General features: G+C 47.9%; 61 protein-coding genes, 1 pseudogene and 2 riboswitches (2 of these 64 running past the window's edge). Of the genes and pseudogenes, 43 read left to right on the top strand and 19 right to left on the bottom strand.

Annotation, left to right across the window (positions count from 1 at the left end; all coding sequences use genetic code 11):
• Nucleotides 1-625: the beginning of a spore germination protein gene (locus tag HPY28_RS22410; protein WP_173622897.1), read on the bottom strand. It extends 884 nt beyond the left edge of the window; 625 of the gene's 1509 nt are visible here — the first part of the coding sequence; it begins with the start codon at nt 623-625; the stop codon falls past the left edge of the window.
• A complete protein-coding gene (locus HPY28_RS22405; RefSeq protein ID WP_174231443.1) occupies nt 612-1700 on the bottom strand; it encodes an endospore germination permease in 1089 nt (362 codons plus the stop codon). The genes HPY28_RS22410 and HPY28_RS22405 overlap by 14 nt, the downstream gene beginning before the upstream one ends.
• Before the next feature lie 160 nt (nt 1701-1860).
• Between HPY28_RS22405 and HPY28_RS22400 the strand changes: the two genes are divergently transcribed.
• From HPY28_RS22400 to HPY28_RS22390, 3 genes are read left to right on the top strand one after another with little or no spacing between them, the layout of a single operon-like run.
• Complete coding sequence (locus HPY28_RS22400; protein WP_173622898.1) at nt 1861-3405, top strand: spore germination protein; 1545 nt, start codon at nt 1861-1863, stop codon at nt 3403-3405.
• The gene (locus HPY28_RS22395) at nt 3405-4505 is read left to right on the top strand and encodes a GerAB/ArcD/ProY family transporter (protein ID WP_174231442.1); all 1101 of its coding nucleotides are present in this window, start codon (nt 3405-3407) and stop codon (nt 4503-4505) included. The genes HPY28_RS22400 and HPY28_RS22395 overlap by 1 nt, the downstream gene beginning before the upstream one ends.
• A complete protein-coding gene (locus HPY28_RS22390) occupies nt 4502-5617 on the top strand; it encodes a Ger(x)C family spore germination protein (RefSeq protein ID WP_174231441.1) in 1116 nt (371 codons plus the stop codon). The genes HPY28_RS22395 and HPY28_RS22390 overlap by 4 nt, the downstream gene beginning before the upstream one ends.
• Nucleotides 5618-5669: 52 nt before the next feature.
• Here HPY28_RS22390 and HPY28_RS22385 read toward each other — a convergent pair whose 3' ends face one another.
• The 4 genes from HPY28_RS22385 to HPY28_RS22370 are packed head-to-tail and all read right to left on the bottom strand — an operon-like array spanning nt 5670 to nt 8735.
• On the bottom strand, nt 5670-6182 hold the full coding sequence (locus HPY28_RS22385) for a 1,2-dihydroxy-3-keto-5-methylthiopentene dioxygenase (protein WP_173622901.1): 513 nt from the start codon (nt 6180-6182) through the stop codon (nt 5670-5672).
• Between the two features lie 13 nt (nt 6183-6195).
• A complete protein-coding gene (locus HPY28_RS22380; protein WP_069848847.1) occupies nt 6196-6852 on the bottom strand; it encodes a methylthioribulose 1-phosphate dehydratase in 657 nt (218 codons plus the stop codon).
• 3 nt (nt 6853-6855) lie between these two features.
• Nucleotides 6856-7524, bottom strand: coding sequence for a 2-hydroxy-3-keto-5-methylthiopentenyl-1-phosphate phosphatase (locus HPY28_RS22375; RefSeq protein WP_106834401.1), 669 nt, complete (start codon nt 7522-7524; stop codon nt 6856-6858).
• Complete coding sequence (locus HPY28_RS22370; RefSeq protein ID WP_174231440.1) at nt 7521-8735, bottom strand: 2,3-diketo-5-methylthiopentyl-1-phosphate enolase; 1215 nt, start codon at nt 8733-8735, stop codon at nt 7521-7523. Before HPY28_RS22370 ends, HPY28_RS22375 begins: the two co-directional genes overlap by 4 nt.
• An 86-nt stretch (nt 8736-8821) precedes the next feature.
• A riboswitch (SAM riboswitch) is annotated at nt 8822-8998 on the bottom strand.
• A 130-nt stretch (nt 8999-9128) separates the two neighbouring features.
• On the opposite strand from HPY28_RS22370, the gene HPY28_RS22365 reads away from it, so the two are divergent.
• The 9 genes from HPY28_RS22365 to HPY28_RS22325 all read left to right on the top strand — a co-directional run bounded on the left by HPY28_RS22365 (nt 9129) and on the right by HPY28_RS22325 (nt 18288).
• Complete coding sequence (locus HPY28_RS22365) at nt 9129-9380, top strand: sigma factor (RefSeq protein ID WP_371813527.1); 252 nt, start codon at nt 9129-9131, stop codon at nt 9378-9380.
• On the top strand, nt 9314-9481 hold the full coding sequence (locus tag HPY28_RS22360) for an anti sigma factor C-terminal domain-containing protein (protein ID WP_254613174.1): 168 nt from the start codon (nt 9314-9316) through the stop codon (nt 9479-9481). Before HPY28_RS22365 ends, HPY28_RS22360 begins: the two co-directional genes overlap by 67 nt.
• 96 nt (nt 9482-9577) lie before the next feature.
• Nucleotides 9578-9723, top strand: a riboswitch (SAM riboswitch).
• A 135-nt stretch (nt 9724-9858) separates the two neighbouring features.
• The gene (gene mtnK / locus HPY28_RS22355; RefSeq protein WP_069848840.1) at nt 9859-11088 is read left to right on the top strand and encodes an S-methyl-5-thioribose kinase; all 1230 of its coding nucleotides are present in this window, start codon (nt 9859-9861) and stop codon (nt 11086-11088) included.
• On the top strand, nt 11085-12125 hold the full coding sequence (mtnA, locus tag HPY28_RS22350) for an S-methyl-5-thioribose-1-phosphate isomerase (RefSeq protein WP_174231439.1): 1041 nt from the start codon (nt 11085-11087) through the stop codon (nt 12123-12125). The genes mtnK and mtnA overlap by 4 nt, the downstream gene beginning before the upstream one ends.
• Before the next feature lie 100 nt (nt 12126-12225).
• Nucleotides 12226-12798 carry a GNAT family N-acetyltransferase gene (locus HPY28_RS22345; protein WP_069848838.1) on the top strand — a complete coding sequence of 191 codons (573 nt, stop codon included), beginning with the start codon at nt 12226-12228 and terminating at the stop codon, nt 12796-12798.
• Between the two features lie 138 nt (nt 12799-12936).
• Nucleotides 12937-14679 carry an ABC transporter ATP-binding protein gene (locus HPY28_RS22340; protein WP_174231438.1) on the top strand — a complete coding sequence of 581 codons (1743 nt, stop codon included), beginning with the start codon at nt 12937-12939 and terminating at the stop codon, nt 14677-14679.
• Between the two features lie 19 nt (nt 14680-14698).
• Nucleotides 14699-16783, top strand: a complete 2085-nt coding sequence (locus HPY28_RS22335) for an ABC transporter ATP-binding protein (RefSeq protein WP_174231437.1) — start codon at nt 14699-14701, stop codon at nt 16781-16783.
• A gap of 28 nt (nt 16784-16811) precedes the next feature.
• Nucleotides 16812-17996 carry an MFS transporter gene (locus HPY28_RS22330; protein ID WP_017251453.1) on the top strand — a complete coding sequence of 395 codons (1185 nt, stop codon included), beginning with the start codon at nt 16812-16814 and terminating at the stop codon, nt 17994-17996.
• A gap of 133 nt (nt 17997-18129) precedes the next feature.
• Nucleotides 18130-18288, top strand: a complete 159-nt coding sequence (locus HPY28_RS22325; protein WP_254613173.1) for a hypothetical protein — start codon at nt 18130-18132, stop codon at nt 18286-18288.
• A gap of 65 nt (nt 18289-18353) precedes the next feature.
• On the opposite strand, the gene HPY28_RS22320 is transcribed toward HPY28_RS22325, so the two are convergent.
• The 3 genes from HPY28_RS22320 to sppA form a co-directional block, all read right to left on the bottom strand.
• Nucleotides 18354-19364: a CAP domain-containing protein gene (locus HPY28_RS22320; protein ID WP_174231435.1), complete on the bottom strand. Its 1011-nt coding sequence runs from the start codon at nt 19362-19364 to the stop codon at nt 18354-18356.
• Between the two features lie 116 nt (nt 19365-19480).
• Nucleotides 19481-19972: an RDD family protein gene (locus HPY28_RS22315; RefSeq protein ID WP_174231434.1), complete on the bottom strand. Its 492-nt coding sequence runs from the start codon at nt 19970-19972 to the stop codon at nt 19481-19483.
• A 30-nt stretch (nt 19973-20002) separates the two neighbouring features.
• Entirely contained in the window at nt 20003-20968 is a 966-nt protein-coding gene (gene sppA, locus HPY28_RS22310; protein ID WP_017251450.1) for a signal peptide peptidase SppA, read from the bottom strand.
• Between the two features lie 177 nt (nt 20969-21145).
• Here sppA and HPY28_RS22305 point away from each other — a divergent pair, with 177 nt between their 5' ends.
• Nucleotides 21146-21874 carry an amino acid ABC transporter ATP-binding protein gene (locus HPY28_RS22305; protein WP_017251449.1) on the top strand — a complete coding sequence of 243 codons (729 nt, stop codon included), beginning with the start codon at nt 21146-21148 and terminating at the stop codon, nt 21872-21874.
• A gap of 59 nt (nt 21875-21933) precedes the next feature.
• On the opposite strand, the gene HPY28_RS22300 is transcribed toward HPY28_RS22305, so the two are convergent.
• Nucleotides 21934-22635 (bottom strand): polysaccharide deacetylase family protein, encoded by a 702-nt coding sequence (locus tag HPY28_RS22300; RefSeq protein ID WP_017251448.1) that lies wholly within the window; start codon nt 22633-22635, stop codon nt 21934-21936.
• 141 nt (nt 22636-22776) lie between these two features.
• On the opposite strand from HPY28_RS22300, the gene HPY28_RS22295 reads away from it, so the two are divergent.
• The 6 genes from HPY28_RS22295 (at nt 22777) to gcvH (ending at nt 26421) form a co-directional block, all read left to right on the top strand.
• Entirely contained in the window at nt 22777-23589 is an 813-nt protein-coding gene (locus HPY28_RS22295) for a DUF2797 domain-containing protein (protein WP_017251447.1), read from the top strand.
• Nucleotides 23590-23636: 47 nt separating this feature from the next.
• A complete protein-coding gene (locus HPY28_RS22290; RefSeq protein ID WP_174231433.1) occupies nt 23637-23810 on the top strand; it encodes a hypothetical protein in 174 nt (57 codons plus the stop codon).
• A 132-nt stretch (nt 23811-23942) separates the two neighbouring features.
• Nucleotides 23943-24308 carry an arsenate reductase family protein gene (locus tag HPY28_RS22285; RefSeq protein WP_026043314.1) on the top strand — a complete coding sequence of 122 codons (366 nt, stop codon included), beginning with the start codon at nt 23943-23945 and terminating at the stop codon, nt 24306-24308.
• Nucleotides 24305-25495 (top strand): aminotransferase class I/II-fold pyridoxal phosphate-dependent enzyme, encoded by a 1191-nt coding sequence (locus HPY28_RS22280; protein ID WP_174231432.1) that lies wholly within the window; start codon nt 24305-24307, stop codon nt 25493-25495. Before HPY28_RS22285 ends, HPY28_RS22280 begins: the two co-directional genes overlap by 4 nt.
• Nucleotides 25496-25528: 33 nt before the next feature.
• On the top strand, nt 25529-25981 hold the full coding sequence (locus HPY28_RS22275) for a redoxin domain-containing protein (RefSeq protein WP_174231431.1): 453 nt from the start codon (nt 25529-25531) through the stop codon (nt 25979-25981).
• 59 nt (nt 25982-26040) lie between these two features.
• Entirely contained in the window at nt 26041-26421 is a 381-nt protein-coding gene (gene gcvH / locus HPY28_RS22270) for a glycine cleavage system protein GcvH (RefSeq protein WP_017251442.1), read from the top strand.
• A gap of 54 nt (nt 26422-26475) precedes the next feature.
• Here the strand turns inward: gcvH and HPY28_RS22265 are convergent, their stop codons facing one another.
• On the bottom strand, nt 26476-28530 hold the full coding sequence (locus HPY28_RS22265) for a methyl-accepting chemotaxis protein (RefSeq protein ID WP_174231430.1): 2055 nt from the start codon (nt 28528-28530) through the stop codon (nt 26476-26478).
• Between the two features lie 307 nt (nt 28531-28837).
• Between HPY28_RS22265 and HPY28_RS22260 the strand changes: the two genes are divergently transcribed.
• Both HPY28_RS22260 and HPY28_RS22255 read left to right on the top strand, forming a co-directional pair.
• Entirely contained in the window at nt 28838-29278 is a 441-nt protein-coding gene (locus HPY28_RS22260) for a hypothetical protein (RefSeq protein ID WP_017251440.1), read from the top strand.
• A 22-nt stretch (nt 29279-29300) separates the two neighbouring features.
• Nucleotides 29301-29693, top strand: coding sequence for a VOC family protein (locus tag HPY28_RS22255; protein ID WP_007726371.1), 393 nt, complete (start codon nt 29301-29303; stop codon nt 29691-29693).
• 167 nt (nt 29694-29860) lie between these two features.
• Here the strand turns inward: HPY28_RS22255 and HPY28_RS22250 are convergent, their stop codons facing one another.
• The gene (locus HPY28_RS22250) at nt 29861-30052 is read right to left on the bottom strand and encodes a hypothetical protein (RefSeq protein ID WP_174231429.1); all 192 of its coding nucleotides are present in this window, start codon (nt 30050-30052) and stop codon (nt 29861-29863) included.
• A 142-nt stretch (nt 30053-30194) separates the two neighbouring features.
• On the opposite strand from HPY28_RS22250, the gene HPY28_RS22245 reads away from it, so the two are divergent.
• The 8 genes from HPY28_RS22245 to sufB all read left to right on the top strand — a co-directional run bounded on the left by HPY28_RS22245 (nt 30195) and on the right by sufB (nt 39476).
• Nucleotides 30195-30536 carry an SCP2 sterol-binding domain-containing protein gene (locus HPY28_RS22245; RefSeq protein WP_017251439.1) on the top strand — a complete coding sequence of 114 codons (342 nt, stop codon included), beginning with the start codon at nt 30195-30197 and terminating at the stop codon, nt 30534-30536.
• A gap of 59 nt (nt 30537-30595) precedes the next feature.
• The gene (locus HPY28_RS22240; RefSeq protein ID WP_017251438.1) at nt 30596-31738 is read left to right on the top strand and encodes a M20 peptidase aminoacylase family protein; all 1143 of its coding nucleotides are present in this window, start codon (nt 30596-30598) and stop codon (nt 31736-31738) included.
• Between the two features lie 292 nt (nt 31739-32030).
• Nucleotides 32031-33614, top strand: coding sequence for a phosphoenolpyruvate carboxykinase (ATP) (pckA, locus tag HPY28_RS22235; RefSeq protein WP_174225599.1), 1584 nt, complete (start codon nt 32031-32033; stop codon nt 33612-33614).
• A gap of 666 nt (nt 33615-34280) precedes the next feature.
• On the top strand, nt 34281-35069 hold the full coding sequence (gene sufC / locus HPY28_RS22230) for a Fe-S cluster assembly ATPase SufC (RefSeq protein WP_017251436.1): 789 nt from the start codon (nt 34281-34283) through the stop codon (nt 35067-35069).
• Nucleotides 35070-35090: 21 nt separating this feature from the next.
• Entirely contained in the window at nt 35091-36389 is a 1299-nt protein-coding gene (gene sufD / locus HPY28_RS22225) for a Fe-S cluster assembly protein SufD (protein WP_017251435.1), read from the top strand.
• Entirely contained in the window at nt 36389-37615 is a 1227-nt protein-coding gene (locus HPY28_RS22220; RefSeq protein WP_174231428.1) for a cysteine desulfurase, read from the top strand. The genes sufD and HPY28_RS22220 overlap by 1 nt, the downstream gene beginning before the upstream one ends.
• Entirely contained in the window at nt 37602-38039 is a 438-nt protein-coding gene (gene sufU, locus HPY28_RS22215) for a Fe-S cluster assembly sulfur transfer protein SufU (RefSeq protein ID WP_017251433.1), read from the top strand. Before HPY28_RS22220 ends, sufU begins: the two co-directional genes overlap by 14 nt.
• 39 nt (nt 38040-38078) lie before the next feature.
• Nucleotides 38079-39476, top strand: coding sequence for a Fe-S cluster assembly protein SufB (gene sufB / locus HPY28_RS22210; RefSeq protein WP_017251432.1), 1398 nt, complete (start codon nt 38079-38081; stop codon nt 39474-39476).
• A gap of 82 nt (nt 39477-39558) precedes the next feature.
• On the opposite strand, the gene HPY28_RS22205 is transcribed toward sufB, so the two are convergent.
• From HPY28_RS22205 to HPY28_RS22195, 4 genes and pseudogenes are all read right to left on the bottom strand, one after another.
• The gene (locus HPY28_RS22205; protein WP_174225598.1) at nt 39559-40722 is read right to left on the bottom strand and encodes a tyrosine-type recombinase/integrase; all 1164 of its coding nucleotides are present in this window, start codon (nt 40720-40722) and stop codon (nt 39559-39561) included.
• 76 nt (nt 40723-40798) lie between these two features.
• On the bottom strand, nt 40799-41206 hold the full coding sequence (locus HPY28_RS22200) for an ImmA/IrrE family metallo-endopeptidase (RefSeq protein ID WP_174231427.1): 408 nt from the start codon (nt 41204-41206) through the stop codon (nt 40799-40801).
• 24 nt (nt 41207-41230) lie between these two features.
• A pseudogene (locus HPY28_RS30550) lies at nt 41231-41347 on the bottom strand (helix-turn-helix domain-containing protein); the annotation flags it as partial.
• A 126-nt stretch (nt 41348-41473) separates the two neighbouring features.
• Nucleotides 41474-41668, bottom strand: coding sequence for a tautomerase family protein (locus HPY28_RS22195; RefSeq protein WP_012685646.1), 195 nt, complete (start codon nt 41666-41668; stop codon nt 41474-41476).
• A gap of 131 nt (nt 41669-41799) precedes the next feature.
• Between HPY28_RS22195 and HPY28_RS22190 the strand changes: the two genes are divergently transcribed.
• The 8 genes from HPY28_RS22190 (at nt 41800) to HPY28_RS22155 (ending at nt 47238) form a co-directional block, all read left to right on the top strand.
• Entirely contained in the window at nt 41800-42093 is a 294-nt protein-coding gene (locus tag HPY28_RS22190) for a hypothetical protein (protein ID WP_174225596.1), read from the top strand.
• Between the two features lie 231 nt (nt 42094-42324).
• Complete coding sequence (locus HPY28_RS22185; protein WP_173622916.1) at nt 42325-42900, top strand: hypothetical protein; 576 nt, start codon at nt 42325-42327, stop codon at nt 42898-42900.
• 62 nt (nt 42901-42962) lie between these two features.
• A complete protein-coding gene (locus HPY28_RS22180; protein WP_017251425.1) occupies nt 42963-43313 on the top strand; it encodes a YolD-like family protein in 351 nt (116 codons plus the stop codon).
• 170 nt (nt 43314-43483) lie between these two features.
• Nucleotides 43484-44074, top strand: coding sequence for a hypothetical protein (locus HPY28_RS22175; RefSeq protein WP_174231426.1), 591 nt, complete (start codon nt 43484-43486; stop codon nt 44072-44074).
• A gap of 782 nt (nt 44075-44856) precedes the next feature.
• On the top strand, nt 44857-45033 hold the full coding sequence (locus tag HPY28_RS22170) for a hypothetical protein (RefSeq protein WP_017251423.1): 177 nt from the start codon (nt 44857-44859) through the stop codon (nt 45031-45033).
• Nucleotides 45034-45766: 733 nt separating this feature from the next.
• Entirely contained in the window at nt 45767-45949 is a 183-nt protein-coding gene (locus tag HPY28_RS22165; RefSeq protein WP_174231425.1) for a hypothetical protein, read from the top strand.
• Nucleotides 45950-46220: 271 nt separating this feature from the next.
• On the top strand, nt 46221-46757 hold the full coding sequence (locus HPY28_RS22160) for a suppressor of fused domain protein (protein WP_174231424.1): 537 nt from the start codon (nt 46221-46223) through the stop codon (nt 46755-46757).
• Nucleotides 46758-46773: 16 nt separating this feature from the next.
• Nucleotides 46774-47238, top strand: coding sequence for an NUDIX domain-containing protein (locus HPY28_RS22155; protein WP_026043313.1), 465 nt, complete (start codon nt 46774-46776; stop codon nt 47236-47238).
• A gap of 51 nt (nt 47239-47289) precedes the next feature.
• Here the strand turns inward: HPY28_RS22155 and HPY28_RS22150 are convergent, their stop codons facing one another.
• Complete coding sequence (locus HPY28_RS22150) at nt 47290-48231, bottom strand: DMT family transporter (RefSeq protein WP_174231423.1); 942 nt, start codon at nt 48229-48231, stop codon at nt 47290-47292.
• Nucleotides 48232-48377: 146 nt separating this feature from the next.
• On the opposite strand from HPY28_RS22150, the gene HPY28_RS22145 reads away from it, so the two are divergent.
• The 3 genes from HPY28_RS22145 to HPY28_RS22135 all read left to right on the top strand — a co-directional run bounded on the left by HPY28_RS22145 (nt 48378) and on the right by HPY28_RS22135 (nt 51982).
• Complete coding sequence (locus HPY28_RS22145) at nt 48378-49814, top strand: aminotransferase-like domain-containing protein (RefSeq protein WP_174231422.1); 1437 nt, start codon at nt 48378-48380, stop codon at nt 49812-49814.
• A gap of 87 nt (nt 49815-49901) precedes the next feature.
• Complete coding sequence (locus HPY28_RS22140) at nt 49902-50441, top strand: NfeD family membrane protein (RefSeq protein WP_017251414.1); 540 nt, start codon at nt 49902-49904, stop codon at nt 50439-50441.
• Nucleotides 50441-51982, top strand: coding sequence for a flotillin lipid rafts scaffold protein FloT (locus tag HPY28_RS22135; RefSeq protein ID WP_017251413.1), 1542 nt, complete (start codon nt 50441-50443; stop codon nt 51980-51982). Before HPY28_RS22140 ends, HPY28_RS22135 begins: the two co-directional genes overlap by 1 nt.
• Nucleotides 51983-52044: 62 nt before the next feature.
• Here HPY28_RS22135 and HPY28_RS22130 read toward each other — a convergent pair whose 3' ends face one another.
• Entirely contained in the window at nt 52045-52797 is a 753-nt protein-coding gene (locus tag HPY28_RS22130) for a polysaccharide deacetylase family protein (protein WP_017251412.1), read from the bottom strand.
• Nucleotides 52798-52985: 188 nt separating this feature from the next.
• On the opposite strand from HPY28_RS22130, the gene HPY28_RS22125 reads away from it, so the two are divergent.
• Nucleotides 52986-54389: an aspartate kinase gene (locus HPY28_RS22125; protein WP_174231421.1), complete on the top strand. Its 1404-nt coding sequence runs from the start codon at nt 52986-52988 to the stop codon at nt 54387-54389.
• Here the strand turns inward: HPY28_RS22125 and HPY28_RS22120 are convergent.
• Nucleotides 54320-54826, bottom strand: a complete 507-nt coding sequence (locus tag HPY28_RS22120) for a M67 family metallopeptidase (protein WP_174225590.1) — start codon at nt 54824-54826, stop codon at nt 54320-54322. The genes HPY28_RS22125 and HPY28_RS22120 overlap by 70 nt on opposite strands.
• 52 nt (nt 54827-54878) lie before the next feature.
• Between HPY28_RS22120 and HPY28_RS22115 the strand changes: the two genes are divergently transcribed.
• Together HPY28_RS22115 and HPY28_RS22110 are read left to right on the top strand one after the other, a co-directional pair.
• A complete protein-coding gene (locus HPY28_RS22115) occupies nt 54879-55736 on the top strand; it encodes a DUF72 domain-containing protein (protein WP_017251409.1) in 858 nt (285 codons plus the stop codon).
• A gap of 19 nt (nt 55737-55755) precedes the next feature.
• A protein-coding gene (locus tag HPY28_RS22110) for a sulfite exporter TauE/SafE family protein (RefSeq protein WP_173622922.1) crosses the window boundary here: on the top strand, nt 55756-56445 show its 5' portion. It continues 135 nt past the right edge of the window; only the first 690 of its 825 coding nucleotides appear in the window; its start codon is at nt 55756-55758; its stop codon lies off the right edge, out of view.

The raw sequence follows: 56445 nt of genomic DNA, 5'->3' as shown, positions 1-56445 counted from the left end.
ACAAAATCGGATCGATTTGGTCTTGCAAATACAATAAACCAATGCGCGTATGAGTGTGGCTCCCGACGATATATGGAACGAATTTTAGCTGATACGTCCGAAGCCTTTTGCGGATCAGACCCAGATTCGTATTGATTTCTTCCGTAAATCCATCGCGCGGGCCGCTAATCGATGCGTCGGTATTGGTTTCCTCAGGTTCGCGTCGGGGGGGATTTCCCGTCTCTACATAATAGACAGTATGAAAGTCTTCAAACACCATCAACAAATTTCCGGAGAAAACGTGTCTGCAAATCCAATCAACATTCGTCGGCTGTGTCAGCTCATTCATGAAAAAGAGCCGTTTTTCAAATAAATCCTCAGCATCTAGGATGTTTTCGTTCACAAAAAGCTGCACGAGCTGTGGCATCAAATACTCGCTGATCTGGTTCAAATCGCACAAGCAGTCGGAGTAGATAAAATGCACGCGAGTGGGAGTGTGTCCTGGGACGAGGGAGTGCGTATCTATGCATATGTCATTGCAGTCTTCAAACAAATCATGAAATGCCTGTAGCGAAATCGAAGGCAATTCTTTAACGGTTGTTGCTGGCGTGTACCCTTTGACCTTGGCAAACCTACGATTCGTCATGTTGTTTCCTCCTAGAGGCGAAGGCTGTCAAGAGAGCAAAAACGATGGAAAGAGACAGGGCCAATACGAAAAGACTGGGTAAAAGCTGTTTCGATAACAGGCTGTAAAATTGGATCGCACTTATGGGATAGCGGGAGAGGGCAGATGAGAAGAAAAATAGCCCGATTAACCACCAAATCCGTTTCTTTCCATACGGAATCATCAGTATTTCGACAATCAGCAAAAGCGAGAGAGAAATGCGCGTAAAGGCACCGCTAAACCATTGGTATATGCTCAGGGTATCGAGATGCTCGATATATAGGCCTATATTGGCGAGTCGCCATTCCTCATAGGCAGGATAGCGCAATTTTCCGGCTTTATCCGGACCGAATTCTACAATAGCACCTAAGGTTGGCCCGAATGTGAGGCCAATCATGACAAACGCCAAAATGAAAATTTGATAGTACGGCACTCTCGATTGAAGGTGATGCTGCATACATAACAGGAGGATCAGTTCGACAAAGCCTGTGCCCGCATACATCATTCCTCGTAAAACAGGGGCAATCCCGTTTTCCATCATAGGGAGGAGCAGACTGTAATCTTTGTTTGGAAAGTTAGTAGACATCACGAAAAATCCCAAAAGGACGACGAATGGCAAAAGTACAGAAGAGGTCATTGCGATGGAGCGGATTCCAAACATCGCGTTGACGAGACAAAGGACTGCAAACAAGATCGTATGTACCTCCAGAGGTGTCTCTGGAGCAAACGATAAATTGACCCACGTAATCGTATCGGTCATCGTCATGGTGGCGATTGTAAAGCAGTAGACACATGTCAGCAGCGCCAATACGCAATAGAGCGGGAAGCCGTACGTTTTTTTGATCCACTGGAATAGATGCTCATTCTCTGTTTTTTTATAGACCGAATAGAGTAAACCAGTCCACAACAAGTAAAGCACCCCAGCTAACAAAACCGAGATCCAGGAGTCTCTTTTGGCAGAATCTAGCATCATCGGAATGACGATGACATGGTTCATCAATCCGTTGGTTAAAAGCAGCATGACGACGATTTGTGTAAAAGATAATCCGTTTTTCATGATTTCCCCGCCAAAGTAATCTCGTACTCCCAACAGTATTTGCAGGGCGTTGGGATTTATTCGATCGGGCGGCAGAATGTGCCAAGTCGCATGCATATTTTGGGAAGCTCTCACGAACGCTAATGGAACATACTTCGTAAAAGGGCGGGAGCTGTAGGAGATGGCGATGAGAGGGTGGCTGAGAAGAAAAAAGACATCTGTCAAAGACAGGATGAGCCACTCGAGTGAGCCTATCCGTGTACGAGAGATCAGTGAGCGATTAAGTGATAACCTTGCGGAGCTGAATGCGATTTTCACGCTGACACCTGATTTGGTCATTCGGACGTTTGCTTGTCAGCATATAGAGGATATGGTTACACTCGTCTACTTGAACGGCTTGGTTGACAAAAACTCGATTAACAACAATGTGCTTCGTCCACTTTTGTCACATCCAGCGGGTGAGAAATCGAGTATTTTTGACCTGTTATCTGTCGGAAAGGTATCAGTTGCCTACGACTTTCGGAAAGTAGAAACTGAGATTTTGCTTGGGAGTAGTCTATTATTTATCGAGGGTCGAAAAGAAGTCCTTGTGATTGAAACGAATGGATGGCCGCAGCGGGCGATAGAAGACCCGCAGTTGGAGGCTGCGCTGAAGGGTGGACACCAAGGGTTTGTCGAAACGGACACGCAGAACATTGCCCTCATTCGCCGCTATATTCCCAACCGTGAAATGAAAATAAAAGAAATGTGGTTAGGAGAACGAGGCCTTTCAAAGCTCTCGATCATCTATTTGGCTGATGTGGCGAATCCGGAAATATTACAGGAGTTGGAAGATCGGCTCAAGAGCATCAAGGTTGACTCGATTCTCAATGCGTCTGAACTGGAGGAGTATATCGAGGATAATCCTTACTCTCTGTTTCCGCAGTTTTTGACTTCAGAACGCCCAGATACAGTCGCCTCTCACATCTTGCAAGGGAGGATTGCTGTCGTTGTCGATCGCTCTCCAAGCGTATTAATCGGACCAGCTACTTTCGTTTCCTTTTTTCAAAATGTTGACGATTACGGTACGCGCTGGCCTGTCGCTACGTTCATTCGCTTGCTTCGCTACTTGGCTTTCTTGATTGCTACTTTTTTGCCTGCGATTTATATTGCGTTGATTTCTTTCAATTATGAGGTCATCCCGCTGGATTTGATTTTGTCAGTAGGGGAATCCCGAGAAAAGGTCCCGTTTCCTCCCTTGTTAGAAGCATTCATTATGGAGCTCACATTGGAAATGCTTCGGGAATCGGGAATTCGCTTGCCAGCGCCTATCGGACAAACAGTCGGTATCGTAGGAGGTATCGTGATTGGTCAAGCGGTCGTACAAGCGGGGATTGTGAGCAACATTATGGTGATCGTCGTTGCATTTACAGCGATCTCATCCTTTATTATCCCGAACTATGATATGGCCTCGGCAGTTAGGCTAATGCGATTTTTGATGATGATACTTGCTGCGATGTTTGGGTTCGTTGGAATTATAGTGGGATTAATGACACTGATTGGCCATTTGATTACGCTGGAATCATTAGGTGTTCCTTATGGAAGCCCTCTTGCCCCTGTGCGTTTCGGAGATTGGAAAGATTTGTTTATCCGCCTGCCACTATGGAAAATGAAAGATCGTCCCCTGTCAGCCCACACGATTGAGGAGCAAAGGCAGGGGAATAATCGGCCAAGGGAGGACGGGTGATGAAAAAGTATACATACAACCAATTGAGCGTCCTCCAGTACATTCTCCTCATTCATGGGGCACAAGTAGGGATCGGAGTATTGACGATTCCCAGAGAATTGGCGGAGAAGGCGAGCACCGATGGATGGATATCGCTTGTGATTGGATGGCTTGGGGCAACGCTAGTCAGTCTTGTCATCACGAACATGATGAAGCAGTACCCGGAGAAGACGATTATCGATATATTTCCATTGATCCTGGGCAAGTGGCTCGGTCGTGTCGCTATTGCTTTGATGTCCATTTATTGCGGGATAGCGGCGTTCGTTTTGATGATAAATGCCACGGGAATCATTAATGTGTGGCTCCTGTCTCAGACACCAGCCTATGTCGTCGTATTCCTTTTTGCTCTGCCGACCTATCTTATTATCCAGGGAGGGGTTCGTGCGATTGGAAGGTACGCCGAGCTCGTGTTCTATCTTACACTTTGGATACCTTTTGTTCTCACGACGGCTTATCGAGAAGTTCAGTGGTTAAACCTGCTGCCAGTAATCAAGGATGGCTGGCACCCAATATGGGAAGCGAGCAAATCCACGGTACTCTCTTTTCTTGGATTTGAATTTGGTTATTTCGCCTACCCTTTTTTGCAAAAAAAACAATATGCGTCTCTCGGCATTGTCATTGCGAATACATTGACGATGCTTGTGTATATATCTGTCATCATCGTTTGCTTTGCTTATTTTAGCCCCGATGAAATCACGGAGTATACATGGCCTACGCTCAATCTATGGAAAGCCATCGAGTTCCGTTTTTTGGAACGTGTCGATATTCTATTTCTCTCTAGTTATTTGTTTATATTGTCAACAACTGCAACGCCGTACATCTATTTTTGTGTCTTTTCATCCAGTCAGTTATTTGGCATGAAGGATCACCGCAAGCATTTGCGTCTGTTCCTTCTTTTGGTTCCAGTGGCGGTATGGTTATATACGCCATCCTTTATCGATCTGAAGAAAGCGTCACAAATTTGGAGCTATACAGGATTGTTCTTTGCTTATGCGCTTCCGTTACTAGCTTGGGGACCGATCAAGCTATCGAAACGAGCAGAAGGTGGGAAAAAAGCATGAGGGTATTTCAGATTCTGTTATGTAGCCTCCTGGTAATCATGTTGGCAGGATGCAAGGACCAGATCAATTTGGAGGATACCACTTTATCGCTGATGGTCGGAATTGATTTGAACGAAAAAAACGAGCTTCTCTATTATATCTCAAGCCCTGTGTTCAGTCGGGAAGCAAAGGAAAAATCTGAGCAATACGGTATCCGGTCATCTACGATTAGAGAGGCGAGAATGGGCTTTGATGAGCGAGTGACAGGCTTGACCCAACCAGGCAAAATTCAGGTGCTTGTAATGGGGAAAAAACTGCTGGCTCACCCGGACTGGTTTCGGTTGCTGGATGTCGTTTTTCGGGATGCAAAGTTTAGTGTCAACGCCCGCATGGCTGTACATGATGGTCCAGTGAATGAGTTGTTTGATTTTAAACCAAAGGACAAGCCTCGTCTGTCCATTCATGTTACAAAGCTGATAGACACAGCCAATAGCAGAAATCTGACGGTAAAGACGAGGGCGCAGGAGCTCCATCGGCAAATGTTTGAAAAAGGGATGACGCCTACCCTGACTGAGTTGAAGAAAGAAAAGAAGGCGGTCAAGGTAATGGGGACGACTTTGTTAAAAGAAAATGGAACGTACGCAGGCTCGATAGAACCGCGGGATACCATTCTTTTGCAAACGCTGCTCCATGAAAAACAAGGGGAACTGTCCGTCACCATCCCGATTAAAGAGCCGAACGAACACAATCAAATTGTGAAAGACAGGATCAGTTTTTTTATCAAGGGCGTCCAAAAAAAAGTGAAAACATCCTATCAGAACGGTCGGTTTCATTTTGACGTTCATTTCAAATTGCGAGTGTCCATATCGGAGCGAATGTTTCCGTACGACATGAAAAAGGACTACAAAAAGATGGAGCGAATGATCAGTGACGAGTTACAGAAGGATTACACGAAGTTAATCAAGAAATGCCAGGAAATCGGTGTAGACCCATTTGGGTTTGGTCTCTATGCGCGTGCCTATGAATATAAGGAATACAAAAAGGTAGAGGATGATTGGACGAAAGCCTTTTCCAATGCCACTGTTGAAATCAAGCCTGACGTATCGATTAAGGGAAATGGCGTCATAAAGTGAAGGGTGAAAGACAAAACCCCCTGGCAATCAGTAAATGCCAAGGGGTTCGTTATTAATAGATTGCTTCCCAGCCTGCAGGAGTGACGAACAGGCGAATCGCTTTGATTTTGCGGTCGTCCATCAGGGTGAAGTAGTGGCGGTAGTTCGGCGGTACGGAGATCAGATCGCCTGGCTCCAGCTCGACGTCGAAGTAGCGATCATCTTTGCCTTTGATGGCGAAAATACCGTGACCATCGACGCAGAAGCGGCACTCATCGTCTGTGTGGTGATGCTCGCCCTTGAATTTCACCAACAGCTCGTCGAGGTTAGGCGTTTTGTCAGAGAGGACGATGATGTCCGCTGTCAAGTAACCGCGACGTTGGCTGATCGCATCGATTTCTGACTTGAAGGTGTCGAGAATCTCTTGTTTTTCCTCGTCTGTCGGGCTGTAGTTATCACGGTGCTTTGGATCAAGGCGATCCACGCCCCATTTTTCGTAAATGATCTCTTGGGTGTCCAGGAAGGAGACAACTTCCTCGGGTGCTGAGATGTACTCATTGTTGTCGTGAAAACGAATTTGTGCCATCGTTTATTCCTCCTTAATTGGTGGTTGTAGTGGACACGACTGCTTGGCGTAATTGCAGCCAGCGGGCGTGATACTCGAATAGGAATTCAAAAGCTTCCAGGTGGCGCTTGGCCTCGAAGTCATTGCCGCCCCACGTGTAGATACCGTGGTTACGGATGAGTACGCCGGGAACTTCTGGTGTGATCACTTTTTCAATTTCGGTAGCCAAGGTCGGAATATCGGCAAAGTTCTCAACAATCGGAACAGTAATGCGCGCGTTTTCTTCCCAGATTCCGAGTCCCTTGATCAGCTCTTGTCCTTGAATGGAGAAGGCTCGTTGTCCAAAGTACAGCTCGGAAATGAGGTTGTTCCACACGGTATGGACGTGGAAGCAAGCACCCGCCTTCGGGAACGATTTGTAGACGACGGCGTGGATGAGCGTTTCCGCGGAAGGCTTGAGCGTAGTTTCATCCACCGGACGCGAGTCTTGATCTACGACCAGATAATCTTCGGGGGACAGCTTGGTTTTGTCTTTGCCGCTTGCGGTTACGGCAAATTGCAAGGGATCGTTTTGTATTTTAATAGAGAGATTGCCGCTGGTGCCGGGAAACCAATCCCGGCGGGCAAATGTCAGCTTGGCGTCATCCAGACGGCGAAAGGCATCCAGACGTTGTTCGAGTGTTGCAGTCATGAATTAGACGACCTCCTGTTGGACTTGCTGTAAAATGCGAATCACATCGTGGAATGTGGCAAACTTGCTATGCGACAATTGCAGCTCTTCCGCCTTGTCAGCGAGGAAGTGACGGGCAATCACATAGTCAGCGATTTTGGCTCCAGCCAAATCAGTGATAGAGTCGCCGATGACGATGCGGAAATGGGTTGCTGGATCGTACCGGCGGATGATTGTCGTCTTGCACATGCCGCAGCCGTTCGTGCAATGCTCATCGCACGCGTTGGGCCACGTAATGGTGATGCGCTCTCCGCTGAAATCACTGCCATTGCAGTAGATCGGTACATCGGTAAGATCGAAGGGTGCCAGGATAGGCTCCAGGAAAAAGTCGATGCCGCCACTCGTGATCAACAGCTCAATGCCTTCTTCGCGGCAATAGCTCACGAATTCAGCAAATCCCGGGCGAATCGTCGCTTCTTGGACAATGAAATCGATAATGTCCTGGCGCAAGGAGGAGGGCAAGAGTTGAAACAGCTTGCCTACCCCTTCTTGAACGCTTATTTTTTGCGAAAGGATTTGCTCCGTCAAGGCTTCCCACTCAGGGGGAGCAAACTTGCGGACAATCGCTACAATGTTGTCTTTTTCGGTAATCGTTCCGTCGAAATCGCAGAACAGGACGAGCTTCTTGCTCATCGTGCACCACCCCACTTTTCCAGGGCGATCGCCAGTTCTTGCGATTCTGCGGCAGCCTCTTCCAGTGTTCGGCCTGCGGTGACAGCCTCAATCGCGGCGACGAATGCTTTCGCTCCTGCGGTTGCTCCACCGGGATGACCGTGGATTCCACCACCTGCATTGACAATTTGATCCAGACCGAAGTCTTGATAAAGCTGTGGAACCAGCCCAGGATGAATGCCGGCAGATGGAACCGGGAAGGATCGGCGCACACCATTCAGTGGGTCGGTCAAGTGCTTGGCGAGCTGTAACGCTTCTGTCTTGTCCAAGGCGACGTTGCCATATGGAGATGGGAAGAGTACCAAATCTGCACCAGCTACGCGCATCAAGGTTCCGAGCAGAAGCGGGGTGGCGATACCGTAGTCAGGTGATGGATAGTAAGCGCCTGCCAATGCTGGATGCGCCATGATCGGTACGCGTACATCGGGATCGGCTGCCAAACGGTGCAGGGCATCGAATCCAAAGGCCAGCACATTGAACAAGAGGCAGTCAGCACCTGCATCTACCGCACGTTTCGCTTTTTCGTTCAGCTCATGCACTGGTCCAGTCAGGTTGGCTGCATAAAGGACGGGCTTGCCTGTTTCGGCTTCTGTCTCCTGGGCGATTTGCTTGAACGCTTTGATCCGTTCGATAAAAGGAGCGCGATCATCTGCAAAGAAGATTTCGTCATCTTTCACGAGATCGACTCCGCCCAAGGCTTGTGCCCGGAATTGCGTCTTCAGGTCATCAAAAGGAAGGCCCAGGCACGATTTGAAAATGCTCATCAAGAGCGGACGGTTATGTGCCCCTGAACGTTCGCGCAGACCATCAATGCCGAACTTCGGTCCAGGAAAAGCCTGAAGGAATGAGTCAGGGAAAACGATGTCGACGAGCTTAATTTTGCCATCCATAGACAGTTTGCCGAATATTCCGGTCAACAAGGATGGAATGTCTGCTGTAAAATTGCGGGTCGGATAGCTGACGGTAATCAAACCGCGTGTTTCTCCGTTTTCCAGTGTCGCAAGCGGTGTCGCACTCACGGCTTCACCCAGATACGGCGCTAGCTCAGCTTGCTTGGCAAGCGGCAGGTCCGTCCAGGAACCGACTGTCATGCCGACAGCAATGGCTTGCGCTTTCTTGTTCAAGTCTTTCGCTTGTGTGAGATAGGTGACGAGGATACGTTGTTCACTCATGGTACGTCTCATCCTCCTTGAATGATTAAAAAAAGCCTCCCCATTGAGCGGGGAGGCGGTTGTCGACTATGAAAGCGTCTCGTCTCCTCTCATCTCTCGGGTCAGTAGCCGAAACAAGCCAAAGAGGCTCTATCTCGACTCTTATCCGTTGGAATTAGCACCGTTTCGCTATCCAAGGTACGCATCATCCGCGTACGATTCATGGTATAGCGCCGGTTGCCGGGCATCATAGGGCCAGTCCCTCAGCCAGCTCGCGATAAGAGTTATTCGTTTCCCCCATGATATGACGTTCATTGTCAGGAGTCAATCCTTGTTTTTGCAGAGAATGTGCAGCAGGTTAGAAGAAAAATGAGACGAAGGTGAAACTATTTGGCACTTCCTTCGTGGTAAGGGATGAAGGGGTGTGAACGGCTTGGGAAAGTAGGTCTGGAGGATGTGTACCGGCTGCATGTAAACGATATGTACCGCTATCTTTTCTGGCTGACACGAGATGAGAGGCTGGCAGAGGATCTGACACAGGAAACCTTTTGTCGCGCCTACTCTTCCTTGGACGACTACCGTGGGGAAAAAGTACGGCCTTGGCTGTTCAAAACGGAGTGCGAATCTACGGAGCCGTCCTCACCGGACCTACCAAAGAACTGCTGAAGCTCAAGGCCGAAAAGTCGATAACAGCAGCGTTTCTAGGCAAGAAAGACTGGTGGAATTTGGAGCGACCTGCGGCATTGGGAACACAATACAGCTACTGATAGCAAGGTGCGAATTTTTGCACAAAAGGGTGTTGACATCGTGGAAGCGTTGGTTGTATGATTCAAACTAAATCAAAAACCGAATACGTTTTGGATACCTTATCCAGAGAAGGTGGAGGGACTGGCCCGATGATACCCGGCAACCGACATGACGCCATTCAGACGCGAGGAAGCGACTGATTGACAGGCGACATGCACGGTGCTAATTCCTGCAGAAACAAAAGTAGTCTGGAAGATAAGGGGGACATCAACACGGTTCTTACACGTGACGACAGCGACCTCTTTTCTTCGGGAAAAGAGGTCTTTTTATTGCTCCAGGTACTCAAACAAAACAAGTAGAGATAGAGGAAAAATACGTAGAGGGGAGTTTTGGAATCATGGCATATCGCGCATTGACTGAACAGGAAGCAGTGGAGTACGTAAAAGGAATACCGGGTCTTTTTAGCGAAGGAGCAGAGCTGACCAGCCGTGAAATCGGGGATGGCAATCTCAATCTGGTTTTTGACATTCAGGAGCTGGCAACCGGTAAGAGCGTCATTGTCAAACAAGCACTGCCTTTTGCCCGCGTCGTGGGAGAATCTTGGCCACTTACGATTGATCGGGCTCGTATCGAGAGCGAGGCACTCCGCATTCAGCACAAATACGTTCCAGACTTGGTGCCGCAGGTGTATCATTTCGATGGGGAACTTGCGTTGACTGTCATGGAAAACGTCGGGGACCACATCATTATGCGCAAAGGTCTGATCGAAGGAAAGCGGTACCCACTATTCGCGAAGCAAATTGGTCGTTTTCTCGCGCAAACCTTGTTCTTCACCTCCGATCTGGGCGCGCATCCGTACGATAAAAAAGCGCTAGTCGGAACATTCATAAATCCAGAATTATGCAAAATCACGGAAGATCTCGTCTTTACCGATCCGTATGAAAATGCGCCTACCAACGACTTCAACCCGTTGATTCGCCGGGAAGTCGAGGCGATCTGGAACAACAGGCCGCTGAAGCTGGAAATCGCCAAGCTGAAATACGATTTCCTTACGCGCTCGGAAGCGCTGCTGCATGGTGACTTGCATACGGGAAGTATTTTCATCACGGAAAACAGCTTGAAAGCAATCGATCCAGAGTTCGCTTACTACGGTCCAATCGGTTTTGACATCGGGGCGGTCATTGCCAATCTATTGCTCAACTACGCAGGACAGCACGGTTTGCAAAAAGATCAAGGAGAACGGGAAGCGTACCGCGAATACTTACTGGAAACGGTCGAGGATGTCTGGAATGAATTCGTTTCGCAATTCGTTCAGCTCTGGCACAAGCAAGCCAAAGAGCGCAGCGCCCATGTCGAGGGACTGTGGCAAAGCTACGTGAAGCGCTTGATTCAGGATACAGCAGGCTATGCCGGATGCAAAATCTTGCGCCGTGTCATCGGCTTGGCAGGCGTAGCGGACCTGAATGCCATTGAAGACGACCAGACTCGCGCAGAAGCAGAGCGTCTGGCTCTCTCGATTGGAGAAGCGCTGATTCTCGGTCGCGGCGGCATCGACGAATCGACAGATATCACGGACATCGTACGCACTGTGACCGAACGTTACTATCAGGAGGCTACAACAGTATGACAACCAGCACTCAATTGGCACCTGTTAAGTGGGAGAATGACGCATTGGTCTTGCTTGACCAGACGCGTCTGCCAGTAGAAACGATCTATTTGAACTTGACTACCTCCGAGCAAGTATGGGGTTCCATTCGTCGCTTGGAAGTACGAGGCGCACCGGCGATTGGCATGGCGGCGGCTTACGGGCTCTACCTTGGTATTCGTGGCAGTGAAGCGAGTAACTACGACGAGTTTTGGCAGGAACTGAACCAGCAGGCAGACTACCTGGGCTCTTCCCGTCCGACAGCCGTGAATCTGTTCTGGGCGTTGGATCGCATCAAAGCTCGTGTTGAAAAAGAAAGCGGAGCGTCGATTGCCGAGTTGAAGGCGGCTGTGCTCGATGAAGCACTGACGATTCAAAAGGAAGACGCTGAAGTATGCCGGACCATTGGAGAGCATCTGCTCTCTCTGTTGCATGACGGTATGGGAATTCTCACGCACTGTAATCCAGGCGCATTGGCTACAGCAGCGTACGGTACGGCTACCGCTCCATTTTATTTGGCAAAGGAACGCGGCTGGAACCTGAAGGTGTACGCGGACGAAACCCGTCCTGTCCTGCAAGGCGCTCGTCTTACTGCATTCGAATTGCAGCAAGCAGGGATTGATGTGACGCTGATCTGCGATAACATGGCGGCGATGGTTATGTCCCAAGGGAAAGTAGAGGCTGTCATCGTGGGTACAGACCGCGTAGCAGCGAATGGCGATGTCGCCAACAAAATCGGCACGTATGGGGTAGCAGTATTGGCAAAAGCTCATGGCATTCCTTTTTACGTGGCAGCTCCCTTGTCCTCCGTCGATCTAGATACACCGACAGGCGCAGATATTCCGATTGAAGAGCGTCCAGCTGAGGAAATTACCCATGGCTTGGGCAAACAGGTAGCTCCAGACGATATCAAGGTGTACAATCCTGCGTTCGATGTAACGCCTGCGAAGTACATTACAGCGATCGTCACGGAGACAGGTATTTTCAAGCCGGAAGAGATCGGCAATAGCAAACCATAAAAGAATGATTGATAAGCGTTCGCCCTGCTGTTGCTGGCGGGCGCTTTTTTGCTCATTTTGGCGTTTTCCAGTAAAATATCCAAGAAAAGGGGAGATTCGTATGCAAACGATTCAACGGATAGCAATCAATGAAGATACGTACTTGAAACAATTAGAATTAGCAGATGCTGAGGAGTTATTTTTGCTTACGGATTCGAACCGGGAGAATCTTATGGAATGGCTGCCGTGGCTGAATTATACGAAGAAGGTAGAGGATTCTCGCCAATTCATCCAAGCGACGATCCATCAGTACAACGATAATCGCGGCATCAACTACGGCATTTGGTACCAAGGACGTCTGGCTGGTACAGTCGGCGTACATACGGTGGATTGGATCAACAAAAAGACGTCTATTGGCTACTGGCTGGGTTCACAATTTCAAGGCAAAGGCCTGATGACAGAAGCAGTGGCGACCTACTTGGACGTATTGATCTTCGGGTCATGGGATTTGGAAAAAGTAACGATTCAGGCTGCTACGGAAAACGATAAGAGCAGATCAATTCCGGAACGATTAGGGTTTCAACTGGAAGGGATACTCCGCCGGAATGAATTCCTTTACGATCATTACGTGGATCATGCCACTTACAGCCTGCTAAAAGAGGAATGGCTGGACTGGAAAACCGATAAAAAATAGTAGATTGAACTGTATGCTTCGATTGACAATGAAAATTCTGTCAATTACGATGGTGAAGACAGATCAAGAGGGCTGCGTGTGATTCGCAAGCCCTTTTTTAGTCGTGCTGTTAGGTTTGAATAAATAGAGGTGATTTACATGCAGACACTTCGGCAATTATCTTGGTTTTTCCGTGCCTATTGGAAACGGTACGTCATTGGAATCTCTGTGTTGTTTATTATTGATGTCCTCATGCTTTGGCCACCGAAATTAATCGGGGACACGGTGGATTCGATTCGCAACAGTTCCCTGACAAACGCTGACTTGACGCAAACAGTGGTCATCTTGCTCGTTTTGGGTGTTAGCTTGTATGGATTGCGGTTTCTCTGGCGGTTCTTGTTAAATGGGGGAGCCCTGATACTGGAGAGGACGTTGCGCGAGCGACTGTTTGCCCATTTGACGAGAATGACCCCGTCGTTTTTTCATCGCAAACGCAGTGGGGATCTGATGGCCGTCGCTACCAACGACATTCCTGCCATTGAACAAACAGCTAGTACAGGAGTGCTTACGCTTGTCGATGCGTTGTTCATGACCTTGTTAACGCTGGGCGTCATGGTGACCGCGATTGATTGGAAGCTGACGCTTGCTGCACTGATCCCGATGCCGTTTTTGGCTTGGTCAACAGCGTACTATGGAAGGTTGCTACATGAGCGCTTTTACTTAGCGCAGGAAGCCTTCGGAGAGATGAATGATCATGTTCAACAATCCGTATCGGGCGTTCGGGTATTGAGAGCATTTGTTCAAGAAAAGGCCGATATCGAGGCATATCGCCGGGTCAGTGAAAAAACGTTGGAGCGAAATGTGAGCGTTTCGCGGATCGACGCCCTGTTCGAGCCGACAATCGCGATTATTATTGGCTTCAGCTTTTTGATCGGGCTGGGCTATGGGACGTATTTGGTGTTCACCAGCGTCATCTCCTTAGGGGATTTGGTTGCGTTCAATTTATACTTGGGACTTTTAATTTGGCCGATGTTCGCCTTTGGTTGGCTAGTCAATGTGTTGCAGCGCGGTGGTGCTTCCCACAAGCGTTTTACAGAGCTAATGGTGGAGCAGCCAGATGTGACGGAGGCAGCGAATCCGGTCACGAGCCAAATCGCCAATACCGTAGAAGCACGCCATTTTTCCTTTACGTATCCGGGGACTGACAAGCAGGCGCTCACCGACATCTCGTTTCATTTGGGCGAAGGAGAGACGCTTGGGATTGTCGGACGGACAGGAAGCGGCAAGTCGACGCTATGCCGTGCTTTATTGCATCAATATCAGATGAAGGAACAAGCTCTGTTTATCGGGGGCATCCCGATTGAGGGACTTGCTTTCGATACGCTGCGAGAAAAAATCGGCTATGTGCCTCAGGAGCATTTGCTGTTCTCACGGACAATTGCAGAAAATGTTACATTTGGGAAACCACAAGCGACGACCGAAGACGTGATGCATGCGTTGGAGCTTGCGGAGATGAAGAGAGATCTGGCGCAATTCAGAGTTGGATTGCAAACCATGGTTGGAGAGAAGGGGGTCACCCTCTCCGGTGGGCAAAAACAGCGTATTTCCATTGCGCGCGCTCTTTTGATGGATGCGGGTATCTTGATTCTCGACGATTCTTTATCGGCTGTGGATGCGCGGACTGAGGAGAGTATCCTGCGTCATCTGAGACAGGAGCGCGCAGATAAAACGACGATTATTACCGCTCATCGTCTGTCTGCCGTACAGCATGCACAACTGATTCTCGTGCTGGATGAGGGACGGATCGTTGAGCGGGGGACACATGACGAGCTGATGCAGCGCAACGGCTGGTATGCAGAGCAGTATCGTCGTCAGCAAATGGAACAGGATGTGGCTGGTTGAGAGAGGGGGAAAGCGTTTCATGAGCAAAGAAAATGTATGGGGGCGTTTGACCGAGTACGCCAGGCCATTTCAAAAGCAAATACTGGGCGCGCTGTTCCTGCTCTTGCTGGGAACGAGTGCAGAGTTGGCGGGTCCTTTTTTAGCCAAGGTCATAATCGATAATCACATCCTAGCGATCCAAAAGCCTTGGTATCAACTGGACGAAGTGCCATCACAAGCAGCGGGGCAGGTCGCCTCACTGAACAGTACGAACTATATTCGTGAAGATGTTGCAGCAAAGACGGGTATTGCTTTGGATAGTATCCGTCAAAAAGAAGGAACCGTGCTGACAGAAGGCACGACCTATTACTTGGTTTCCGGCAAGGTGAATCCAAACACGGAGAAGCAATTCACCCCAATTACGCCCGAAAACGGCAGGGAACGCTTCGAGGTAACAACGAAGGATCAATCAGGTCAAAAGATGACCTCCACAGGCATTCGGCTGACCGCAGAGGAAGTCAAGGCGATGTATCAAGGGGATGTCCTGCCCATTGTCTGGCTTTCCGCAGGTTATGGAGCACTGATCTTGCTCTCAGCTGGTTTCAACTACGTCCAGATTTTGTGGCTGCAAAAGATCGCGCAGCGCATCATTCAGCAAATGCGGATGAAGCTGTTTATCCATTTGCAAAAGCTCCCGGTTGCCTTTTTTGACAAAACGCCAGTCGGTGCGCTTGTCTCCCGTGTGAGCAATGATACAGAAGCCATTCGTGAGCTATATGTGAGTGTACTCGCGACGTTTGTGCAGAATGGTCTTTATTTGATCGGAATCTTGATCGCGCTCTACATCTTGCAGCCTGAGCTCGCTCTCTTCTGCTTTTTGACGGTGCCAGTGCTCGTACTGTTAGTCTACGTGTATCAAAAGTACAGTTCTCGCTACTATGCGGTGATTCGCGCAAAGCTCGGTGACATGAATACAACGATCAATGAAATGATCCAGAACATGACGATCGTGCAGGCTTTTCGTCGGGAGAAAGGTGTGCAAAAGGAGTTTGCTGATGTAAATGAAGACTACTTCAAGGTGCGGATGAAAGAAATTAATCTCGAATCCTTGCTTTTGCGCCCAGCGGTAGATCTGATCTGGAAAATTTCCTTGACCCTGATCGTTTGGTATTACGGCTCGAGTTCCTTCCACAGCGCAATTTCCTTTGGTGCGCTTTTTGCTTTTGTTGATTACATGGGGCGTTTTTTCGAGCCGATCAACATGATCATGAATCGGTTGTCACAAATGCAGCAGGCGACCATTTCAGCGGGGCGCGTCTTCGAAATTATGGATGAGACTACGGAGAAGAGAGAAGCTGGTGCACAAATCGAGCGCCCGCGTGGAGAGGTTGTTTTTGATAACGTATCTTTTGCTTATCAGGGTGACGATTACGTCTTGAATAACGTCTCTTTTACGGCGCAGCCTGGTCAGACGATTGCACTGGTAGGGCACACTGGATCGGGAAAAAGCTCTTTGATGAATTTGCTGCTCGGGTTCTATCCGGTGACGAAAGGGAGCATTTTGATCGACGGGCAAGATATGAGACAGATTGATACGCACTCGCTGCGCAGTCATGTCGGACTGGTTTTGCAGGACCCGTTCTTGTTTACGGGAAGCATTGGATTCAATATTCGCATGTACAACGATACGATTACGGATGAAGAAGTGAAGCGGGCGGCAAAAGCGGTACGTGCTGACGAATTCATTTCCAAGCTGCCGGGCAGTTATGACGAACCAGTCGTCGAGCGAGGCATGACGTTATCCGCAGGCCAACGCCAACTGATCTCTTTTGCTCGGGCATTGGCTGCTGATCCCGCGATGCTGATCTTGGATGAAGCAACGGCAAGCATTGACAGTGAAACAGAGCTAGCCATTCAGGAAGCGTTGCATGTACTATCAAAAGGTAGGACGACATTCATTATTGCTCATCGATTGTCGACGATTCAGCACGCCGACCAGATTCTTGTTTTGTCCCGTGGAGAAATCATGGAGCGAGGTACACATGATGAACTCATGGTGAAAAATGGTCTTTATCAAAAAATGTATCAGCTTCAACAGGGGAGTGCTTCCGTAGAGAGTGCTTAGTAGGGAGCTAGGAAGGAGAAACAACACCATGTCACAGTCACGTTACACCTTTTGGGTGTTGATTTTGGTTGTCGGCATTGCGGGGTTAAGCCAAGGCTTGACGATCCCGATGCTAACGGTTTTATTGGAAAAACAAGGTGTTTCATCCGTGATGAATGGACTCAACGCCGCCGCCTTGTATATTGGAATGGTCATGGTCAATCCATTTTTGGAAATCCCACTGCGGCGCATTGGATACCGATCCACAATATTATGGGGGTTGCTGTTGGTGACGATCGCAACAGCGCTCATCCCGATGTTCAGCCATTTGGCGATCTGGTTCGTATTACGTTTACTGATGGGAGTGGGCGATAGTGGTTTACATTACGCCAGCCAAATGTGGGTGACCAAGATCGCAGCTCCCGAGAATCGAGGACGCGATCTTTCCATTTACGGGCTGGCATATGGCGTGGGCTTTAGCATTGGTCCATTAGGCTTAAGCGTGCTCCATTTGGGGATTTGGGTACCTTTTGGAGGCTTGCTCGTTCTGTATCTGATTGCCTTCTTATTATTATCCCGGATCAAAAATGAGTTCCCTGCACAGATCGAACAAACGGAAAAGAAGCAAAACAAATACGCATTTGTTTTGCGACTTGCTTGGTTGGCGCTGATTCCTTCGTTTTTGTTCGGATTCATGGAGACGTCGCTCAACGGCAGTTTTCCCGTTTATGCTTTGCGTACTGGCTTGTCTGTTGAATGGGTTTCCTTGATCCTTCCGTCGTTTGTCGTGGGAAGTATTATTTTGCAGATGCCGTTGGGGGCATTGAGTGACCGTATAGGTCGCAAGCAGGTCATGCTCGCGTGTGCGCTTGTAGGGGGATTGGCCTTCTTCCTGTTCCCGTTTGCAGGTGAAAACGTATGGCTGATGATGCTGTTGTTGGCTATAGCTGGAGCGGCTGTCGGTTCCTTTTACTCGTTAGGCTTGGCTTTTTCGGCAGATATTTTACCAGCATCGATGGTTCCTACCGCAGGAATTATCGCGGGCGTCAATTTTGGTGTCGCCAGTATTTTGGCTCCGAATGTGAATGGCCTGCTGATGGACGTGTGGGAGCCGTGGACGATCTTTTGGCTGATGGGATCGCTGCTCATTGTTTTCGCGGCAGCTTGCCTGTTTTTCAAACAAAAGGCAACCCAAGAACAGACGTATTCGATGCCCTTGCAAAAACAGGGGTAAAAACAAGGATGGATAAGCTTCGCCAAGCTTTTGGCGAGGCTTTTTTTTTTTTGCCCAAAAAAGCATAAACGGGCATCAAGGTGGGAAGCGTATGAATAGTAAGTAGAACAGCATGATTGGAAGGGGTTACCCGATGCTGACACCATGCATTTTCAGAAGAGGCATTGCCTGGATCTTATTTTTCGTGCTCAGTCTGGTAATCATCCCGTTTTTCTCAGATGACGGCCAGGCTCCGACACCGTCTGCACCTGCACCTGCACCTGCTACTACAAATGCAACTTCGCAGCCATAGCTTTGCCCTTGTGTTCACGAAAAAAAGACACGCCACTTACGAAGGCGTGTCTTTTTGCTGTAGTGTTAGCGGGTGACAAAATTTTGGGTGAAATATGGGCGGCCATCTTTCATAACGATACCGACACCGAGCTGCTTGAAATTTGGAGAGAGCAAGTTTTGACGATGCCCTGCGGAGTTCATCCAGCTCATGTGGGCTTCGATCCCGTCTAGCTGTCCGTAGGCAATGTTTTCACCAGCTGCGCTGTAACGAATGCTGGCTTGCTTCAAACGATCAAACGGACTTCCCGTAGATGGGGAGGTATGGTTGAAAAAGTTATTCTGGGCCATGTCTTGGCTGTGTGCTCTGGCCACTGCTGCAACTTGTTCATCCCACGTGATAACGGGCAGCTTGGCACGTTGCCTTGCCACGTTGAGCAAGTCCAAATTTTGTTTCTCGTATGCGAGCGCTGCCTGCTTCATCTGTGCGTCTGTCAGTTTCGGCAGTTCAGGTAATTTCGTATAGGAAATGGGATACATCAAGCCAATCGCAATAGTGGCAAAATGCTCAGGAGTAGAGATGCGCACTCCTGCGACCTTATTTCCACCCAGCTGATCAATAGAGAAGGTGATCGCCTGATTGTTTTGGAGATAGGTCGGATGAGTAAGAGTATTTTTTTGGATACGCAGACTCGGGTTGATCGTCAGCGTATTTTGCGGTGCACCCCAGCTGTTTTGTAGGTCTTTTGTAGTAGAGCCAATCGTGATGCCATTCAGATTCAGCTTGGCTCCATTGGTAAACAACGTCACGACTTTGCCGTTTTGCATGCCGACTTGAATATAGTTGTTCAAATCTTGATTGTAAATCCACCATTCCACGCCCGTATGACTTGGATCAATGCGGGCAGGCTTGCCTACTGTTTGTTCTACCTGTGCGGTGCTCATTCCTAGCTGAAGGTTATAAACGACATTCGTTTTAACGCCTGCTGCTTGAGGGGCAGCAGATGCAGCTGAAACAGGAAGGACAGGGGCAACGTGGCCGAGCAGAGCCAGCGAAAGGCTCAGGGCGAGGATGCTGGTTACTTTCTGTTTTCGCATGTATCTTCCTCCTCGGTTGGATAGGATCTGCCTTGTTGGTAATGGTATCGGCAGGAAGCTCCTACAAAAATAGGGACCAAGGATGCAAAAATAAAACCCCCGCTATAGAGCGGAGGTTATGGTCGACGATCCCGGATGACATACGTTTTGGCGATCAGATCATGCCAGCCTTGCTTACGTGGGTGCCATGCAACCCATAGATAGCCCAATCCGAATACGAGTGAAGCGAGGAATTTGCCGATGACTTCTCGTAAAAATACCTGTCCGCCAGACAGATTGCCTCGCGCCTGTCTGGCACTGATGACACGGATGCCTGTGATCAGCTTTCCCAAGGTTTGTCCGGACCACCAGGTCAGCAAGATCATATAGAGGAGATCAAACAACGCCTCTACCAAATCGATGAAATGAAAAGAGGCGTATGGAACGGCAAAAAAACGTCGTAATGGATTGAAAATGAGGTAGCTAATGCCGATCAAGAACATCGAATCAAGGAGCGACGCCACCACACGAATCCAGAAGCCAGCATACAAATGTTGTGGTTGGGCTTCTGAATATGGATCAAGGGAATCAGGATCATGTGCTTTTTCTTCGTCGGGAAGCTGGTTCATAAGAAGCCACTCCTTTTTTGTTTTAACAGGCTAAGGCATGAACTGATACAGCAGGCGAGGTGAACTTTGGCGGTCCCATATTCGATTGAGACCAAGCGGATCAGGATTCGACCAGTACTGCTTCATACTGAATAACAGCTTGCTGATGGAGAGTTGGTCCGCATAGCGTATGACCATTGCTTCTTTCTCTCCAGACAAAGAGAGGGCATAGCGTGTCGCTTCCTCCAAATCGCCGAATTCATCGATGAGCCCCAGGCGTTTTGCTTGCTCACCAGAATAGACACGGCCGTCAGCGATTTCCAGCACGCGCTGACGCGAGAGGTTGCGGCCCTTGACGATGACGTCGACGAAATTGTTGTAGCTTTCGTTGACGAGTGTTTGGAAAATGTGCCGTTCTGGGTCCGTCAGTGGCCGGGCTGGACTGCCGATGTCCTTGAAGCGTCCGCTTTTGATTGCGTATTGATGTACACCTAGCTTGTTCGCAGCTTCACTATAGTTAAACAGATTGAAAATGACGCCGAGGCTGCCAGTTAGTGTGTTGGGATTGGCAAAAATCGCATCGCCTGTTGTGGCCAAGTAATAGCCGCCTGAGGCTGCTGTGGAACCCATGCTGACGACAATAGGAAGATTGCGAACCTGCTTGAGCCGCAGCAAGCGTCTGTGCAGTTCATCGGTAGCCACGACCTCTCCCCCTGGACTATCAATGCGAAGGACCACGGCTTTCACCATCTCATCCTCTTCAATTCGGCGTAGCTGTTCAGTCAATAGCTCCGTCATCGAAGGCAGCCCAGCGTTATTTTGCTGCCCCGAAATAACGCCGTTTACAAATAGCTGCACAATTTTGCTGTTGCCATAGCCCGATACCACATTTTCTTCCCAAGCGAACCCAGGATGGTCGACGAGATCTGTATAAGTCCCGTAAATACCCTCCACCAAAAGCCCTAATAGAAAAACGACCAGTACGATTACGAGTGCGACCCATTTTTTTCGATGCATGAAAACCACCTCACACTTAGCATGAGCCGTCGAGGGCAGAGTTACGCATAGGACTAGCACTGGAAAAAATGGGAATGAGGTAGGCTGATAGTAAATTCATGCAATCTTTAGACTATTGCGGTAAAATGAAATCATAAGAACTACAAGCTTGTTTTATCGCAATAGGGGGACAGACAAATGATTATACAGGTGTCAGATTTGACGAAGAACTACGGCGATCTGAAAGTGTTGAAAGGCATTACGACTCAGGTAGCAGAAAAGGAAGTAGTCTGTGTCATTGGTCCGTCTGGCTCGGGCAAGAGCACGTTTTTGCGTTGCTTGAATCAGCTGGAGGAAATGAGCGGCGGAAGGATTGTCATCAACGGACATGATTTGTCAGACCCCAAGACCGATATTAATAAAGTCAGAGAAGAGGTCGGGATGGTCTTTCAGCGCTTTAATCTCTTTCCGCATAAAACGGTGCTGGAAAACGTCATGCTGGCCCCTGTAAAAGTGAAGAAAATGTCCCAGGAAGAAGCCCGCAAGCAAGGCTTGGTTCTCTTGCAGAAGGTGGGGCTCCAGGATAAGGCCGATGTGTATCCCGAGCGGCTGTCTGGCGGGCAGATGCAACGAGTCGCAATCGCAAGGGCGCTCGCCATGAATCCAAAGGTTATGCTGTTTGATGAGCCGACATCCGCCCTAGACCCGGAGCTGGTAGGAGAGGTGCTTGCCGTCATCAAAAATTTAGCCAAAGAAGGCATGACAATGGTAGTCGTTACACACGAAATGAATTTTGCCAAGGAAGTGGGCGACCGCATCATTTTTATGGATCAGGGTATCATCATGGCAGAAGGTCATCCCAGCGAGGTTTTTGGCAACAGCAAGAACGATCGCTTACGCTCGTTCTTGGGCAAGGTATTGGCGTAAAAAAAAAGGGCACCAGTTGCTTCGTTTCGTTTCATGAAAAACGAGGCACTGGTGCCGTATTATTTTGCTGCATCCAACAATTGACTGACCGTGACAAACCGATAGCCCTGCGAACGCAAATCCGTGATGAGCTCCCGAAGCGCAGCGACTGTTTGCCGTTGGTTCAGACCCCCATCATGAAACAGGATGATATCCCCGGAGGAGACATTGCTTTTGACGCTTTTGGCAATGACATTAGCCGTGCGTGCCAAAGACCAATCACGAGGATCAATGGACCAGTGAATGATGTCGTAGCCACTGGATTGAACCGCATTCATGACGTCATGTGTCAGGATGCCGTAGGGTGGACGGTAGTATTGCGCCAAAATGCCGGTCGTCTTCAAAATGGAGCGCTCTGCATGCTTGATGTCTTCGTACACTTCATGCTCGGTCAGCTTGTTCAGGTCAAAATGGTGGTAGCCGTGGTTGCCGATTTCATGCCCGGCCTTGTATATCCACTGCATGACCTTTGGATGCTTGTCCACTTGTGAGCCAAGGACAAAAAACGTAGCGCGAACATTGTACTGGTGCAGCACCTCAAGAATTTTGGGCGTGTAGATAGCATCCGGCCCATCATCAAAAGTGAGGGCGACGACCTTTTTCTCTGTGTCGATTCTGTGGATCGGCTCATACGAAGGTAGTGTTTGCTGGGCAAAGGTAGGTAGGGTGCCGTAGCCAAGAAGGCAGGCGAAAAGCAAGGCGTACCGTATGCATTTGCGCATGAACAATCGCCTCCTTCTTCTGGGATGTGATTAGGTTCACCTCCTGCCAGGGAAAACATGCTACCAAAAGAAAACAGCGGTCAGAGTAGGTGGCGGTTATGTTAAAATGGAAGAACCGTACATAGGAGAGGAGAGAGTTTGGTGGAACTCCGCGGTATTTTGCAAGGACTAACACACGAGTACCATGGAGGGGACAAGCCGGTAGACTACTATTTGAATATCGGTGAAGATCGCCTTCCGCTTAATGAATGGCTGGGCAGTGAATTGACGATTTCGTTTTTGGGCGAAAAAAATTGCATTGCCTGTGGCCGCAAAACAAACAAGACGTTTAACAGCGGGTATTGCTATCCCTGTTTTACCAAACTGCCGGAAAATGACTTGTGCATCGTCAAGCCGCATGAATGTCATTTTGACTTGGGGACTTGCCGCGACGAGAGCTTCGGCGAGAGATATTGCATGATTCCTCATTTTGTCTATCTGGCAGTATCGAGTGATATAAAGGTAGGATTGACTCGCAAGCATAATGAATTGAGACGCTGGGTGGATCAAGGTGCGATTCGCGCGATTCCGATTGCGGAGCTTCCCACTCGTCGGATGGCTGGGGAGCTTGAATTCCATTTGAGTCAGTTTTTGCCGGACAAGACCAACTGGCGCAAAATGCTCAAGGGAGATGTGAAGGAAATTGACTTGCTCGCCATGCGTGACGAAGTGTACGGTCATTTTCCTGAACAGTTTAAAGCATTCCAATATCGCGAGGATGAATGGGTAGATATTGCCTATCCAATCTTGGAGTCACTCGATAAAATTAATTCCAAGACACTTGATAAAGAAGAACAGCTCGGCGGCCGATTGATCGGTGTGAAAGCACAGTATTTGATTTTTGATAATGGTGTATTCCAGACGAGAAAGCACGCTGGCTACCAAGTCGAGATCAAAGCAAAACCGTCTGCATAATGACGTGCAAACTCCTCACACTAGGAAATGTGAAGGAGGATGGGCAGATGGATGAGCACATTGAGTACACCATGCCTTTAACCGGGACACTGGCTGAGGCTGTGGAAGACCAGAATGCCAAGCAACTAGGGGTGCCCTTCTCGCCGCTTTCGCAAATGTGGCAGGTAAATCCTGACCAGACGAATGATAAGGATTATGCAAAGAGCGAGCGCACCGAATAACAGATACCACATGAGAAGGAAACGTATGACGACAGCCAGAAGAGAGGGACGGCTGTCGTTTTTGTTTGCTACACGTTTACCAATTCTTATACAATAAATAAATGACAGAAACGAAAAAGCGAGGAAATGAATATGACGACGAAAGCCTACCTATACAACAAATGTGATACATGCCGCAAAGCGAAAAAATGGCTCACGGATCAACATATTGGCTTCGAAGAAATTCCGATTGTTGATGCACCGCCGTCTAAAGAGGAGCTGCGTCAAATTTGGCAGACAAGCGGTCTCGATTTGCGCAAGTTTTTCAATGTGAGTGGTGTTCATTACCGCGAGCTCGGCTTGAAGGACAAGCTTCCTACGATGTCAGAGGATGAAATGCTTGAGCTGTTGGCTTCCAATGGCAAGCTGATCAAACGGCCTCTTATCGCAAGCGATCGTACGGTAACCCTTGGTTTCAAAGAAGAAGAGCTGGAGAAGGCTTGGGGAGGGAAGGCATGATGCGCCAACCTTCCAACAGACTGAACCATCTTTCCGCCGACATTTTTTCAGAGATGGAGGCTCGCAAAAGGGAAGTTGCCAAAACAAGAACGGTATACGACTTGAGCATCGGCAGTCCTGATCAGCAGCCTGACGAGAAGCTACTGCAAACGTTAATCCATGCCATCCAGCAACCAACTGCTTTCCGCTATCCATTGAGCGATGGAACGGCGGCCTTCCGAGAAGAGGTCGCCCGCTGGTATCAATATCGTTTTGGGGTGGAGCTGGCGCCTGATGGGGATGTTCATTCCTTGATGGGGTCACAGGATGGTTTGGCTCACTTTGCCTTGGCATGGACCGATCCTGGAGATATCGTCCTCGTACCTGATCCTGGGTATCCAATCTACGAAGGCAGTGTTCATTTGGCGGGAGCGGTACCTTACCGGATGCCTCTGCGGGCAGAAAATGAATTTTTGCCAAAGCTGACAGACATTCCAGAGGAGATAGCGACTCGTGCAACGTTCATGATTCTGAACTATCCGAATAATCCGGTTTCCGCGGTCGCTACCCTTGCCTTTTTTGAAGAGGTCGTGGCTTTTGCCAAGCGTTTTGACATTATCGTGGTTCATGATTTGGCCTATTCGGAAATGGTGTTTGACGGCGACCAAGCGCCGAGCTTTTTGCAAGTGCCAGGAGCGAAGGAAGTAGGAATTGAATTTAATTCGTTTTCCAAGAGCTTCAACATGGCAGGTTGCCGGATCGCTTACGTTGTAGGGAATGCAGACATCATCAAGCCGCTTGCGATTGTCAAATCCAATATCGATTACGGCGTCTTTTTGCCTGTACAGCAAATGGCCATTGAGGCTTTGCGAAGGGATCGGGAATCGGGTGAGAAAAACACAGTCGCACCCGTTTACCAAGAACGGCGTGATGTGCTGCTGGGGGCATTGGCACAGGCAGGATGGAGCATTCCATCTCCCAAGGCGACCATGTTCGTCTGGGCAGCTGTACCGAACGGCTGGACGTCACGAGAGTTTGCCTTCGCTTTACTGGAGAAAGCCGGAGTCGTCGTCGTTCCGGGAAGTGCCTTCGGCGAAGAAGGAGAAGGGTATGTACGAATTGCTCTCGTTCAACCTCCCGAGATCCTGTTAGAGGCTGTAGCTGCCATCGATCAATCCGGGATTCTTCACATGAAAACAAGTGTGTAGCGGTTGAAGTCCAAAAAGAGGGGATGAGCTTTCATGCGTTTGCACGAAGAAATGCCTGACTTTCCTGGGATTACAGAGTGGATCAACGGGCAAGTAACCAAAGCTGATTTGGTTGGAAGTCCTGTCTTGGTGCATATCTGGTCCGTCAGTTGTTACATGTGCAAGGAATCGATGCCAAGCATAAACGAATGGCGAGATCAATACGCTGCTGACGGTTTGAAAGTCATTGGAATTCATTTGCCTCAATCGGAAAAAGATACAGACATCGAGATGATCAAGAAGGCGATTGCAGAACAACATTTGACACACCCTATTGCAATCGATAATGATAGAGAGACAGCCGATGCATTCCAGAATGAATACGTCCCCGCTTTTTATTTGTTTGACGAGGCTCTTCAGTTACGTCATTTTCAGGCAGGAGAGAAGGGTCTCCAACTGGTAAAAAAACGCTTGTTCAGAATTTTGGGGATCGAAGAGGAATCCTAGAATGTTCGTCTAATTATGTATGTGTAATGGATTGTACCCGATAGGAGGATATGTAAACGATGGAATTCCCGAAAAATCTACGTTACAGTGAAGAGCATGAGTGGGTGCGAGTAGAAGGAAACAAGGCGTACATCGGAATCACTTCTTTTGCTCAATCAGAGCTGGGTGACATCGTGTTTGTCGAATTGCCTGAGGTAGGCACGACAATCCAACAGGATGAGCCGTTTGGCAGCGTGGAATCGGTAAAAACCGTTTCTGAACTGTACGCTCCTGTAACTGGTAAAGTAGTAGAAGTAAATGGCGAACTGGAAGATGCACCTGAACTGGTTAACTCCTCGCCATACGAGCAAGCATGGATGATCGTCGTCGAATTGTCTGATGCAGCTGGGCTGGACAAGCTGATGGATGCAGACAAATACGAAGCGATGGTAAAAGAATAGGAAACAAAAAAGCCGGGGCTTTTATGCTCCGGCTTTTCTTTATATAGGGATGGACTACTCCAGCTTGAATGTTCGTATTGCATCATTAAGCTCTTCTGCCATTTTCGCTAGCATCGTTGCAGCCGAAGAGATTTCCTCCATGGAAGCGGTTTGTTCTTCCGCTGCTGCTGCAACTGTTTGAGAGTTGCCAGCTGATTGTTCTGCGATTTGTGTAATATGCGTTATAGCGGATACAATCGTTTGCATTTGCTGACTGATCTTGCTCATTTCTGTTGTCACTTCATTCATACGGTCGAGCAGCCCTGACGTGGACCCAGTAATTTGCTCAAATGCATTTCCTGTTGAGCGAACGAGTGTCATGCCTTCTCCCAAAATAGAAGCGCCATGATTCATTGCCGCGATCGCTGAGCCTGTGTCCTGCTGAATCACGGTGACGATGTGACTGACTTGCTCAGCGGCAGAGCTGGACTGCTCGGCCAACTTGCGCACCTCGTCGGCTACAACTGCAAAGCCTCGTCCTTGTTCTCCGGCGCGAGCTGCTTCGATAGCGGCGTTCAGAGCGAGCAGGTTGGTTTGATTGGCGATCGTCGTGATGAGTGAGATCATTTCTCCAATCTCTTGGGAGCGCTGGCCTAGCGTATTGACGATGGTAGAGGTCTTGGCCATCTGGCTATGGATCACATCCATGTGCTCGACCGTTTTAGCTGCCATCTGATTGCCATCTGTGGCTTGGCGGTTCGCTTCTTGTGTAGAGAGATTTACATCCTCAATTCCTTTTTCCATCGCTTCAATGTGTACGGCAATCTCGTTGATGACTTCATAGCCTTGAACAGTGGCATCCACTTGCTGCTCAGTACCGTAGGCAATTTCTTGAACGGATTGAGCGATCTGCTCTGTTGCTTTGCTCGTCTGTTCCGCACTTGCCATCAATTGCTCAGACGTAGCAGCAACCTGTTGAGCGTTGAAGCTGACTTGACCCAGCGTTTCGCGCAAGGTTGCCGTCATGGAGTTAAAGCGATTTGCCATAACCCCTATCTCATCAACTGTCTGAATATCCATGGAAGCAGTAAAATCGCCGTTGGAGAGGGCTTGCGACAGCTGGTTGGCTCGCTCGATTTGTTTGGTCAGGTATTTGCTGAAGGAATAAATGACAGCAATCATGATCAACAGACCGATTAGGCTCACCGTACAAAGCTCAAAGAACAAGTCATAGAGAGGATCTGCAATTTCTTTTTCTGGCATAACGAGAGCGATTGTCCAGTTTGTATCTCCGAGCTCTTGAAAATACACACGATTGATGCCGTTTTCATCGTTAAACGTCTTCATGCCTGACTTCTCTTCTAGAAGAGAAGGACCTATTGCTGCCAAGGAAGCATTCTCGTCAGATTGAACGGAATGATTCATCAGCTTGTCTGATTGAGGATGAGCGAGGTATCTCCCTTTTTGATCCACCAAAAAGGCCCAGCCTGTTTCGCCTACTTTTGTACTGGAGACGAGCTTTTCCACGTCAGTGAGGGTAATATCGTCTGTGGCCACACCCAGAAGCTTTTTATCCGGGGTGTAAAAAGGAGCGACTACCGTCACCATTGACACCTTGGAAATTTCGTCAAAGTACGGCTCTGAATAATCGCTTTTCTTTGTGGTCGTGATGCCGACCTTGTACCAGTCTTGATTTGGATAGTTATAGGAGTCGCTGCTGTATTCATCTGTAATGTTAACCTTGCCGTCAGTCTTTGCCCCGTATGTAGCAACGAGTTTTTTGTTCGGGTCAAATGCGTAAGGTTCCATGAAAATTCCCATTCCAACCGTCGTGTCATTAATGAGAACGGTTTTGGACAGCAGGGAATTTAACTGCTCCAGCGAATTTGTAATAGGAGCCATTTCAATAAAGCGAGCCATACTCAGGGTTACCTTGCTGTGGGCTTCCAGTTGCTTTTCTATATTGCTGCCGACCATATCTAGTTGATAATTCATTTTGTCCTCAATTTCCTGGTTCAGTTGGTCGACAGAGAACCAGAAACCGATACCCACAACGAGCAAAAGTGTCAAGATAATGACAGGAAGGGTAATAGTCAGAGTCCGAGCACGAAGACTTTTGAAACGAAACATGAAACCGCTCTCCTTTTGAATTTTTGCTAAAACGATTATTATTCCTTATTATCGGATAGATTAAGACTATCTTGTATGATGGATTTAGGCAAATGAGGGAAAATATTCACACTAGTCAGAAAATGTTGCAGAAATCAAAGTAAATCGAGTAAAATAGATAAACCAAATCTTTATGCGATTTCCTTCATTGGTATCATTTGCGGGTGGAGTGTTAATGGGTATATAAGCTACAATGCGGATACAGACAGAAGTTTCGACCAAGAAACGGACATGGACGTTTCATTTGGCGAATAGGGAGGGAGACTATATGAGTTTTTGTTGTGGTGCTGGAATGGTAGGTTCCGTAGGCTCAGTCCGTCATTATAAAACGCTTGTACACAATGTCCCCATCATGTTTTGTCCTGTATGTGACAGAATTGAGGTTCATCCCGGTATTGAGGGAGAATACGAAATTTTAGTAGAATATGCTCAGGGAGATCAGGCTCCAGAAGTGGATTTTGCTGACTTTGTGAGTGTTGACAATACATCCGAGTTGTTTGAGAATTGTACCATGACGGATGAAGCGGCCAGCTTCGCCGAAGTATTAAAGCAGCAGATCGATATTTCACTTGATCTGCTAGGAGTCGCCAAGGAGTTACAGGATGACGATTGGCGGGAAGCATTGATGATTCGTTTAAGACGGTTAAGCGAGCGATTGAAGCAGTACAATAAAAGAAAAGCTAATGTCGCACAAGAGCGCATGACCTGAGTTGACGTGGGAGGCAGTGTGAATGTTTCATTTGAAAGCCGTTCACCACATCGCATTGAATTGTAGTGATGTTGTGAAGGTAGCTCGTTTTTTTAAGGACATTTTGGAAGTCCCTATCCCGGAAGAGAATATGACGGAAGGAGCACCTGTCTACTTTCAAATTGGCACATACACACGGATCGGTCTTCATCCTCATGGCGGGGAAGCTGGGAAAGGCGGCGTAGGGCAGGTCGATCATCTCGCCTTCTCTGTGCAAAGCCGAGCTGAGCTGGACTATCTGGTCGATAAGCTGGAGGCAGAGAATATTTGCTATCGTGGCCCAATTACACAGCCTACTAGCTATAATTTGTATTTTGAGACACCCGATGGTCACCACCTTGAGGTGCGACTCGATAAAGACGAGTTTGATGAGTAGTGTTTCAGGAAGCATCTGCGTAAAGCAGATGCTTTTTTTATTTGCCATCTCACTACTGTGGTGCGAAAAAAGCGGTTGCGGATGTTTTTTTTAGTTTTAGAATGTACCGATGAACAAACAAAGCTGGTGAGAAGAAAAAGCACAGGGCTCGTAGACCTTGACAAAGCCTACTCAGTCGGAACTGCAAAAAGAGGAGCACGCTTGTCGAACACTTCTTCCTTGAGAAACGTCCGCCCGTAGGGTGGCTTTGGCTCGACGGTCCTCTTTTTGCAGTGGAGACGGACAGTCAATCCCCCCTGCTGGCGTGTCAGAGTCGAAGAGAACTGTGCTTTTTCTTCTCCTCCACTATGTTGACTCAAAAGCCCTCTTTAAAAGGTCTTTCTAAAATGTCGAGAAAAAGATAGCTACCCTGACAACAGCCGACAGTGACTCTCATTCCTCGCCAAAGGATTCGACCTGACAGGCCACGAACCCAATTGGGAAGAGAGGGGTGGCGTGCAGATGATCGGAATGGGCAGACTGCTTTTTGAACTGGGCGAGAGACTGCAAGGAAAAGCACACTTGCGATTCATAACAGCAGGATGGGAGCGCAGGATCGGAATTGTGGTCGATGATTCACCTTCACAGTGGCAATTGACGATAGTAAAAGGCGTTGCATCCTGGGATGTGTGGACAGAAGAGCAGTCTGCCGATCTGATCATCAGGGGAGCGGAGAAACAAATGCACATGCTGTTTGGCGGCGATGAGCTCGTCTATGCGCTCGCCAAAGAAAAGGTGCAAATAGCAGGGCCATTGCGCGACCAATTGAAGCTCGATGCCATTTTGCGACTGACCTGTCGGTGAACTGTCTATTAGGGCAGTGTGATATAATAGGAAGAAACGGTTTTGGAGGAGGCGCTTTAATGTCTACTGTTATGTCGTTGCAACAGACGGTTGCCGCACGTAAAGATGCTATTGCCGAAACATTCCGTCATCTGCATGAGAATCCGGAGATAAGCTGGAAGGAAGTAGAAACGACTCGTTATTTGGCGGAGCGCATGCGTGCCTTGGGACTGCGTGTTACGACTTTTGACGATTGTACAGGATTAGTAGCTGAATGGGGCGAAGGGAAGCCAGTTGTTGGCTTGCGCACAGATATCGATGCTCTCTGGCAAGAAGTGGGGGGTGAATGGCGCGCGAATCATTCCTGCGGTCATGACGCCCATATGACATTGATCGTAGAAACGGTAGAAGCATTGGTTGCCGCTGGATATCAACCGCCGGGAACGTTAAAAATTTTGTTCCAACCAGCAGAAGAAAAAGGAACAGGAGCATTGAAGCTGGTGGAGAAGGGTGTCGCCGATGACATCGATTATTTGTACGGTGTTCACTTAAGACCGATTCAGGAGATGGCAAATGGAACGGCGGGACCCGCAATCTACAATGGAGCAGCCATGTTTCTCTACGGGGAAATCACAGGAGTGGCTGCGCACGGAGCGAGACCGCATCTCGGGATCAATGCGATAGAAGTAGCGGGAGCCATTATTTCTGGACTCGGGCATATACATATCAATCCGATGGTGCCTGCTACCGTTAAAATGACCATGCTGCAAGCCGGGGGAGAGAGCTACAACATTATTCCGGACAAGGCGCGTTTTGCTCTCGATCTGCGAGCGCAGACGAATGAGGCGATGGAGACCCTCGAGAATCGCGTTCGTCAAATGATTAACGGAGTCGAGGAGTCTTTTCAGGCACGCATAGAGGTAGAGTCCGGTTCTCGCATGGTGGCGGCGGAGGTCGATGATCAAGCGAAGGCATTTATGGAGCAGGCGATCGTAGATGTGCTCGGTCAAGAGAATTTGCGAGCGGCTCCTGTCAGTCCGGGAGCGGAGGATTTCCACTACTATACGGTGGAGCGCCCTCATATCAAGGCGACGATGCTGGCTCTTGGATGTGATTTGGTGCCAGGGCTGCATCATCCGCTGATGCATTTTGACCGCTCTGCATTGGAAAAAGGTGTGGCGATTTTGTGTCAGACAGTCGTAAAAACGTTTGAAAATACGTAAATCTTTATGCCTTGTGAGAGCAACACTAAGGGAGTAAACTCTTGGTGTTGCTCTTTTTGTGGGGAAAATGTCTCTGTGTACTTCCCGTATAGTCGATAGACTGATTGGTTTGTGGACAAAATACTGCTGTTGGGGAATAATACGCATGAGGAGGGTTATTCACACATTCTCCATGAGAGATTATAAAATTATGTAGCTTATTTAGCTAAATGTGATATACTAATTACAAATCGAGCGACAATTAGAAAGTCACAATAAATGATACACATTTTGGGAAGGAGATCGTTCACACATGGAAACCAATACGGTTCAAAAGCTTACTGACATTCTTGGAGCTACAAAAGTGTATCATAACTTACCTGTAGCTAATCTTGTTGAGATGGCAGTGAAGCGTGGCGAAGGGATTTTGACCGATAAGGGGGCGCTCAATGCGCTAACAGGGAAGTTTACCGGCCGTTCGCCAAAGGACAAATTTGTGGTGGACGAAGCTTCCGTACACGATAAAATCAACTGGGGTCCGGTTAACCAACCAATCAGTACTGAAAAATTCCAAGCACTTCAACAAGACGTGCTCCAATACTTACAATCAAAAGATGAACTGTTTGTCTTCGATGGCTTTGCGGGTGCAGATACAACCTATCGCCTGCCAATCCGCGTAGTGAACGAATTCGCATGGCATAACCTGTTTGCACGTCAGCTGTTCATCCGTCCGTCCGAAGAAGAACTGGCTGCGCACGAATCAGAATTCACGGTTATTTATGCGCCTAATTTCAAGGCCAATCCTGCGGTACACGGAACAAACTCCGAGACCTTCATCGTGATGAGCTTTGAGCAAAAGACAGTATTGATCGGTGGCACTGAGTATGCTGGCGAAATGAAAAAGTCGATCTTCAGCGTCATGAACATGCTGCTTCCAGAGCGCAACGTACTCTCGATGCACTGCTCTGCGAACGTAGGTAAAGACGGTGACGTTGCCCTGTTCTTCGGTTTGTCCGGTACAGGAAAAACAACGCTGTCTGCTGACCCGGACCGCTTCTTGATCGGTGACGATGAGCACGGCTGGTCTGACAATGGCGTGTTCAATATCGAAGGCGGATGCTATGCAAAATGCGTCAAGCTGTCTGAAGAAGGCGAACCGCAAATCTGGAAAGCAATCCAGTTCGGTACCGTACTTGAAAATGTAGACGTAAACGAAGCGACTCGTGTAGCAGACTACGATAGCACCAAATATACAGAGAATACACGCGCTGCATACCCAGTGGAAGCAATTCCGGGTGCTGTGATTCCAGGCGTGGGCGGGCAACCAAATGTCATCGTCTTTTTGACAGCCGATTCGTTCGGTGTATTGCCTCCAATCTCCAAGCTGAATAAAGAGCAAGCCATGTATCACTTCCTGTCTGGCTACACCAGCAAAATGGCAGGTACAGAGCGTGGTGTAACTGCTCCGCAAACAGAGTTTTCTACTTGCTTCGGTTCTCCATTCTTGCCACTGCATCCTGTAGTATATGCAGAAATGCTCGGTAAGAAGATTGACGATCGCAAGGTTCAAGTATACCTGGTGAACACTGGTTGGACTGGTGGTCCGGTAGGTGTTGGGCAACGTATGAAGCTGTCCTACACGCGTGCGATGGTAACAGCAGCATTGAACGGTGAGCTGGAAAAAGTAGACTATGTAGCTGACGAGATTTTCGGGGTACAAGTACCAACTTCTTGCCCGAACGTTCCTGCTGAAGTTCTGCAACCACGCAATACATGGGCAAACAAGGAAGATTACGACAAGCAAGCGGCTGATCTGGCTGCACGCTTCATTGAGAACTTCGAGAAAAAATTCCCGAATGCAGCAGATATTGCGAATGCGGGTCCTAAAGTAAAGTAATCGAACAAGAAAGAAACGGGTAGACAATAAGGTCTATCCGTTTTTTCTTCGTGAAAACAGAAAAAACCGTCAGTGACCGACGGTTTTTAGCTCATCCGTTACTTGCTGCCATCGAATACTTTCGAGGTATTGATTGGGACAACTTTTCCATTTGACTGACGGAAAAGAGTCAGGTAAGCTTCCCAAGGGAGTCCTTCAATAGTGTGATAGCGATACATAACCATTATATATGAATGGTTCTGCTTTCGTTTTGACGACGTGGTCATTGACTATCAATTTAATGTTGGAGAAACGAGCATATATTTTCTCTGTGTCCGTTTTGCGAAGACTGTGGGCCACCTACAAGTAGTAAGACAATAGCGAGTTTCTTGTTACTCTTTTTCAAAATGCTCCATCCCTTTCTAGGTATCCAGTGGTGTTTTTTACAAAAAGTACCTGGAATTTAGACAAAAACGTATGTCCAAAAGTTACAAAGGGAAAAATGCTGCGGAGGCAACAATATTTAGGAAGGATTCATGAGCAAAAACGGACTTTCTAAATATAATGATATAAAAAATACAGATATGTTTCATTCCTTGATTTATAATTATTCTTATTATAAGATAGTTATTGAGAATGGATTGAGAATTTACCAACTCACTTTTGACGTGTATGGAGGGAATTCAGATGACAGCAGTACCGCATTTGCAAATAAAAAACCTTCGCGCCAAGATCGAGGACAAAGAGATCCTCAAAGGCCTGAATTTGGAGATCAAGGGCGGCGAAGTGCACGCGATCATGGGACCAAATGGTACCGGTAAATCGACATTGGCATCCACGTTGATGGGTCACCCAAAATATGAGGTAACCGATGGCGAAGTGTTGATCAATGACGAAGACTTGTTGGAAATGGCAGTAGACGAGCGCGCACGTGCAGGTCTGTTCCTGGCGATGCAATACCCGTCCGAAATCAGCGGTGTAACTAACTCTGACTTCCTGCGCTCTGCGATCAACGCACGCCGTGGCGAAGGAAACGAAATCTCCCTGATGAAATTCATCCGTGAGATGGACAAAAAGATGAACACGCTGGAAATGGATGAGTCTTTCTCCCACCGTTACCTGAACGAAGGTTTCTCCGGTGGTGAGAAAAAGCGTAACGAGATTCTGCAAATGATGCTCTTGGAGCCAGCTATCTGTATTCTGGATGAAATCGACTCCGGTTTGGACATCGACGCATTGAAAATCGTTGCAGCTGGTGTAAACGAAATGCGCTCCGCAGACCGCGGATTCTTGATTATTACGCACTACCAGCGTTTGCTGAACTATGTAAAGCCTGACTTCGTACACGTCATGATGCAAGGTCGTATCGTGAAGTCCGGTGGTCCTGAGCTGGCTGAACGCCTGGAGGCAGAAGGCTATGACTGGATCAAGGAAGAACTCGGCATCGAGGACGAAACCGTAAACGCCAACGTGTAGGATGAAGGAGGCAGCAGTGAAATGAGTGTGGATGTACAGCTACGCTTCGATTCCGAGGCGATCACCCAGTACTCCAAAGCTAATCAGGAGCCTGCCTGGTTCCTGGAAAAGCGCCTCGCTGGACTGAAGGCGGCGGGAGAGCTGGCGCTCCCTGCCTTGGAGAAAACGAAGATTGATAAATGGAATACCGTTGATTTCGATCCGTTCCAAACCACTGCAAAGGTGGCAGCGGCGAATGAACTCAGCGATTTGGTAAAAGCACAAATCGATGTCGACAGCGTGAAAAACCTGTTGGTACAAAAAAATGCTTCTACCGTTTTTCAAGCAGTATCCGATGAGCTGAAGGCACAAGGCGTGATTTTCACGACGTTTGCTGATGCACTGCAAACACATGGCGATCTCGTGCAAAAATATTTGCTGAACGTAATCGCACTTGATGAGCACAAGCTGACTGCTCTGCATACGGCAGTCGTGAATGGTGGCGTATTCCTCTACGTTCCGAAAAACGTGGAAGTAGATGTTCCACTGCAAGCTGTGTATGAAATAGCAGGCGACAACGCTCTGTTGGCTCCACATGTTTTGATCGTGGCAGAAGCGAACAGCAAAGTAACCTACGTGGATACATATGTATCTGGCGAAGGCAAAAGCATGGTTGCGAACAGCCTAGTTGAAGTATATGTAGGCGCGGGCGCATCTGTGCAAGTAGCTTCTGTACGTTCTCTGTCTGTAGACGTTCACGACTACAGCTTCCGTCGTGCAACCGTTGAGCGCGATGGAAAAATGGAATGGATTTTGGGTGAGATGAACGATGGCAATACCGTTGCCAACAATACCACCATCCTCAAGGGATCTGCTTCGATCGCAGAGACCAAATCCATTTCTGTAGGTACTGGTTCCCAACGTCAAAACCTCACTTCCCAAGTACAGCATATCGGCACGCACACCGAGTCTGACATGGTGAGCAAGGCTGTTATGACGGATGAAGCAGTGAGTATCCTGAACGGTATCACGAAAATCGAAAAAGGCGCTGAAAAGGCAAACGGCGTACAGGCGGAAAACATCCTGATGCTGAGCGATAAATCTCGCGGTGATGCCAATCCGATCCTGTTGATCGACGAGGATGACGTTAAAGCGGGTCACGCAGCTTCGGTAGGACGTTTTAGTGAAGAGTCTATCTTCTACTTGATGTCCCGTGGTATTTCCCGTCAAGGCGCAGAACGTCTGATCATTCTCGGCTTCCTGGAGCCAGTTGTCGCTGAGATTCCAGTAGAAGAAGTGAAAAACAGACTCCGTCAGGCGCTTGAAAGGAAGTTAGGCTAATGAACGCCAAGGAGCTTCGGAAATATTTTCCCATCCTTGACCAGGAAGTAAACGGACATCCGCTCGTTTACTTGGACAATGGTGCAACCTCTCAAAAACCGATTCAGGTTATTGAGGCGATGGCTAAATACTACAGGGAGTATAACTCTAATGTGCACCGTGGCGTGCACACCTTGGGCAACATAGCGACAGATGGATACGAGGGCGCGCGTGAAAAAGTTCGCGCCTTCATCAACGCCCGTGAAGCCGCAGAAATCGTCTTTACGCGTGGTACGACATCTGCTTGTAATACGGTAGCGTATGGCTATGCTCGCATGTTCCTTAAGCCGGGAGATGAAATCGTGACCACATTGGTGGAGCATCACGCCAATTTCATTCCTTGGCAGCAGGCAGCCAAGGCGACCGGAGCGACTTTTAAGTTCATTCCGCTGGCAGAGGACGGCACCGTTACTCTGGAAGCGGTTAAGGAAACGATTACGGACAATACCAAACTCGTTGCCATTCACCATGTTTCCAACGTATTGGGGGATACTACCCCAATCAAGGAAATTGCCCAAATCGCCCATCAGCATGGTGCACTTCTCTTTGTTGATGGAGCGCAGGGTGCTCCACACAAGAAAATCGACGTCCAGGATTTGGATTGCGATTTTTATACGTTTTCCGCGCACAAGATGGTTGGTCCGACAGGCGTAGGTGTCCTGTATGGCAAGCGTGAGGTGCTGGAGCGTGTGGAGCCGATGGAGTTCGGCGGAGAAATGATCGACTATGTGGATATGTACGACTCCACTTGGAAGGAGCTTCCTTGGAAATTTGAAGGAGGTACACCGATCATCGCAGGAGCTATCGGATTGGGAGCAGCGATTGACTTTTTGGAAGAGATCGGAATGGACAATATCGAGCGTCATGAAAAACATCTCGTGAAATACGCGATGGAACAAATGCGCGAGATTGAAGGACTGAAGATTTACGGCCCACAGCAGGATCGCAGCTGCTTAATTACATTCAACCTGGATACGGTACATCCGCATGATTTGGCGACGGTGCTCGACAGCTACGGAATCGCAGTTCGTGCCGGTCATCACTGCGCACAACCGCTGATGCGTTGGCTGAATGTGACGGCTACCGCTCGGGCAAGCTTCTATCTGTACAATACAGAAGAAGAAGTAGATGTGCTGATCGCGGGCTTGAAGAAGACGAAGGAGTATTTCGGCAATGTCTTCTCTTGATGATTTATACCGCCGCGTCATTATGGATCACTACCAGAAACCACGCAACCGCGGGAAGCTGGAAGAATCCGAAGGACTCATTGTAAATTTGAATAACCCGACCTGTGGTGACAGCATCTCGCTCTCCTTGAAAGTGGAGGATGGCAAGGTGGTAGATGCCAAGTTCCTTGGAGAAGGCTGTTCGATTAGCATGTCATCTGCGTCAATGATGACGGATGCGATCAAAGGCAAACCAGTTGCTGAAGCACTGGAGCTGTCACAGAAATTCTCCGATATGATGCAAGGTAAAGAAATCGATGACTCGATTGATCTTGGCGATATTGAAGCTTTGTCTGGCGTAGCCAAGTTCCCAGCGCGAATCAAGTGCGCGACATTGGCTTGGAAAGCATTGGAGCAAGGCGTCAAACAGGCAGAGCAGGAATAGGGATAGGTAAGGGACATGAACACGAAGGAGTGAGCAACGATGGCTGTTAAAGGCCCAGAAATACAGGAGTATCAGTACGGTTTCCACGATAAAGACGTTTCCGTATTCCGTACGAAAAAGGGTTTGACCCGCGAGATCGTCGAAGAAATTTCGAAGATCAAGGATGAGCCAGCTTGGATGCTGGAATTCCGTTTGAAATCGCTGGACATCTTCAACAGCATGCCGATGCCAAAATGGGGCGGCGACCTGGATGACCTCGATTTTGACAGCATCACCTACTACGTAAAGCCATCTGAAAAGCAAGGCCGTAGCTGGGATGAGGTACCAGAAGAAATCAAGGCAACCTTCGATAAGCTGGGTATTCCAGAAGCTGAGCAAAAATTCCTAGCTGGTGTATCTGCTCAGTACGAATCTGAGGTTGTTTACCACAACATGCAGGAAGACCTGGAAAAACTGGGCGTTCTCTTCTGCGACATGGATTCCGCAGTAAAACTGCACCCAGAAATCGTGAAGGAATATTTCGCGACAGTGATTCCTCCAGCAGATAACAAGTTTTCTGCACTGAACTCGGCAGTATGGTCCGGTGGCTCCTTCATTTACGTTCCAAAAGGCGTAAAAGTGGAAACTCCGCTGCAAGCATACTTCCGCATCAACTCCGAGAACATGGGTCAATTCGAGCGTACGCTGATCATCGCGGATGAAGATTCCTTCGTTCACTATGTAGAGGGCTGTACAGCTCCAATCTACAGCACGGATTCCTTGCACTCTGCTGTTGTAGAAATCATTGTAAAAGAACGCGCTCGTTGCCGTTACACCACGATCCAAAACTGGTCCAACAACGTATACAACCTCGTTACCAAACGTGCGGTTGCTTACGCGGATGCGAACATGGAATGGATCGATGGTAACATCGGTTCCAAGCTGACGATGAAATACCCAGCAGTTATCATGAAAGGACCTCGCGCAAAAGGTACTGTTCTTTCCATCGCAGTAGCAGGAAAAGGACAACACCAAGACGCAGGTGCGAAAATGATTCACCTGGCGCCAGATTGCACATCGACGATCATTTCCAAGTCGATCTCACGTGATGGCGGAAAAGTAACCTACCGTGGTCTGTCCCAGTTTGGACGCAAATCGGAAGGCTCCAAGTCCAACATCAAGTGCGATACGCTGATTCTGGATAAACTGTCCACGTCCGACACGATCCCGTACAACGAGATCATGAACGACAGCATCACGCTTGAGCACGAAGCGACTGTATCCAAAGTATCCGAGGATCAGCTCTTCTACCTGATGAGCCGCGGTTTGTCAGAAGCAGAAGCTACTGAAATGATCGTAATGGGCTTCATCGAGCCATTCACGAAAGAGTTGCCGATGGAATACGCGGTAGAGATGAACCGTCTCATTAAGTTTGAGATGGAAGGCAGTATCGGGTAGGAAACTATAAAACGTTGTTGTCCCAACGTTTTATAAGTGGAATACGAAGTAAGAAAAACAATCGTGCCGATTTCGTGCCGATTCAAATTGTTCTTTTGGTGTAGGAGGCGAACTTTTTAAGTTCGTCTTCTTCAATTTTTTCGGTGATGGACAGATATGTGTCGGCGGTCGTTTTGATCGTCTTATGTCCAAGTCGCTTTGATACATATACTAGACTGGCTCCAGACTCGAGCAATAGGACGGAGTGAGTGTGTCGAAACCCATGGGTACCCTTGTACTCTACTCCTGCTTTTTCACAATACTCCTGAATCGATTCACGTATTGTCGAGGGCGTTAAATAGTTCCCTAGGTAGTTTTGAAAAATAATTTGATCCTCGTTTTGACGAAATGTTTTACTTCCAAGAATAAGCTCGTTTTGTTTCGCTTTGAACTTTTTAAGTTCTTTTAAGAGATCATCTTCCAGGCCGATTGTGCGATAAGATGACGTATTTTTAAGAGTGGTCAGTTTCACGTTGTTATTATCGTCTCTACTCGTTTGGCGTTCCACTGTGAGTTGATTACCATTAATGTCAGTCCATCGCAAGGCCAGAGCTTCACTGATGCGTAATCCGGTTCGGCTCAAAAAGTACATGAGCATATAGTAAAGCGGGTATCCTTCAAAGCGCTGGTGCTTATAATTTTTCATGAAATCTAACAGTGTGTTCAGCTCTTGAAGTGAGAAATACTTAATCTTCTTTTTTTCTGCTGTCGAGTCCTTCACTGGCACCTTTAGGCGATCTGCCGGGCTCTTCTCCAATACTTCTAACTCGTGAACAGCGTAATGAAAAATGCTTTTCATCACGGACAGGTATTTCAGACAAGATCCGAGTGAATATTTTGGGCGGCCACTTTTGTCAGTTTCGTCCACATAATCTTGTATCCATTTCTTAATGTCTGCCCGTCTTATCTTCATAATTCTTTTGTTTTCAAATTCTGGCTTAATGTGCAATCGAATAATAACTTCGATTTGCCTAAAAGTCGATTCTTTCAGCTCGTTCTTTTTATGGGCCAACCAGCTATCTACTACCTCATCAAACATCCTATTGCGATCGTTTAAGGTCTGCCCGTAGTAAATCCGTTCTTCCACTTTTGCTGCTTCGATTTCCGCTTTTTTTTTCGTTCGATAGGTCCCAATGCTGAATTCATTCCCATCACGAGACACCCTTGCTTGCCACTTACCACTAGGGAGTTTTCGAAATGTCGCCATTACAATTCTCCTTTCCTGGAACGTTTGTTCGGTTTTAGGTATATAGTAAACAGCCTTGCGGCTGGGAAGCGCAAAGTTACTCAAATAGCTCTAAAACGCCTAGTGGTTCAAAGATGACCGTAGATAGACCAACCTTTACATGAGTACCATACTTTTCGATGTACCAATTAATAGCGGAGTCTAGGAATTCCTCCGTTACGCCAAGATGCTCAGCGAGTTCGAATCGATTTTTGACACCTTGTTTATGGGCTTGAATAAAGGCATTGAGGGGAATAAGTTTCTCATATCCCCAGCATCTTGCCCGTTTCTCTTGTTTCCGATTGACGATTTTCGTTTGATCTAAGATATTTCCAGAAGATGTGTGGTGGTGCCCAAGTTCTTCGGCTAATACACAAACTTTTTCCACGTTGGTTGAAATAAATTTATTAATTGCAATTACATTGTTGTTGTATAGATGTCTAGTCCCTGGTGTACGGCCTCCCAAGTTAGTTCCTCGTAGGTCATTCCGTCACTCCTGCTGTTTTCTCTTTAGTTTCACAAACTCTTTAAAGCGCTCAATTTCCTCAAGTTCTTCCTCGGTCCAATCTTCTCCATCATGATGGGCTGCAATTGTTTCCATTTCATCTAGTTTGGCTTGTGCAAGTGATTCAGCCGTAATCCCTAATACGTTACAGAACGTTCAACCCTTAGTTTTACAAAATGTGTAATAAAAAAAGTCCCAGTATCAAACTGGAACTTTTACGAAACATGCTTAAAGTTTTCTGAAATCATCAGTGAGTATGCCCGCATACCCCCAGTTTTCATCGTCAATCTCTTCAATAACGATGTGAGTATGTTCAGGCTTTTTGCCAAGAACATTAACAAGAGTTTCAGTGAACTCTTTCACAATCTGAGCTTTTTGATCACGTGTTGCACCTTTTGTAATTTGAAGGTTGATATATGGCATTTGTTCACATCTCCAATCAGGTTCTTTTATAACGTAGACGGACAAAGTAGCAAATAGTTTCAATCATATTACAGTTTGAGTGACAGGGATTTTTAACTTAATAGTTAGGGAGAGAAGGAGGAGGGGCGAGGGTGAAAAAATATCGGGTGGATACTCAATCCTGGGGAAGTAAGGAATTTGATGATATCGACAAGGCAGAGGCTTGCTATGAATATACAAAAGATCGGCAAATGTCAGAAGGTATCGACGAAAGCAGCTTTGTCGAACTGGTTTGTAGCGAAGATGATTTTGAAGACTATGTCGTGATCAAAAGAGCGGTCGCTATTGAAGATGTGGAAAGAATGACGAAGTGCACGCCAAAAGAAGAAGGTTATGAATGGGATTATTGGGCCAAATGGCAAGAAGTCGATTTATCACAACGGTAAGGGGGAATAGTGATGAAATGTACGTTTTGTGATCATGATATCGAAGCGGACAAGCCCGAATGGATATTGATAAGCAAGAAACCCTCTGTTGATCACTTTTGCTGCTTGGGATGTATGTCGGGGCATGTAGACGAATTAACAATAGAGGCAGAAGAGAAACATGGAGTTATTAATTAAATTGAGGAAGCTGGCGACAGCATTCATGTTACTAGAAAAGAGTAGGTGGTGTAGGTGAAAGATAAGCTGATCGAACGAGTATGTGAAAAGTGCCCCGCTACACAATGGGGAAAGAAGTCGATCTGTAGTGTCCACAACCTCCACGTTGGTAAAATCGAAACCTGCCCGGAGTGGGACGAGTATATTGTAAGCCAGCGAGGATTGAAGTATCACGATGGACAGACCGCTTTCGCGGACCTGGAACCAGCAATGGAATGGTTGCAACGAACAGAAGAAGAGCTGAGGGACTATCCCTTCATGCTACGCGAAATAGACCGTCTGAAAGGATATCTGAAAGACGCTGGAGAGGGCACAGTTGGCGCATACGGAATTGACGCTTTTCAGCCAAAAGGAAAGGGAAAGAACGGCGATAAAACCCACGCCGAGGTTGTAAGAAGGGAAAGAAAGTGGAAGCGCCTGTCGAAGCTACAGGAAATTGTGGAACGTATTGATCAGGCAGTGGAATGTATCACAGACGAAAAGGAAAAGACAGTTTTGGATGCAATTATGGACGGAGAGAAAAATAACTTCATAGCCCGACAGATCGGAGTGAGTAGGCAGCGTTACTACGAGATCAAACGTATTGAGTAGCATAGGTCAGAGCCTGATAAGATGGAAGTGTTTGAAACTTGGGAGAGGGATGGTGCGTTGAAATGGCCTCTAAGATAGAAAATCCTTTTTCAAGTCGTTTTGTGCTGCCGGAGCAACGTGAACTATACTTACAAATGAAAGAAGACGATAAACTCGTGCCCATGCCGATCCTTGAACAAGACGAGCTTGAATCGCTCCAGTACATCATAAGGGATGCAGCTCGGGAGGATTATGCTGTTACCCTTTCTTGGTGGAAGCAAGTGAAAGGTAGCCTGGGAACAACATGCATGATGTGGGGCGTGGTCAAGTGGATTGACCAAAACGCCAGGAGAATTAAGCTTGTGACCGATGAAGATAGTCAGTGGATCAATATGGATCACATCACGGATGTAAAAGCGGTAACGGGGTCGTAAATTAAGTACCATTAGTATATTGCTTTAGGATGACTCCAAAAGAATTGAATCCTTAACGATAAAGCCACCGGCAGAGAAATTTACCGGAGGCTTTTTGTCGATAAATCTTGTCCCATGTATGATTATGGCTTATGGTGAGGGTGACTACCAAAATTAGGGAGATTTTACCAGTGAGAAGAGCATCAATTCTTGCATTGTCATTAGGCATCGTGTTAAGTGGCTGCGGTACAACGCCAGAGAATAACACGCCAGCTCCATCAGCCACAACTACCTCATCTGCACCAGCCCCTGCTTCTGAACAGAAAACTATGTCAGCCGAGGAAGTGAGTAGATTTAAGGAGTACGCTCCGAACTTAAAGGGTGGGCCATTTATTACCCAGGCAGAGATTGTTAACCAAAACGAGGCGGTAATCACCTATGCAGACTTTGCAACTTTGAAAAAGACTAAACCTGGAACCGGAATGACAGAAGCAGATGCAAAGAACTATTGGGAGTCTGGAGACGCGATCAACAAAGCCTTGATGGAAGAGCCGATCCGATTGCTAAAGGAATTCCCTGAACTGCAAAAGGTGAAGGTAACACTGAATCATGGAAAAAAATATACCACTGAGATTGATAGGGCGACTATCGAGGATTATTTGAAGGTAAACCTTGCTGAAACTAAAACTGATAAAGACAAGTGGCGGAATGAAATTGTGAACAAGTTTTTCACCAAGGAAGAACGCGCAAAATACATTGAAAAATTTGTGAAGGCGGAGTAAAAAGGAAAGCCCTAGAACATAATCTCTAGGACTCTCTAACGTGCCGATTTTGTGCCGACTTAAGATGAAAAGTAATGAATTGTTTTGATGAGTCAACATTTCTGAGATAGCGTAAATCAATGTTTTCCTGATGAGTTGCAACGCTATGAAATTAATCAGTATTCAAGTTCGAGATGGAAGGCTCTATTGGATAATCGTTTCGATAACGTGTAAAAACGTGTCTGATTTGTTCAGACACGTTTTTTTATTGCTCCCGTAGACTGCGTGGTAATGTCTAAGTGCATGAGGGGAAAGGAAGGGGATACCTTCTCTTTTTCAAAGCTCTTTGAAGTGTTCTCGTACTTCATTTGTGCAGAGCCAGTGCATCATTTTGATTAATCTTATGCCGACGCTTATTGCGGTGCTGATTTGAGTGGGTAAACATGTTTTGACGAAACGAGAGCAACCCAAAAATATCAATAGGACAATTCTCTTCGCTCGTGACAAAATAACGTCTGCTGCACAGGCCCAATTAATTTAAATCACTCGTCACTTTTGCCAAAGTACGTAAAAACACACCAAATTCCAATAACTAAATAGAGGAAACCAAACAATCCGTTTGCCACACTCGTTAACAATAAATATAGGCCTATCAAGCAAATGATAATTGAACCTGTCTTTTGCAAAGTTGTTTTTTTCATAATACTCACCTATGGAAACAAATTTACAAAAAATGTATCACGAAATTTGTTGATTTACAAATTTCCAAATGAAGTGCCACGGCTATCCAGGCAGTCTGAAAGATGTACAGATACATTTTGATTTATGTTGATCCGTCGCACAGCAAGGAAAACATGAGAACTGGAGGAAAAACAGTAGAACGGGAAAATAGAAAGCCCGACCATTGGATCGGGCAAAAGAAATCCTTCTATGATGCTATCCAATCGATGACAAATGAAATGGACATCAATACGATGTGAGTGTATTCCTGAAACTTTTTAAACACGGGAACACCTCCAAAAATGTTTCCTAAATCGTACCATATCAAAGTCGTAATGATCGAGTCAGTTTAACTTATGACGCTGTTTTAATAATGAGTATAGAAAGATGAGCAGACATCCACTAAGACTTACACAGCTCATCAATGTATCGTATGGATGGTAATTGTACTTCAAATCTCGAATTGTGTTGTCACCCCATAATAGGATGGGGATTACAAGAAAATAATGCAATTTTGTATCATCAACAAACCTGATATAGACAAGAGAAAGGATAGTAGAAATGCTGAAAATCTCAAGGAAATCTTGCATTTCATCGAATGAAATTGTTACCGGAATGTCACTTGCAAGAATCATTTGCTTACACCAAAGAAGAAAGAACCAGCCAGTTGCTAAAGTACCCACTGTGAGCTTTAAAAATAATTTCATAGATAAATTACTCCCTGTATTCAAGTTGATATGTAAGAATTGTGAGGAAATCGCACCATTAGTTTAGTTCATGGATTACTCATAGTGAGGGGATGGAGGGTCAAAGTAATATACTAATTCGACAATCCCCCAAAAAAGGATGAATGTGAACAGTACGTATAGCCATCTTTTACGAAGTGACTGGGAATTTACGATAAGCCCCCAACTAAGTAGGGGGAGTGCTATCAATATGATGGATACGAAGTCGGTCATGCGCAATTCACTCCTTACACGTTTTATTACGTAAATGGAGAATATTGGTTACTTTTTCGATACGGTCAATGAGAACGGAGAAATCATCGGGCTTGCGCCGGGTGTGACCGTCATTTCAGCCAAATATGCCGGAAAAATATCCGAGCTGACAGTCTATGAGGGCGGTGCAGAGCTGATGAGTCGACTTTCCATTAGTAATACTATGGAAAAAGCATGACGATTTCGGTGAAAGTCACGAAATAAACAAGAACAGTGCCCTTGGGATAACCGAGGGCTTTTTTGTACGTGTTCAAACATGTACATTCGCTTCACACAATGATAAAATGTTCGTATATACAAGAAAATGCTGCCCAACATCATCGAAGTATGCCTACGTATCCAGGCATGCTTTTTTCGGGCGAGCACAACCATTTCACAAAGATGCAGTTGCTCTTCTATGAGCAGGCAGCCGTAGAGGTTTTCATACTTTTTGGAGCGGGGTTGCACATATGATAGTGGTAAAGCAATTAATGGATCATTGCCACCGCTTTTTTGGGAGTCAAGGTGAGCTGTATCAATCCGAGGATGCGGATATCCTGATTGCCGTCTATCCGGCTACACGCAATCGAGGTTGGTGGACGTATGCCACACTTGAGCTGCACAAGATGGGGGCAACGGAGTACCTCGTCTATTCTTATCAGTTTGAGCAGAGAATGATTTCGCATTTGGCGAGAGTAGCGGCCCAGGTAATTCGTCAGTGGGAGAGTCAAACGACCCGCATGGAGTCTGGGAGCATCTTTTCGCTCGGGGATACAATCGTGGAAAAATCGGTTTTGAATCATATGGTATTGACCCCTGCCTATTATGAAGAGGCTGGACTTGAATATTATACAAACGGCAAGGACGTAATCAGGTTCATGATGCTTCATGCAATCGCGGATTCTGAAGCAAAGTTTTTGGAACAATATGGACTTATGGCATTACAGGAATGGTTAGCGCACTCCGGTGTCGATTCCCTGAATGTTACGCGTACGCCTGCCATCTGAGAAGGGAGCGAGCGAAATGTCAGCGATTCGCTTGAGAGTCACCGTAGTAGTGGAACACGAAGGGAAAGTCCTCCTCATCCGTGAGCAGACACAACGAGGCATCTTTTACAACCTGCCAGGGGGAATCGTAGAATATTTAGAAGCGATTCCAGATGCGGCGAAAAGAGAAGTGATGGAAGAGACCGGACTCCTCGTGGAAATGGAGCGATTGATCTGGATAGACGACCGGATCGATCAGGAAGGGAACGGCAAGCATACAGTCGGAGTGGGAGTTCTGGCGAAGCTCATCGGTGAAGAGACGAACCCTACGCCGGGCGGTATCGTCGACGAAGAAATCGAATGGGCTGGCTGGGTCACGCTAGACGAGTGGAAGCAACTGCCGAACGACCACAAGACACGCCCGGATCAAGTCAAGCAAGTCTTGTCTGACCCCACTTATCAACCGATGTACCTGGGAAATATGTTTAGCCGAGCAGAATAAAAACGAAAGACACCGCCCTTTTCCTAGTGAAGAGGAGCGGTGTTTTTTTACTTACGCTTTTTGCTGAACGGAAGCCTTTCTTCCTTTTGCGACAGCCAACACGACAATGATAGCCGAAAGAACAGCGCCAAGTGTCAATGGCTCGGACAGGAGGAGCCAGGCTGCGATGATTGATAAAAAGGGTTGAAGGTATTGAATTTGACTGACCTTGGAGACGCCGCCGATTGCCAGTCCGTGATACCAGGCGAAAAAACCGAGAAACATACTGATTACGCTAATATAGCCAAAACCGATCCAGACAGGCCAAGTGGCTTGTTTTAATTCAGCGAGCAGAGGACCGGCGAGCGGAACGACGAGAAAAGGAAAGGCAAAGATCAACGACCAACTGATGACCTGCCAACCGCCCATTGGCTTGGAGAGCTCACCGCCAACCGCGTATCCGATCGCCGCACTGATGACCGCCCCGAGCAAGGCGAGATCCGCCCATTGGAGGGCACCAAAGCCAGAACTGATCGCGTAGGCGAGAATCGTTACACAGGCGATCGCACTAGAAATCCAATACTTTCGGGTAGGGCGTTCTCCTGAAAAAAATATAGCTGCGCCTGCCGTAGCCAATGGCAATAGTGCAATGATGACTGCGCCGTGCGTAGCAGGCACTCTCTCCATTGCCCATGACGAGAAAAACGGGAAGCCCGCTACTACGCCAGCAGATACAAGCAACAGTTTCTTGGTCTCTTGCCAGGTAGGAAACGGTACTCGTTTGATGCTGAGTACCAAAGCCGCTAGTACTGCTGCGATCAACGCTCGTCCCAACCCTGCCGAGAGGGGAGAGAGCACGGTAACAACCACCTTCGTTACAGGCAAGGTCAAGCTGAAGCTAAGTACCCCGATGAAGCCATACAGCAAGCCCGTTTTCTCTGTATGTAGCTGCTTAGGAGTAGTTGACTGCTCTTTTTGTACGTCCTGCTTCTCGATCGGAAGCTGTCCGCTCATCCGAATCCCATCCTTTGTCGAAGTAAAGTTTCTGTTGTTCCATCTTAGAGGCGACCAAGCATAAACGGTAGAGCCAATTGGCAGCAGGAGCAGTAAGCCAATTTGTCGAAAGGGAGGAAAACAGCAAGTATGGGGGACGGATAGGGATGGAATGGAAGCCGGACAAAGACGCAGGAGTTCCGATCTATATGCAAATCGCCAAAGAGCTGGAAAGACAGATTGTATTGGGAGTGCTGCCCCCTGGTACATCTCTGCCGCCAGAAAGAGTGTTGGCACGGCGCTTTGGCGTCAATCGTGGGACGGTATCGGCAGCGTATGAAGAATTGCGGGCCAAAGGTATATTACAATCGTGGCAAGGGAGCGGTACTTGGGTCAGTCGTGATCTATGGGGCGTCAAACAGATGCCAAACTGGTATACCTACACAAATGGTGGGGCATTCTTGCCAGCTTATCCACTCGCGAAACGAATACAGGATGCATGCTTCGATTCCTCGATTATCAATCTGGCAAAGGCAGAATTGGCGACGACGATGATCCCGTCATTGATCCCAACTACGGAGGGGGAAAAAAACGAGATCAAGCTTGAGCTGGGTTACGCGCATCCAAAGGGGGAGCCGCGTCTGCGTGAGGCACTAGCTGTGCATTTGCACGAAAACTACGGCATTCACGCTTCTCCCGACGAAATTTTGGTGACGTCAGGAGCGCAGCAAGCACTGCATCTTATTACACTATGTCTCTTGAATCCCGGAGACGCAATCGCAATGGAGGGACCCTCTTATTCGTATTCTCTTCCCTTATTCAGTTCAGCTGGCCTGCGTTTATTTCGCTTGCCGATGGATGAGGACGGTATTGTACCCGAGGCTGTCTACGATTTGCAGCGAGAACATCGCATTCGCATGGTTTTCGCGAACCCGACCTATCATAATCCAACCGGGACGATATTAAGCGAGGCAAGGCGAGCCCAGTTGCTCGATATTTGTCAGGAGCTGCGCTTGCCACTTGTAGAGGATGACGCTTACGGCGCACTGACACTGGCTGGAAGCCCTAGACCTCCCAAGCCGATCAAAGCCATCGACAAGACAGGTGCTGTTCTGTATGTCGGGAGCCTTTCGAAAACGATTGCGCCAGGCTTACGGATTGGCTGGCTGGTAGGAACAAGATCTGTCGTAGAAAGACTAGCCGATGCCAAGCAGCAAATGGACTTTGGCACGAGCAGCGTCTCCCAGCAATTCGCTCGGCAATTTGTTGAGCGAGCCAGCTGGATCAATCAGCAGGAGCGAATGTCTCGTTACTTGTTGGAACAGCAACAAGCGATGATACGTGCTATGCACAATCATCTCACCGATTACGCCGTATGGAATGAGCCGGGTGGCAGCTATCATATTTGGTGTCGGTTGCTTGCTCCCAGGGACGAAAAGGAATTGCTAGATGATGCGATTAGGGAAGGTGTCGTATTTACACCTGGTAGCGTCTATGGAGCGGAAGCGGGCTGGCTGCGACTGACCTATTCGTGGGAATGCCCGGAAAATATCGAGGAAGGAATACGCCGTATCCAAAGAGTCCTTCAGCAGAAAAAGCGATAAGAAAAGGGATTATTTCCTTATTTATGAAACTAATTCCCATCTGACTCGTATGCACTATAGAGGCAATTTTAGAAAGGGGGGACAGTCGTGGGCGTACTTGAAACCGTCTACATGGTCTGCCTTGTACTTGGTCTAATCTACACGGTCATCTCGCTGTTGTTTGGCGATACGCTCTCGGATTGGCTGGGACATCTGCATCTGCCTTTTGCACAGCCCATTTTGTTGGTCAGTGGCATGACTGCCTTTGGTGGAGCGGGGTATTTGCTATCTCGATACACTTCTCTTGGTACGCTTGTCGTGTTGATGCTGGCTGCAGTCATTGGCATCGCTTTGGCTTTTGTCTCATACTTCCTGTGGGTAAAGCCGATGAGCCATGCGGAAAATTCCACGAGCTATTCCATGAGTCAACTAGGAGGAAAGCTGGGGGAAGTCGGGACAACGATCCCAGCAGAAGGACTGGGAGAAGTGCTGCTGCCGATGATTAGTGGAACGACTTACCATATGGCGGCGAGTCTTGAGGGCGAGATTATCCCGCAAGGAACCCGTGTCGTCGTGGTCGAGGTGCGTGACCATGTCTTGTATGTGATCCCCTTTTACACTGAATCTGGCGAAGGAGATGAGAAGTGATGGTAGATCCTGGTGTTTTGACGATAGTAGGTGTTGTCGTCGCAGTCTTTCTCGTTTTGGGTATTGCCTTTTGGGCCCGTTACAAAACAGTGGGTGCAGATGAAGCCATGATCGTGACGGGTAGCTATCTCGGCTCGAAAAATGTACTAAGTGACGAATCCGGCCGCAAAATGAAGATCGTCCGCGGAGGCGGCGCATTTATCCTCCCTATTTTTCAACAAGCAAACTTTCTGAGTCTTCTGTCTCATAAGCTGGATGTATCGACGCCAGAGGTGTACACCGAGCAGGGCGTTCCTGTCATGGCAGATGGCGTAGCGATCATCAAGGTAGGCGGCTCGATTGAAGATATCGCCACCGCATCCGAGCAATTTATGGGCAAGAGTGACGAGGCACTGCGCGGAGAGGCACAGGAGGTACTCGAAGGCTATTTGCGGGCAATCCTCGGCAGTATGACGGTAGAGGAAATTTACAAGAACCGTGAGCGATTCGCGCAAGAGGTGCAATCGGTAGCGACAAAGGATTTGAAGAAAATGGGGCTGTCCGTTGTCAGCTTCACGATCAAGGATGTCCGGGACAAAAACGGCTATTTAGCTGCCCTTGGAATACCGCAAATCGCTGCAGTGAAGCGCGATGCGACCATCTCGCAGGCTGATGCGGACAAAGAAGCGCGGATCAAGCAGGCACAGGCAGAGGAAGAGGCACGCAAGGCAGAGCTGTTGAAGGAAACAAACATTGCCGAAGCAGAAAAGGAAAAAGAGCTGAAGGTAGCGGCGTTTAAGCAAGAGCAGGACAAAGCGAAGGCGAGCGCGGACCAAGCCTACAAGCTGCAAGAAGCTGTCGCCAAACAGCAGGTTACAGAAGAAGAGATGAAGGTCGATCTCGTCCGCAAGCAGAAGGAAATCGAGCTGGAGGAAAAAGAAATTCTTCGCCGTGAAAAGCAATATGATGCGGAAGTGAAGAAAAAGGCCGACGCCGACCGCTACTCTGTGGAACAGGCGGCAGAAGCGGAAAAAGCGAAGAAGCTGAGAGAAGCAGACGCGATCAAGTACCGCATTGAAGCGGAAGCAAAAGCAAATGCGGAGCAGAAGCGTCTGGAAGGTTTGGCGATTGCCGAGGCTGAAAAAGCACGTGGTAGCGCTGAGGCAGAAGTCACGCGCCTCAAGCTCGAAGCCGAGGCAGAAGGGAAAGAGAAGCTGGCTGAAGCATTTGAAAAATTCGGTCATGCGGCTGTACTCGATATTATTGCGAAAATGCTCCCTGAGCTGGCTGAGAAAATTGCCGAGCCAATAAAGGCGATCGACAAGGTAACGATCGTGGATGCAGGAGGCGGTCAGGGAGATGGCGTCAATCGTCTGAGCGGGAATGTTACGAAGCTGATGGCCCAACTGCCAGAGATGCTGAAAGACGTATCTGGTTTGGATATGAATAAGATGATCGCAGACTTTATGCAAAAGGGTGGTACCGTACCCACACAGCAACAGCCTGTACCCGTAAAAGTTCAGGTAGAGACGGATTCTGTTTTGGAGAACGAAAACAAATAATCAAACTGATCAGAGGAGAAGTGCCCCTTTATAGTGAGGGGCACTTTTTCGTGGGAAGAAAATCAAGGATAGTCTACCTGCTTGGCACGCCCATATCCTCTCAACAATTCGCTGACCGTTACGAATTTATACCCTCTATTTTTCAGTTCAGGCAATATTTGCTCGAGGGCTTGTACGGTCTGTCTGCGATTGCCTCCGTAATCGTGAAATAGCACGATGTCTCCATTCCGCGCGTTGTTCAAAACCTTGTTGACGATTTTTTTTACACCGGGATCGCTCCAATCACGTGTGTCTTGATGCCACGACCACATGATCAGGAGAAAACCGGCTTGCTTCGCTGTATCGACGACTTTCTCGTCATAATATCCTCCCGGAGGACGAAAGAGGGTGGGACGAACCCCTGTTGCCGAATAAATGGTCTCCTGCGTTTTTTGCACCTCTTCTAATAGTCGATTCGCTGACAGCTTTCGAATATCTGGATGACTGTAAGTGTGATTGGCAATCTCATGTTGATCATTCACGAGAGATTTGACGATTTCCGGGTACTGGCTCACACGATTTCCTACGACAAAAAAGGTGGATTTCGCTTGATACTGCTTCAACAGCGCTGCAATCTGCGGAGTGTATACCTGGTCAGGACCATCGTCAAAGGTAAGGGCAATCACCTTGCTCTCTGTCGGCACTTCCCAAACGATATCTCCTCTTGTTTCGTAATACTCGCGATTTTTTTCCCGGATTGCATTGGCTGTCTCGCTGAAGGAAGGAGCAAGAATGACAGCTAGCAAAAGTGGGAAAAAGAGGATATGCTTTTTCATTCGTTCACCTCTTTATCAGAGACTTTCCTGCTAGGTAGCTGTACATGATGATGTACTCCCCGTTACTATGCGACAAATCTTGATGATTATTCCTGAATGTCCTCGGGGAAAAGACACTTGTTCTTTTTGTACGGATAATTTAAGCTAGTAAAAGCATAAGACGTGAGAGTTAGATGGAGGAATCGATCATGAAGGTAGCAAAATTTGGGGGAACATCACTGGCGAATGCCGAGCAAATAAAAAAAGTATGCCAAATTGCATTGGCGGATCGGGACAGACAATTCATTGTTGTATCGGCGCCTGGGAAACGACATAAGGAAGACACGAAGGTTACTGATTTGTTAATCGCATATGCTGAGCGATTTTTGGCTGGAGAGCCTACAGAGGAAGCGAAACAAGCAATATTCTTGCGCTATCAGGAGATTGTGGCAGGTCTCGGGCTTTCTGCCGAGATTGGTCAAGCGATTGAAGTGGAGCTCGGGGAGGTTCTGGCAAACAAGGAGGGCTTGTCCAAGGAAAGATTCATGGATGCGGTCAAAGCTGCGGGAGAGGATACATGCGCCAAAATTGTCGCTCGTTACTTGCAGAGCTTGGGCGAGGTCGCGACCTACATCAATCCAAAGGATGCAGGCATGCTGGTTACGGACGAAGCAAGCAATGCTCATATCCTCCCTGAAGCGTATGCCAAATTGGCAACATTGCGAGAGCGGGAGGGAATTGTCATTTTCCCTGGCTTCTTCGGCTATTCACGTTCCGGTGATCTGGTTACTTTTTCGCGCGGTGGCTCGGATATTACGGGATCGATTTTGGCTGCGGCGCTTCAGGCAGAGGTCTACGAGAATTTTACCGATGTCGATTCTGTGTATGTGGTCAATCCGAACCTGATTGCCGATCCGAAGAAGGTGACAGAGATTACGTACCGAGAGATGAGGGAGCTGTCTTATTCCGGTTTTAGTGTGTTTCACGAGGAAGCGTTGATTCCTGCGTATCAAGCAGATATACCTGTATGCATCAAGAATACGAATAATCCGTCTGCGCCTGGTACGATGATTGTGGCCGAGCGAGGATCTGCTACAAACAGAGTGTCGGGTATTGCAAGTGATAGCGGCTTTTGCAGCATTTACGTCAGCAAGTATTTGATGAACCGTGAAATTGGCTTTGGCCGCAAGCTGCTGCAAATTCTGGAGGAGGAGGAGCTTTCGTACGAGCATACTCCATCTGGAATTGATAACATTTCCGTCATTCTGCGAGAGCGCGATCTCACGGAAGAGAAGGAACAGCGGATTGTAGAACGCATCCGCCGAGAGCTGTTCGCTGATGATGTCGCTGTTCAGCATAGTCTTGCACTCGTCATGATTGTCGGGGAGGGCATGCGTCAATCTGTGGGGACAACAGCGAGAGCCACAGCTGCGTTGGCTGCTGCGAAAATCAATCTGGAAATGATCAATCAGGGGTCATCAGAAGTAAGCATGATGTTCGGGGTAAAAGCCGAAGAGGCAGATCGTGCTGTGATTGCTTTGTATCAAGAGTTTTTTGGAGCCGAGGAACCATTGGTTTCCTCATCGTCACAATCCACTTCTGTCAAAGTGTAGTCGCGTGCTGCAAATGAGCCGCAACTTCCATCCTGCACCCATTGATAGACACGCCATTCTGGCTGTTCGGATGCGAGTCCCACAATCCAATAGCTGAGCGTGGGATAATGCCACCCAGCTATGTCGCGTGTAGAAGGGATTGGCGGCGTATGGGGATGTGTATGCAAGACCCCCAACCATTGAAGATTGTGCTTGCGGATGTACTGCAAGGCTTGAAGAAATGTTTTCCCATCCCAAGCGAACACGTGCTTGTCGGGTGAGACGGGCATCGGTACACAGGCCGTAATCGTTGCTCCACGACCTGCGAGCAAAGCAGAATACTCATAAGGAAACGCCTCTTGTGCTTCGGCCAGGAGGCGTTTCGCTACTTTTTTCGTCAGGAATATTTTGTTATCCTTAATCGCAAAGGGTTCACCCAACCAAGCGGGATTTTTCATTCGGCTTCCGTCCTTCTTCTCTATTCGACCATGATTTGGAGGTTAGCATTCGATGACTACGATACAAGTGGGAGTTTGCGGCTGGGGCGATCAGCACGAATTGTACGTACAAGGTGTACGCAGTCGAGACAAGCTGTCGGTATATGCCAGCCACTTTCCAATTGTAGAGGTGGATAGTTCTTTTTACGCTATTTTACCACAGCGAAATTACGAATCGTGGGTGAAGGATACACCTGAACGATTTGGCTTTATCGTCAAGCCTCATCAAGGGATGACGGGGCATCAACGGGGGGACGCTTCGGGAAGCAGACGGGAATTGTTTCGTCAGTTCGAAGAGAGCATTCAGCCGGTCGTGGAGGCTGGCAAGCTCAAAGCGTTACTGTTTCAGTTTCCGCCGTGGTTTGATTGTACCCGAGAGCATGTCCAGTATGTGACCGCTTGTCGCCAAGCCATGCAGGCGTATCCGTTTGCGGTTGAGTTTCGCCATCAAAGCTGGTTTGAATCACGGTATTCGGAGCGAACACTGGATTTCTTGCACAACATCGAAGCGACACATGTCGTATGTGATGAACCACAAGTGGGAAAAGGCTCGGTCCCGATTGTTCCTGCCGTGACGAAGCCAACCTTGGCGTTGGTTCGCTTTCATGGACGCAACAAAGCGGGCTGGCGAGATCCCGGAGAGGGACAAAATTGGCGGGATGTCCGTTATTTATATCGATACAGTGAGACAGAGCTTGCAGAATGGGTGGAACACATCAGACTGCTCGAACGGCAAGCGGATGAAGTCTGCATTTTGTTCAACAATAACTCTGGAGGAGATGCAGCAGCGAATGCGAAGCAGTTTTCGGAGATGCTTGGCCTTGCACCTACTGGTCTGAATCCTCGTCAGATGGACCTGTTCTCCACGTAGCAAGAAAGAAGGGGAGTTCATGCTTGTAGTAATTGCCATCTTATTTGTCATCATCGGAGTCCTGGCTGGCGTCATTGGCAGTATCGCGGGTCTGGGTGGTGGGATTTTTTTCGTGCCTGCTCTGCTGTATTTTGCGAACTGGTACATGCCTGGATCGATGAACCCGCAAGTAGCAGCGGCGACTTCGTTGATTGTGATTGCGGTAACCGCCCTTTCTTCTTCCCTTTCTTATCTCAAGCAAAATAAAGTAGATAAGCAGAGTGCCTTGCTCTTTTTTATCGGGAGTGCGCCGGGTGCTATTGTGGGCGTTTATCTTAATACATTACTAGCAGTGGGGGGCTTTTCGCTGCTGTTTGGCTTGTTTCAGCTCTCCATGTTCGTCGTATTGATGGTCAAAGACAAAATCAAACCACGCAGCATGGAGTGGGAAGTCCAACGCCACTTCATCGACAACGAAGGAAATGAATATGTGTACGGGTATAGCAAATGGTCCGTGATTACGCTTGCTTTCTTTGTCGGGATTACCTCGTCGCTATTTGGCGTGGGTGGCGGCATTCTGATGGTTCCAGCCATGATCATTTTGTTTCGCTTTCCGCCACACATTGCTACCGCTACATCCATGCTGGTCATTTTTTTATCAGCGGTGGTTGGGTCCATCACGAATATCTTCCACGACAACGTACACTGGCTGTATGCAGCGATGCTCGCG

The organism is Brevibacillus sp. HB1.2, from assembly GCF_013332495.1.
In the GTDB taxonomy this organism is placed as follows: Bacteria; Bacillota; Bacilli; order Brevibacillales; family Brevibacillaceae; genus Brevibacillus; species Brevibacillus porteri.
Note: the sequence above shows the minus strand (reverse complement) of the source record. Positions and strands in the feature narration are given on the sequence as shown.

Coding starts and splice junctions, on each gene's coding strand:
- HPY28_RS22340 (WP_174231438.1), top strand. CDS start 12,937: ATGCAGACACTTCGGCAATTATCTTGGTTTTTCCGTGCCTATTGGAAA.
- sufB (WP_017251432.1), top strand. CDS start 38,079: ATGGCTGTTAAAGGCCCAGAAATACAGGAGTATCAGTACGGTTTCCAC.
- HPY28_RS22205 (WP_174225598.1), bottom strand. CDS start 40,722: ATGGCGACATTTCGAAAACTCCCTAGTGGTAAGTGGCAAGCAAGGGTG.
- HPY28_RS22375 (WP_106834401.1), bottom strand. CDS start 7,524: ATGAGCAAGAAGCTCGTCCTGTTCTGCGATTTCGACGGAACGATTACC.
- HPY28_RS22290 (WP_174231433.1), top strand. CDS start 23,637: ATGGATGAGCACATTGAGTACACCATGCCTTTAACCGGGACACTGGCT.
- HPY28_RS22365 (WP_371813527.1), top strand. CDS start 9,129: ATGAAGGGGTGTGAACGGCTTGGGAAAGTAGGTCTGGAGGATGTGTAC.
- mtnK (WP_069848840.1), top strand. CDS start 9,859: ATGGCATATCGCGCATTGACTGAACAGGAAGCAGTGGAGTACGTAAAA.
- HPY28_RS22220 (WP_174231428.1), top strand. CDS start 36,389: ATGAACGCCAAGGAGCTTCGGAAATATTTTCCCATCCTTGACCAGGAA.
- HPY28_RS22160 (WP_174231424.1), top strand. CDS start 46,221: ATGATAGTGGTAAAGCAATTAATGGATCATTGCCACCGCTTTTTTGGG.
- HPY28_RS22165 (WP_174231425.1), top strand. CDS start 45,767: ATGGAGAATATTGGTTACTTTTTCGATACGGTCAATGAGAACGGAGAA.
- HPY28_RS22380 (WP_069848847.1), bottom strand. CDS start 6,852: ATGACTGCAACACTCGAACAACGTCTGGATGCCTTTCGCCGTCTGGAT.
- HPY28_RS22245 (WP_017251439.1), top strand. CDS start 30,195: ATGATCGGAATGGGCAGACTGCTTTTTGAACTGGGCGAGAGACTGCAA.
- HPY28_RS22180 (WP_017251425.1), top strand. CDS start 42,963: ATGGCCTCTAAGATAGAAAATCCTTTTTCAAGTCGTTTTGTGCTGCCG.
- HPY28_RS22150 (WP_174231423.1), bottom strand. CDS start 48,231: ATGAGCGGACAGCTTCCGATCGAGAAGCAGGACGTACAAAAAGAGCAG.
- HPY28_RS22325 (WP_254613173.1), top strand. CDS start 18,130: ATGCTGACACCATGCATTTTCAGAAGAGGCATTGCCTGGATCTTATTT.
- HPY28_RS22330 (WP_017251453.1), top strand. CDS start 16,812: ATGTCACAGTCACGTTACACCTTTTGGGTGTTGATTTTGGTTGTCGGC.
- sufD (WP_017251435.1), top strand. CDS start 35,091: ATGAGTGTGGATGTACAGCTACGCTTCGATTCCGAGGCGATCACCCAG.
- HPY28_RS22255 (WP_007726371.1), top strand. CDS start 29,301: ATGTTTCATTTGAAAGCCGTTCACCACATCGCATTGAATTGTAGTGAT.
- HPY28_RS22135 (WP_017251413.1), top strand. CDS start 50,441: ATGGTAGATCCTGGTGTTTTGACGATAGTAGGTGTTGTCGTCGCAGTC.
- HPY28_RS22300 (WP_017251448.1), bottom strand. CDS start 22,635: ATGCGCAAATGCATACGGTACGCCTTGCTTTTCGCCTGCCTTCTTGGC.
- gcvH (WP_017251442.1), top strand. CDS start 26,041: ATGGAATTCCCGAAAAATCTACGTTACAGTGAAGAGCATGAGTGGGTG.
- HPY28_RS22120 (WP_174225590.1), bottom strand. CDS start 54,826: ATGAAAAATCCCGCTTGGTTGGGTGAACCCTTTGCGATTAAGGATAAC.
- HPY28_RS22370 (WP_174231440.1), bottom strand. CDS start 8,735: ATGAGTGAACAACGTATCCTCGTCACCTATCTCACACAAGCGAAAGAC.
- HPY28_RS22390 (WP_174231441.1), top strand. CDS start 4,502: ATGAGGGTATTTCAGATTCTGTTATGTAGCCTCCTGGTAATCATGTTG.
- HPY28_RS22145 (WP_174231422.1), top strand. CDS start 48,378: ATGGAATGGAAGCCGGACAAAGACGCAGGAGTTCCGATCTATATGCAA.
- HPY28_RS22195 (WP_012685646.1), bottom strand. CDS start 41,668: ATGCCATATATCAACCTTCAAATTACAAAAGGTGCAACACGTGATCAA.
- HPY28_RS22305 (WP_017251449.1), top strand. CDS start 21,146: ATGATTATACAGGTGTCAGATTTGACGAAGAACTACGGCGATCTGAAA.
- HPY28_RS22130 (WP_017251412.1), bottom strand. CDS start 52,797: ATGAAAAAGCATATCCTCTTTTTCCCACTTTTGCTAGCTGTCATTCTT.
- HPY28_RS22395 (WP_174231442.1), top strand. CDS start 3,405: ATGAAAAAGTATACATACAACCAATTGAGCGTCCTCCAGTACATTCTC.
- HPY28_RS22345 (WP_069848838.1), top strand. CDS start 12,226: ATGCAAACGATTCAACGGATAGCAATCAATGAAGATACGTACTTGAAA.
- HPY28_RS22335 (WP_174231437.1), top strand. CDS start 14,699: ATGAGCAAAGAAAATGTATGGGGGCGTTTGACCGAGTACGCCAGGCCA.
- HPY28_RS22285 (WP_026043314.1), top strand. CDS start 23,943: ATGACGACGAAAGCCTACCTATACAACAAATGTGATACATGCCGCAAA.
- HPY28_RS22265 (WP_174231430.1), bottom strand. CDS start 28,530: ATGTTTCGTTTCAAAAGTCTTCGTGCTCGGACTCTGACTATTACCCTT.
- HPY28_RS22115 (WP_017251409.1), top strand. CDS start 54,879: ATGACTACGATACAAGTGGGAGTTTGCGGCTGGGGCGATCAGCACGAA.
- HPY28_RS22385 (WP_173622901.1), bottom strand. CDS start 6,182: ATGGCACAAATTCGTTTTCACGACAACAATGAGTACATCTCAGCACCC.
- HPY28_RS22280 (WP_174231432.1), top strand. CDS start 24,305: ATGATGCGCCAACCTTCCAACAGACTGAACCATCTTTCCGCCGACATT.
- pckA (WP_174225599.1), top strand. CDS start 32,031: ATGGAAACCAATACGGTTCAAAAGCTTACTGACATTCTTGGAGCTACA.
- HPY28_RS22400 (WP_173622898.1), top strand. CDS start 1,861: ATGGCGATGAGAGGGTGGCTGAGAAGAAAAAAGACATCTGTCAAAGAC.
- mtnA (WP_174231439.1), top strand. CDS start 11,085: ATGACAACCAGCACTCAATTGGCACCTGTTAAGTGGGAGAATGACGCA.
- HPY28_RS22260 (WP_017251440.1), top strand. CDS start 28,838: ATGAGTTTTTGTTGTGGTGCTGGAATGGTAGGTTCCGTAGGCTCAGTC.
- HPY28_RS22320 (WP_174231435.1), bottom strand. CDS start 19,364: ATGCGAAAACAGAAAGTAACCAGCATCCTCGCCCTGAGCCTTTCGCTG.
- HPY28_RS22405 (WP_174231443.1), bottom strand. CDS start 1,700: ATGAAAAACGGATTATCTTTTACACAAATCGTCGTCATGCTGCTTTTA.
- HPY28_RS22275 (WP_174231431.1), top strand. CDS start 25,529: ATGCGTTTGCACGAAGAAATGCCTGACTTTCCTGGGATTACAGAGTGG.
- sppA (WP_017251450.1), bottom strand. CDS start 20,968: ATGCATCGAAAAAAATGGGTCGCACTCGTAATCGTACTGGTCGTTTTT.
- HPY28_RS22240 (WP_017251438.1), top strand. CDS start 30,596: ATGTCTACTGTTATGTCGTTGCAACAGACGGTTGCCGCACGTAAAGAT.
- HPY28_RS22315 (WP_174231434.1), bottom strand. CDS start 19,972: ATGAACCAGCTTCCCGACGAAGAAAAAGCACATGATCCTGATTCCCTT.
- sufC (WP_017251436.1), top strand. CDS start 34,281: ATGACAGCAGTACCGCATTTGCAAATAAAAAACCTTCGCGCCAAGATC.
- HPY28_RS22170 (WP_017251423.1), top strand. CDS start 44,857: ATGTACAGATACATTTTGATTTATGTTGATCCGTCGCACAGCAAGGAA.
- sufU (WP_017251433.1), top strand. CDS start 37,602: ATGTCTTCTCTTGATGATTTATACCGCCGCGTCATTATGGATCACTAC.
- HPY28_RS22125 (WP_174231421.1), top strand. CDS start 52,986: ATGAAGGTAGCAAAATTTGGGGGAACATCACTGGCGAATGCCGAGCAA.
- HPY28_RS22155 (WP_026043313.1), top strand. CDS start 46,774: ATGTCAGCGATTCGCTTGAGAGTCACCGTAGTAGTGGAACACGAAGGG.